Raw genomic sequence first — 57,671 nt, 5'->3', positions numbered from 1 at the left:
ATCCCACCCCATCCAGTGTCATTACTGTATTCCAGTCATTATCAACTCTAGTATACTTTCTATACAGCTTGTGTTTGTACCAGTCCTTAACAGTGCCTTACAGTTCTTAACAGCTCCTAACAGACACCCCCACACTGCCTCTGAACTGTCCCCTTAAATGTAATTCAACTAAAGAAATTCTGCTACTAATTCTAATATTGGATTACTTCTACCTCAAATCTCTTCTTCTACATTTCTTTTTTCATTTACCCACGCTTCTATAAGTTTAATTAAAACTATATCCATTTTCCACTCGTAATCCACGCATTTGTCTTGAAATTTTGTGTATAATTCCTTAGTACCTGTAGCTTGTACAAGTATTGTAGTCGCCTTAACATTTGTCTCTTTTTCAAAAGAGAGTATTGTTTGCTCACTAACCTTTTCTACTTTATTTTCCTTCTTTTTATTCTTTTCCATTTACTTCCCACTCTTTCATGTCATCTATCGTTTCATGTGGGAATTATATCCTATGGAAACAGTTTTGTAAACCTTTATTTTTGTAACGCAATAACGTTATAACGCCTTTAGGTAACTCGTTTGTAACTCAATTACGTTATTTGAAATGACCACTTTTACATTGAGAGTAATTGTCCACTATAATTTGATTTTGATATAGAAATTTTGGTATTTTTTTATGATTATGTTATTAAGATTTCTCTAATATAAAATAATCTTTAACTTATGTTTTGCTCTTCTCCGTTTTTATATTTAATAATGGTAGAGCCTTCTTCATCAACTGTTATAATTTCAACGATATCCTGTATAAAATAGATATTTTTCTCAAATATAAAATCGTGCTCTTTGCAGAACTTTTCTACATGATACACTAATAACTCTTCCTTCACTTTTCTTCTTGTACAACTTCTATAATTGCTGTAATTCGAGCATATGTAAGAGGGTACTTTACGTTCTAACTTTCCACGATAATTTGCACCACAATAGCATTTTATTAACTTAGAAAACAGATAATTATAATTCATTTTTTCACCTTCTATTTTTATATTGATATTTAGGGCGACATCTGATATAATCCATTTAGGACTACATATACTATAGCATATAAATGTATATCACTCAACTACATAATTCAAAAGGAGGGCAACCTACATGCCTACAATCTCAACTGAACAGACGAAGAATATTATAAAAGACGTGGCAATTTATTTGCGTAAATCAAGAGGTGTAGATGAAGATTTGCAGAAACACAGAACTGCACTTGAAGAACTCTGTCTAATTAAGAACTGGCGATATACAGAATATGGCGAAATAGGTTCTTCTGACAGTATAGTCAGCAGACCTCAGATGATACAGCTATTAAAAGATGTAGAAAATGAAATGTATGACGCAGTTGTTGTAATAGACATTGATAGATTAAGTCGTGGAGATGGAGAAGAACAGGCTCGTATAAAGAATATACTTAGACGCTCTGGCACATTAATTGTGACACCTAACAAGGTATATGACCTTGAAGATGATGGTGACGATATGTACTCAGACTTTGAAGGGTTTATTGCGAGGGCAGAATATAAGCAAATTAAGAAACGTCTTAAAAGAGGTAAGAAGCAGGGTTCTCGCAGAGGTGACTGGACAAACGGTACTCCACCTTATCCATATGTGTATCAAGAGTGGTATGACGAAAATAGCAGAGAATTATTTAAAAAGGATAAAGGCTTAGTTGTAAACAGAGAAAAATATACTACTTACCGTACTATGCTTGAAAAAGTAATTGTAGATGGAATAACACCTAACGAGATTGCATGGGAACTGAATAGAAAAGGAAGCCTTTCCCCAAGAGGTGGTCGCTGGCATGGTGCTACAATTCAGAGGATACTTGTTGATGAAACTCATATGGGTAAGATAATTTCAAACAAATCTGCTGGAGATGGTCACGCTGAAAAGAGAAGTAAGGACAGTAAAGATTTGGTACACTTTAGCAAAGACAAATGGGTAATAGTGGAGAACTGCCATGAAGCTGTAAAAACACAGGAAGAACATAATAAACTGCTACTGTTCTTTGGAAGGGAAACAAAGACTCCTAGAAGAAAAGGCACTAGAATCTTCCCATTATCAGGATTATTGAAGTGTTCAAGATGTGGTCATACTATGGTTATGAACTACAGGGCTGACAGGAAATCACAGGAATATATAAAGCCATGTTGGTATCACGACGCTGTAGGAAATAAATGTGGTAACAGTGGCTCAGATTCCACTATTGTACATGAACAAATAATGATACAACTTGATAAGAAAAGGCAAGAACTTAAGGAAAATTCGAAAAAGGATGGTGGCGAAAATGACAGTGTACTAAGAGAAATCAAAATGATATTAACTGAAATAGCTAAGTTAGAGAAGAAAATGATTAGAATTGACGAATTAGTTGAGGACGAATACTATACTCTGCCTGAAGCTATAAAAAGAAAATCAGATTTAAAAACATTACTTGATGAAGCCGAAACAAAACTCACTCTCTATCAACTAAAATTAAATAGCAATGCAAAAGTTACCAGCACTGAAAGGCTACTACTTATTGATAAATTTATAGAAGAAATTGCACAAGAAAATCTTACCCCCAAGGAAATTAATGAACTGTATAAAAGGGTAGTATCTCATATCATCTGGGATAGAAAAAAAGATGATTATGTGGTAGAAGTAAATTTTCTATAGGGACTTAAAAGTTTCTACTGCTCTAGGAAATATCACTGGTGTCTTAGTTTAGCTTGGTTCATGTAGCTAACATGACACCAATGACAAGTAGAATAGCCAATTGATAGGAATATTGGTTTATCTTCTTCTTTTGCTTTAGTAAAAGCTTCTTCGCCCCACGCAAACCATTCCACAGGATTATGAGCGTGTTGAAGCAAATAAGGACTTTTCTCATGTATAAGTCTGTTAGGTTTTCCACTTTGTTTAATAGTTTCTGGTGTAGTCATAAAGATCTCTCCTTTTTGTTATATTATCATATACTTATTATTTGTTAACGTAATATAAATAATACCAAGAATTTCAAAAAAAAGCCATCAACAAATGTTAATAGCTTTCTCATTATAAATATTTAATTATAATTTCTTTACCGGTGGTTATGTAGGTTCTTATTTCCACATATCGGACAACTTTTTCCTTTTAGGAACATCCAATATAGAAGATAGACTCCACCTCCGATAACCCAAAAACAGTTGATAAGAAACCATCCTATACTAAATTTTTTCTCGGCTCTTACATTCTGATTACAAGATGAACAAAATTGCATTATAATCTCCCCCTTTGCAATTCATATTATAACATAATATTACAATATATATACTCACAACTATGGATAGTCCATCTAACAGTTTACCATATTTAATAATAAATACAGTTGTTTGTATTATTGGATATATTTTTCTAAGACTAACAGGTCCAAAGAAAAAAAAGTAACATTTACTTCTTTATATGTGCCCTAAAATTATATATGGATTAAATTTTACTTTTAGGTTTGTTTGGCCAATATCTAATTTGTGATACAAGTATTCCTACAAGTATAAGAGTACAACCTATATATCCTCTACTACTCATACTCTCTCCAAGTATAAGTGCACCACCTATAGCACCAAATACTGATTCCATGCTTAATATGATAGCAGCATGAGCTGGCTTGGTATTCTTTTGTGCAACAACTTGAAGGGTATATGCTACACTAACTGATAAAAGACCACCGTAAAGTATTGGAACTAAAGCCTGTGATATCCCTTTCATGCTAATTTGTTCAAATATTAAGGCTGATATTAGGCTTAATATTGAGCATGTTGCAAATTGAACACAAGATAATTTCAAAGCATCCATCTTATTAGAAAAATAATCTATTGTTAAAATGTGTATAGCCCAGAATATAGCTCCTATAACCTCAAGTAAGTCACCATAACCTATACTAAAATTTTCATTTACGCTTAATAGGTAAAGCCCAACAACTGCAATTAATACTCCAATCCACGAATTTTTTTCAATTTTATGCTTCAATAATATTCCTATAATTGGTACAAAAACCATATAAAGCCCTGTAATAAAGCTCGCCTTTCCAGCTGTTGTATAAATAAGACCAATTTGCTGTAGCGTTGCAGCTGCGTAAAGGGCAATACCAACCAACCCACCTTGTAATATTAGTTTTTTAGTATTTACTTGAACCTTACTCTGATTACTGCTATCGCCTTTCTTTCTTTTATCGAAATAAATAATTAAGGGTATGAGAGAAATACCTCCAATAGCAAATCTTATCCCATTGAAGGTAAAGGCTCCTACATATTGGGACCCTACTCTTTGTGCAACAAATGCAAATCCCCATATAGCCGCAGTTAGTAATAAGAGCATATTGGAACCCACTCTTTTATTATTCATTTTATCATCCCCTTTTCAACTAGGCCCTCCTAATAAATTTTCATGAATCCCACTGTGAAAGGTAAATGTTTGTACTTTCTTGTACCTGTATGTATAAATCCTAACCCACTGTACCAATTTTTTAATTTCGTACTTTCTTCAATTAATCCAATAGTCATTTTATTACTTCCCAATTCTCTGACTTTATCCATTGCAAAAGCAATCATTTCTCTGCCATAACCTTTATGGCGATATTCTACCAATACAGCAAGATTATTCAGTTCAAAACTTCCCCCATCATTCTGACTAAGCGAGAAATAACCCACAATGGTACCACTATCAAGATAAGCAAACATTGCTCTACCTTCATCATACTGCTTATATAATTTTTCAACTTTCATAAAACATGCATTCCCTGGACAATTCTCTTTTGTAAGACTAAATTCTTGTGCTACCGTTCCGAAACTTTTTCTAATTACTTGTACACATACTGTAATCTCATCTCTTTCTATCTGCCTTATCATTTTATCACTTCCATACTCACATTTTATACTGGTTTCACCGGTATCATTACTGTGACTTCTGTTCCCGTGCCCTCATCACTATAATGGGAGATTGATCCATTCAGTAGTTCAATTATCCTGCTTACAATTGCGAGCCCAAGTCCACTGCCCTGTTTCTTGTGTGATTCGTCACACTGATAAAACTCATCATATATTTTGCTCTGTTTTTCCGTTGGGATTCCTATACCTTCATCTCTAATTGAAACTCTCAGAAAATCACTTTCAGTATTTGCTGTAATCCAAATTGTACATTCTCGCTCTGAATATTTTATGGCATTATCAATTAAATTTGTCCATATTTGAAATAATAAATCATAGTCACATATGATACTTGATTTTTCAAGTCGCAGGTCGAAATTAATCTCTTTTTGATACCATTTTTCTCTCAGAGAAATAATACAACGTCTCAGTTGTTCATCCACCATAAATTCCTGCTTCTTATCCATAATAATCTGATTATCAAGTCTGGACATTTGAAGCATATTGTCACACAACCTTGATAGTCTTAACGATTCTTGATTTAGATAGGTAAGATACTCCTTCTGCTCCTCTTCATCAAGCCCCCCATCCAACAGCATTTCAGAGAATCCTGTAATCGCAGCAACAGGCGTCTTAATTTCATGAGATACATTACTCATAAAATCTTTTCGCATATAATTCATTCCATTTAATTCACCTGCCATTTTATTAAAATTATTAGCAAGTTCATCTATCTCATCAGTGTATGTACTTTTTCGTTTTCCCATATTCCTTTTCCAGTGTTGTAGTTGTACTGAAAAATCTCCATCCGAAACTTTTTTTACGCCTTCACTGATTCTTATAATAGGATTCGTTACATATAGTGCTTCATGCCACAAAGATATACCACCAAAAATCATGGTAAAAATGCATACAATAAGGCACATTACTATTGCAACTGCAATTGTTATTGGTTTATCATACAGAAAATAAAAACCCATCACCACCAGAATACATGCAAAACAACATGATGAACATAATGTAATAATCGATGCAAATGCTATTTTCAAACGCAGAGACATCCGTATTCTACTGCGAGGTTCATCATTCATTGAATCATCAATTCCTTTCCACTATATTTTTGCCTTATACCCCAGTCCTCGAATGGTAATTATATGAAAATCAGTAGTATTTTCAAATTTTCTTCTTAGTTTCTTAATATGTGAATCTACAGTACGGTCATCCACTTCGGTGTCCATTCCCCATAATTCATCCATTAAATCCTGTCTTGTAAAAATCTTGTTTGGGTTACTAAGTAGTTTAAAGAGGAGATAAAACTCTTTGGGTGGCATTTCGAATTCTTCCTCTTTCGTTTTTATCGTCAGAGCATCATAATCAAGGATGGTACTGCCAATTACAAGCTTTTTTTCATTTGCGATTTGAGCCCGCCTAAGGAGTGCTTTAACACGTAGCACCATCTCTTTCATATTAATTGGCTTAATCATATAGTCATCTGTTCCAGCTATAAAACCTTTTTCCATATCATCCATCTGACTTTTCGCTGTTACCATAAGAATCGGAATTGTATATCCTACATTACGAAGGGCGCGTGTTAGCTTATAGCCATCCATATTAGGCATCATAATATCACTGATAATAAGATCTATATGTTCTCTGTCTAAAACCTCTAAAGCCTGTACTCCGTCAAATGCGACAAATGTACGATAGGCGTCTTGCCTTAGTTTTACACATATCATCTTATTAATAATTTCATCATCTTCAACAACTAATACAGAAAACATTCTCTCACCCTATCCCTAATTAATAATTATCTTCTCTTTTTAATACTCCATTTTCTAATCGATAAACAACATCCACAAGATCTAAAACTCTTTCATCATGAGTTACCATGATGGCTGCCTTATTATGTTTGATTACTTCTTTTTTGATCATTTCCACTACTTGCCTGCCACGGACACCATCCAAACTTGCGGTGGGTTCATCTGCAAGGATAACATCGGGGTTATTCATAAATGCTCTCGCGATTGCCACTCTTTGCTTTTCACCACCTGACATTTTATCCGGGTATTTATTTGCACAATCAGAAAGTCCTAAATCATCTAACATTTCCTTCGCATTCATATCAAGTTTCTTATTTTTCTTATTTAGATCAATTACGAGCTGAAGCTGTTCCTCAGAGGTCAAATATGGTAGCAAATAATGATTTTGGAAAATAAAACCGATTTTCTCCCTACGTATTTTTGTAAGTTTCCTACTTTCTTTTTTGCAAAGCTCAGTATCTCCAATGATAACACTACCATCAGTAGGTGAAAGCAATGCCCCAGAAATTGAAAGAAAGGTACTTTTGCCACAACCCGATGGTCCAACAATTGCAACAAATTCCCCTGGTTTTACTTTAAGGGAAATATTATTTAATACTAGATTCTCCTGCTCACCATCCTGATATTTTTTTGATATATTATTAAGTTGTATTGCATATTCATTTTTCATCATTCATTACCTCCTATTATAATGATTGGATCAATCTTTGCAACCTTTCTTATAGAAAGTAAACTGGTAAATAGGGTAATTACAATAAAAACTACCGATATTATAATTACAATTGGTATCTCCAAGTGAAATGGCATACTGCTTGGAAGCATAGATGCCATACCAAATGCCAGAAAATTACCAATTACAACCCCAAATAATGCAAGTATCAGTACCTGAGCTATAATCATACTTGTAAGTTCACTCATTCTAATGCCGATTGCTTTTAGTATACCAAACTGTTTTAATTTTTGAATTGTTATTACATAGAAAAATACACCTAGTATTGCAGCTGAAATAACCACAAGTACCCAAAGAATCATATTTATCGTAAGCTGTTCGGCTTGATATCCAGGTAGATTATCAACAATAGTATCTTTATCAACCACACTCGCTCCAGTTATCCTAATGTTATCGATATCTGATCCTTGAATAGCAATTGCTTTATATTTTTCTGAAAATGATGGGTTCAATTTAATATTGATTGCGGAATAGGTTTCCGTCGAAATAAACCCCACTGGTGAATGTCCATACATTTCATCCCTCGTAAACCCTGCAACTGTCATTTTAATTCCTGATGAGGAATCCTCGACTACATCTCCAACAGCAATACTGTCATCGTTAAAAGAATCATTCAAAACTATGTTATACTCAGTGCCCGAATTGGACATTGCTTTCCCTTGTGTAATATGAGGTGAGAGAAATCCATTCGGGTCTATAGCAAAATATGTAACATCTAATTTTTTGTCATTTCCATCGGCAGTTAAGCTTGTCCTCTGAATATCCAAATTTGTTACATTATCCGTTGTCATGGAAGATACCTGCTTAAGAACATCTGTAGGTAAACTTGATGTTCCAATTAAATTTTCCGCATCGTTGCTAATTACATAGTGTTTAGCGTCCGCATTTTCAATTGATGCGCTTACAGCCCTCGCTAGTCCATTCGCAAGTCCTGATAAAAATATAACCATAAATATCATCAGTATTATAATACTTTCTATCAATAAATATTTTGCTTTACTGTGTTTTAATTCTTTCCACGCCAGTTTCATTTATATACCCCCTCTTGTTTATTTATATTCCTAATATAACTCTCTAATATGACCTGAATATGACCAAATAATACTTTCTTATTATAATGACTATATTTTAGACATGCTAAAACAGGGCATCATTAAGATAACCCCGTTATAAATTCAATTATAATTTATAAACATTTGTAAAGAACCATCCATAAAATTACTTACCCTAAAATTCGCAGTTCAAATTCTTTATTGCAACAGGGACATTGAACGGTATGCTTACCCCTCCTTCGTGGCAAACGAAGTACCTTCTTGCAATGTGGGCATTTACGAAAACGATGTGTTTTAATTTCTTTTATTCTTCGAATTTCTAAAGAACCTTTCGACTTAATAGGCTTCCAAATTTTCATGAACTTTTCATTTTCCATACGTCTTTTGTAAATATTTCGAGATAATGTTCTAAAAATAGTAAAGATGAGAACAGCCGCCATCAAAATCCTAATAATAGCAGAACTGATAAAAGCATTCGCAACTATTAAAACAAGATATGTCGCAATTAAAGCATTATACAGTTGATCTGTACCATACCTCCCATACATGAACTGCGCTAACCTATTCCTAAAATTTCTCATTTTGTTCACTCCTCGTTAATATTTCATCTCGCTAAGGTTTCCATATACTTGGCTTAATTATACTTTAACTTTGCATAAACTTGCTCCCTTTGTAAAAAAGTGTTCGATATTCTTTTCAACCTGTGGATCAGGAACTAATTGTGGTGCATGGTGAGGTTTCGTTCTTGCATCAATGATCATATTATCACAAGCCCAGTGCTTATTCTCATAGTAGCTATTAACACCATAAATATCATGTGAAGGGTTACTTCTCGTAAATGTAGCCCATAAAAAATTTTCAAGCGAGTAGTTCATAAATGAACTGTCATCACAAAGGATAATTAGCGGACAAGTTGGCATGGCACCTCTTGCTTTAACTTGCGAGCATAATTCATCTAATTGATTTTGAGCTCCATCATAACTTAAAAATGTAGGTCCTTCGATAGCGACGATCCCTTTCATTACTAAACAAGGATTTTTAAAACCACATAAATCCGTAAGCTGACCAGGCACATCACTACACAGTTCTCTTTTTTGATCACCACACGCAGCAATTACCACTTTACTACCTGTGTTTAAACCTGTTCCCGAATAATCAAGCGTATCAATTGTTGTATTTGTTTGAAAATGAATGTCACGATGTAGATCAATTCGTTCAAGTATATATGTTAAGAATTCTACCTCTTTACGAGTATCTAATTTCTGATTCTCTTGCGCCGTTATAAACAAATATTTAGCTAGACTAACTTGCCCTGTTCCTAAAATTCGGTTCGCAATGGTGAGAAGCTCCGCTGGTTGTTTGATTTTTTGATATGGTGTATATCGTTCACTTCCTATGGCAAATAACAATGGATGAACTCCCGCTGCATCTACAGCATGAACTTCTTTAACACCAGGAATTTCATATCTTATTGCATTACCTGTTAACTCATGAACGATATCGCCGAAAAAAGTATCCTCTTGAGGAGGACGACCTACAACTGTAAATGGCCAGATCGCATCGGGTTTTGCGTATACCTTATGAACCCTCATTAAAGGAAACTCATGAATAAGGCTATAATACCCAATGTGATCACCAAAAGGACCCTCTGATTTCGTTTCACCTGGATAAATCTCGCCTGTAATGACAAAATCAGCATCAAGACTTATGCAATAACCATCAACATAGCAATAACGAAAATTACGACCTGAAAGAAGTCCAGCAAAGGTCATTTCACTTAGCCCCTCAGGTAATGGCATTATTGCAGCTAGTGTATGAGCAGGAGGACCTCCAATAAAGATACTCACTTTTAACGCCGCCCCAAGTTTGTTTGCTTTTTCTTGATGAACGCCAATTCCGCGATGAATTTGATAATGTAGTCCTACTTCTTTGTTCATTTTATAATCGTTTCCACTAAGCTGAACACGGTACATACCTAAATTACTATTCATAATGCCAGGTTTTTCTGGATCTTCCGTATAAACTTGAGGTAAAGTAATAAACGCCCCTCCATCTTCTGGCCAATGGTGAATAAGTGGAATATCACAAATTTGTATTTCTTTAAACCCATGCAATTTATTATTCGCTTTTTTTAAGGGCAATGCTTTTGAAGCTGACCAACCAGTACTTATATGTCTGAATGGATTTTTAAGTATACTCATTGGATTATTGCGTACCGCAATAACTTCCTTTGTTGACTCTAAGGTATTCCTAAAAATAAATTTACTACGCTCCATGGTACCGAATAAATTTGATACCGCTCTAAATTTAGAGCCTTTAACATTTTCAAATAAAATTGCAGGACCACCAGCTGTATTAATTCTCATATGTATAGCCGCCATCTCAAGATTCGGGTCAACTTCTTCATGCACCCTAATCAATTGGCCAACTTTCTCTAAATCAAGAATACATTCTTCCAAACTATGATACATTCTTTTCCTCCTCATTTAATATTAAAATACGTTGTATTCTTTTAATTTTTCACGCAAATCATTTGAATTAATAAAAAGTATTGCTTTAAATCTCAACTTTATAGCACTTTCAATATTTTCAAGTGTATCATCTATAAAAATAGTTTCTTCTGGATTTATTTTGCATTTTTCTATTAATTTATTATAGATATCGTTACCAGGTTTTATAAGCTTTTCCTTATAGGATAGGATCCCACCATCAAAATATTTAAAGAATCCATATCGTTTTGTAACATCTTCGTACGCTAACAAATGAAAATTAGATAAAAAATAAAGCCTATAATCTTTATGTTTTAGTTCTTTTAAAATTTCTACAGTATCTTCAATAGGTGTGAGTAATTGATACCAATTGTGCATTACTAACTTTATTAACTCACTATTATCTGTACTTCTATTACATATTTCTTTTATTGCTTCTACTTCTGTAATTATGCCTCTATCGAGCATAAGCCACTCTTTACTTTTAAATATCTCTTCATAAATTTGTTGAACTTTTACTTTGTCAGAAATTTGTGAATTAAGATATACTAATGGATTAAAGTTTAATAACACATTCCCTAAATCAAAAACAATATTTTTAATCATCTTCTTATATCCCCTTTTATTTTTCTAATTCAGTTTTTATAACTTGGTCAATTTTTTTACATCCTGCTTCATTAGGATGTAAATTATCTGAGGTATATGTATCTAAGTTTGTTTCATCAATACCACTTAAATTAAATAAATCAATAACCTTAATATTATTTTTATTAGATACATCTTTTATAGCCTGTACATAATCCTCTAAATGATACCCTCCACTATTAGCATTTGGATAAACTGGTTGTTTTGCAAATTCCCCTCTCTTCGTGGGTGTTATAAAAACAAGTTCAGCGTTAGGATTTGTACTTTGTATTTTATTAATTACCTTTTGTAAATTCCCATAAAAACTATTAACAGTTTTATCATCATTTATATTACCAAGTGGTGTATTCCAAGCATAATCGTTGGTTCCACCAAATACAGTAATAAAATCTATATTTGCTAAATTAGTAGTTGACACCCTATCAGCCATTGTGCTCATTTTTCTACCAATGATACTATCATTTACATATTTTTTTAATAACATCATATCTTTTAAATAATATGGATATTTATTCAAAGAAGTTATGCTATCACCAATTGCGTACCAGGTCTTATCCTTATATTTATTATCATTTTGCTTGACTACTTTTTTTTCTTCAATATGTTTCATATTAGAAATTCGAGTCTTTTTCACCTTTGCTTTTACTAATTGATTACTATTATGCATACCTAAACCAACTACAAACGCAAATACAATGATTATCATTAATATATATATAAATTTGTTTCTATGTTTCATATTTTTTCCCCTTTTAATTATAACATAACAATTATTCCCAAAAATAAAAAAGAAGCATTTCAGCTTCTAATTGTTTATAATAGCATAGTAACTTGAGGTTTAAACTGTCAATTAGTTATAACCTTATTATTGCTTTATTCTTTATGTATTTTTAATGCATCAAAAGTATTATCTTCCTTGAACTTAAATGTAGCTCCGTAGCCGCCACGTCCTATTACATTCTCATTTCCTTCTCTAAGTACAATGTTATTATCTTCATCAGTATATCCTAATTCAAAATCATCTAATAAAATTAATAGTTTTTGTTTATCTGTCATCTTATACACCCCTTACCATTATAATATATTTCATTATACCTTATAGAAAATTAATATTCAATTAAGTAGTAAAATTGCATTATAGTAAGTTCCTCCGCATTTGCACTGAAATCAGTAACTAGATTATTAATAAATTCAGCATCTTTATTGTATTCTTCCCCTGTTTTGAGCATTGCCACATAATCTTTAACAACCTGGTTGTCTATAAATGCTAAAACCTCAGCAGAGCTTTCTGACAGATTTTCCACCGATGCAACAACCACCATAGTTACCCTCTGTATCTCTTTTACAGTATTTTTTGAGTTCTCGGCCAACTTTCTCACTTCATCTGCAACAACAGCGAAACCTTTTCCTTCTTCCCCAGCTCTTGTAGCCTCTATCGCAGCATTGAGTGCAAGAAGATTAGTTTTCGATGCAATTTGTAATATAGAATCGGCAAGCGTTACCACTTTATCAATATAGCTCCTGTTACCCAGACTTTGTGACGAATATCATAATCCTTTTTTAGCTGTCATTCATAATTAATTAATTCCTCAATTTTAATCTTATCAGTTTCTTTTGATAGTTGAAGAGCTGTTAGATATGATTCAATAATGTATTCAGGCGGTGGAAGAATATCTGCCACAAGATCTTTTCCTAAAACTATTTCATTATACATTTTTCCATTTATCTTTATATTCGTTATTGTTTTATAAGAAACAACCCCAAACAAAATAAATCCAATGATAAAAATAGACATCAAAATGGTTAACTTTAAGCTAATTTTAAAATTATTAAACATAGAATAACCCCCCCCATAAATTAAACAATTTTCATAATTATTATATCGGTTATTTTCGACAAAAATTTAATATATATAATACAACATTATATAAAATATGTCATTATAATGCAAAATATGATAATATGTAATTAAGTGAAAAATATCATAGTATGTACTAATAAAAATGTTTTATACTGTGCTTAAACTATATAAATGGACTCTATACCAATATGTGTTAATAAATGGGGGTACAACATTGGAATATACTTTTAGTGATAAAATAATAGAACCATATTTCTATTCGTGTGATGGCATTATAACCGATGTGAATAAAGAATTTATTGATTTTACAGGCTTTGAAATAGATGAATTGTTAGGTAAATCACTTACAGAAATAGGACACATACTAAAAATAAATTCTCAAAAACATCTTGACAATATTAGCAGTAATTATTCAGGATATATATTCACTAAGTCATTTAGTGCTCGCGAAGTGGATATTACACTTTTACATATACCTGAAACAAATGGGAACGTATATACTCTCGCAGAGAAACCAAACTCCAGACTTGATGAAAAGCTCGTTTTTATTGAACAATTATTTGAAGATGATACCTCAGGATTTGCAGTTTACAGTGCTCCTGATTTAATATTGCTTAAATCCAATCAAAAGTATGTTGATTTAATAGATTCGCCTTTTAATATTAAAGGAAATAGTATCGGCCTCTTTATAAGCAATATTATAAGCGACTTTGTGGGTAGTGAATCCGAATTTGTTTGGAATTCTATACTTCAAACAAAAAAAAGTAGCTATATAAAAGAAATCAGATTTAATAACTCTAAAGAAGTAGTGACTTATTGGAACTTTACTCAAACCACTATACTTGAGAACGGAAAGATAAAATATATATTCGAGACTGCTTCTGAGGTTACTGAAAGGTTTTTTGAAAATCAGACCTTACAACGAAATAACAGGATTATTGAGGAGCAAAAGCAACAGTTAGAGCAAAAAAACATACAGCTTATCAGTATACTGGAAAATTTATCTGAGGGAGTAATTCTTACAGATAATATAGGTAACTTTATAATGTCAAATACAGAAGCTAAAAGGTTAGTTTATCAATCAGATAATATAACTGCTTTAGGCAAAGTATTTGAAACATCTAAATTATTTGATATGAAAGGTAATGAAATGCCGTATGAAAATCTTCCTGGAATTAGGGCGTTAAGGGGAGAAGAAGTAAAAAATATTAAGGTGCATATAAAACATCCCAATAATGAGTATTTTTTAGAGATTAGCTCCATTCCGATTTATAATTCGTTTGGAGATTTAACTAATGTGATATCATGTTTTCACGATATTACTGATACAATAAAGCAATCTGGAAAAATTGAAGAACAGAAAAATCAATTAGAAGCCATAATAGAAAATATATCTGACGGTATTTCTATTTTCGATAATAAAGGCAAATATATATCATTTAACAAATCAGAAAGAAAAATGTTTTTTCCATACTATGAATACAATGCCCAAACAAATGATAGATATTATGTATACATAGATAAAACAAGCGATAGTTATAACCAAGCTATGCTATATGATATTAATGGAGATGAGATTGCTTTAGAAAACACACCCATTTATAGAGTTATGAGAGGCGAAAAGTTTAAAAATATGAGAATGGTTGCAAAATTCCCTCATAAAACATTACATATAGATATTAGTGGAACACCTATTTATGATAGTGAAGGAAAATTCACTCTAGGGGTGCTTTGCAGCCAAGATATGACGGCCTATGTTAAACGTGAAGAGGCTATGAGAAATCAATATCAATTCTTAAACAGAATGGTGGATACTTTTGATTTACCTGTTGTTAGAATATCATGCCCAGATTTAAAAATTATGGATATTAATAAAAAGGCATTTAATATCATAAAGTTATTAAAACCAGATATTATTTCAATGAGCCAATTAGCTAAAAATACAATGAATTATTTATTTAAAACATACAACCCGTTAGAATTAGGTAAATGCCTAGAGCATATTAATGAAGTTATAAAAGAGAAGAAAACTAAATATTTGAATAAAAAGGCAATTTTATTAAACGGAAATCAAATATATTGGAACATTATTTTCGAACCAATATTTGAAGTAAATGGAGAAATTCAAGAAATAATAATTATAGTAATAGATGTCACTTCTGAAGTAGCGTCCAATATGGTCATGGAAAAGGCATTAAAATTACAGGGAGAATTTCTAGTTAACATATCTCACGAACTCAAAACGCCACTAAATATTATATTTGCCACCGCTCAGCTATTTGCTTTGTATTGCAATAGCGGATCCCTGGATGATAATAAGAATTCAATTATTAAATATATAGATTCAATCAAGCAAAATTCCTATAGACTATCTAAACTTATTAATAACATAGTTGATTTATCTAAAATTGAAGCTGGTTTCTATAACTTAAATATATCAAATAACAATATAGTTGTAATTGTAGAAGATATAGTGGTTTCAGTAACTAATTTCACTAACATAAAAGGTTTAAATATTATTTTTGATACGGATATTGAAGAAAAAATTATTGCTTGTGATCCAGAGGCTATAGATAGAATAGTATTAAATCTCATATCAAATTCAATAAAATTTTCTAATGTCGGTGATGAAATATTTGTGGATATTAAGGATAAAAATGAATTCGTTGAAATATCCGTCAAGGATACTGGTATTGGCATTAAAGATAACGACTTAGAAATGATATTTGATAGATTTAAACAGGTAGATAAATCACTATCAAAAAATTCAGAAGGTACGGGTATTGGCTTAAGTTTAGTTAAGTCGATTGTTGAATTACATGGTGGTAGTATATATGTTGAAAGTGAATTTGGAAAAGGAAGTAAATTTACAGTTAAACTTCCTTCAAAAAAAGTAATTAACGAAAGTAATCTATATATTAACAAAGTCCCAATTAAAAATGAAAATATACAAGTAGAACTTTCAGATATTTATTAGTAAATAAAAGCTGTAATTATTGTTCTTGCAATAATTACAGCCACTATAATCTAATTTCATTTTAAATTACTATTTTGATATATCTGCGATTTCAGTCAAAATTTTATCGCCACCTTGATCATTCCATTTGGTTACAAACTCATCAAAGGTACTAATTGGAGCTACTCCCATAATAATTTTAGAAAAAGTTTCTTTCTCCATTTTTTGTAGATTAGCCCATTTTGATGCCATAGTATCTGTTTGTCCATAATATAAACTATATACTTCTTTAATATTCTTTTCAGTAGTAAGTGGTCTGTCACCTACCATAATCGATACAAGTCTAGGTAGATTATTTGTTACAAGCTCACTTTTTAAATCCCAGTTGTTAACAGAGTAATCAGTAAGCGGTGCTTTCTTAAGTTTCTTAATTGCTTCCATATCTCCTTTAAGAAGTTTATGAGTACTAAAATCAACATCCTTGATGTCAGTTTCACCCTTCATATACTTATCGAGAATATTATAAGATACTTCTAGTTCATCTACATTGTCAAATACCGAGAAGAGCGGATATGAACCCCCTGTTCCGGAATCTTTACTCAAACCAGATTCTACCCATTTACTTTCGTCCCTTAGAAGAAGATTAACAATCTTTACAGCTGCTTCAGGATATTTGTAATCTTTATTTACAACTAAAAATGCAGTAGCAGGAGCCGCCATGTGTGCATAATAATTCCCATCTTCAGCTCGTGGAGATGCGTATGCCTGCCAATCTGGAGCAGGTGTCTTTTTATAAGCATCAGCGAGAGTATATCCAGTCCACCAAGGTCCAAAGAAAATACCTGATTTATTATCAAGAACTGGTTGCAAACTATCGTCACGCATAAACATTTCCTTGTCAATTAATCCATTTTTGTACATATCAGCTATCTCTAGCAAAGCTTTTTTGGTCTCAGGTTGTGTAGAACCATATACAACTTTGGAACTACTGTCTTTTAACCAATAACCAGGAAAAGACTGTTTAGCACTAAAAATAGGATCTAGTCCAAATTGATTACCATCTGTAGCCGTAAGGTTATTGGTCTTAGCTGGACCAGCTATTCCAATTGTATCTTTCTTTCCATTTCCATCAGGATCTTTATCTACAAAAGCTTTCGCAACTTTTTGTAATTCTTCAAGGTTCTTAGGTACTTCAAGGCCTAATTTAGTTAACCAATCCTTTCGAATCCACATTTCATTAAGTCCGTTAGCTTTTGGATTAGTTGCTGGGATAGCCATAACTTTACTGTCTACTTCCACTAATTTTTTAATAGTATCCCCGCCACTCTTATAAAAGTTCTTCAATAAATCACTACCAGAGTTATTTAATGTACTTGTCAAATCTGCAACCTGTCCAAATTTAACCATAGATTTAAATGGCGTCATTCCTACTATCGCAGCATCCGGAATATTATTTGCTGCAATCGCCAGACTGAGTTTTTGGTCAAAATCACCTGGTGCGCAAACCCAATCGAATTTTACATCGATGTTGAACTGTTTCTTGATTTCATCAATATATCCATTTTTTTCAATAGATTGACCTGCATCAAATTTTACGTTGGGATCAAGACTTCGGACAAGATGAATTGTAACCGGCTCAGTATATTTTCCAAAAGGATCAATTGATGCTTTATCTGTAGTCTTAGTACCTGCTACTGGAGTTGCTGCGCCATCAGATTTTTTTGTACCACAACCTGTTGAAATGGTAATAATCATAGTCACCGCCATAATTAAAGATAACATTTTTCTTGATTTCATAAGTTTTCCCCCTAATTTAAATTCATATATATTCCAATTACTTTCTAGAAGCAATTAAAATTTCATTAATTTATATTTTGTGCTACTCTTTTACAGCTCCAAGAGTAATACCTGTTATAAAATACCTTTGCAGAAATGGATAAATCATCAGAACAGGAACCATCGCAATGAATATTTTAGCTGCATTCAAGGATTTATTATTAAGTTGTGTTGTAAGCTTTATCTGTTCTGTGTTCATTGTTGATAAATCTAAACTAACAACTAACTGTTGTATATAAGTTTGTAATGGATAACTTGACTGTCTGTTACTTAGTACCAACCCCTGGAAGAATTCATTCCAATGTCCTACGATTGTAAATAAAGTAACAGTTGCAATAACTGGCCCGGAAAGTGGAATATATATTTGTAGGAAAGTTCTCCATGGACCAGCTCCATCCACATAAGCCGCCTCTTCCATAGATGATGATATGTTTCTAAAAAAATTAATAACTAAGATAACATTAAACACAGGAAGGCTACCTGCAAGCACCAATCCCCAAATAGAATCAATTAACCCATAACCACGCATTGTGAGATACCAAGGTATTGTACCTCCATTAAAAAGCATACAGAATATAAGTACCCACATATAAGCATTACGATGAGGTAGTTGTTTAGACGTCTTTGACAAAGGATAAGCCGTGAGTATTGTTGCTCCCACTCCTACTATTGTACCAATCAAAACTCTTTTTATAGATGTCCAAAATGCCAAGAAGAATGCAGGTTCAGCTATTATTTTACTATAAGAAAGCAAATTGAATCCTATCGGCCAAAAAGAAACTGTGCCAGCGTTTACTGCCGCCTTTTCACTTACAGAGATCATCAATATATACCAAATAGGCACTAGACATAAGAGTGTGATCAAAATTAGCATTACTAAATTGGCAACATTAAATATTTTAGCACCTATTGAATTATTTTCAATCAAAACTACCCACCTCCATTAAAAAATTTTATAACCTGTGTATTTATCTGCCATTACATAACTGAAAATAATAAGCACAAAACTTACAAGTGATTTTAAAAGACCAACTGCAGTGGCAAGACTAAACTGTAAATTTACAAGACCAGAACGATATACCCAAGTATCAATAATATCTCCTGTAGAATAAACCAACGGATTATACAAATTGAATATCTGGTCAAACCCAGCGTTAAGTATACTTCCAAGTGAAAGAATTGCAAGAAGTACAATAGTTACTCTAATACCTGGAAGCGTAACATGCAAAAGCCTACTGAAACGCCCAGCTCCGTCAATTGCTGCTGCTTCATGAAGCGATGGGTTAATTCCAGTTAAAGCTGCAAGATAAATAACGGCATTATATCCAAAACCTTTCCAAACATCTGTACCGACCACAAGTTGCCTAAACAAATCCGGTCTCCCAAAGAATAATGTTGGCTTAATACCGAACATTCCTAGGATTCCATTAACAGGACCACTTGCACTAAATATGTTAAGAACTATACTTGCAAGAATAACCCAAGACAAGAAGTAAGGTAAATATACTATAGTCTGAATTGGTCTTACTAGTTTTTTAAAGGTCAATTCATTAAGTAGTAAAGCAAATATTAATGGTATAACAAGATTTCCAATTAATTTAAATAGAGCAATAACAACAGTATTAGTGAATACCTGTCTCACATCATCCATTTTAAACATGTATGTAAAATTTTCAAGTCCTATCCAAGTAGACTTAAATATCCCTAAAACCGGATTAAAATCTTGAAATGCCAAAACAATTCCAAACATTGGTACAATACTAAATAAAACCAACCAAATATAACCAGGTGCCATCATTATCCAATAATGCTTTAGAAATTTTTTATTATACATTTTAATCAATTCACCTCTTTCTCATAATTGTATTTAGATTAAAATAGAATAGTTTTAACTACAAATGTTACAAATTTCATTCCTTAAACTGTGATATATCACATTGATGTCGTTTACAATGTTAGTATATCATAGAATATAATTCATCCTATAGAGATAGATGTTCTCGAATAATCAATTTTTTGTCATACAATTAAATATAATATCTATAAATAGTATGAAAGTAGCATTAATGTTTCCAATTTACAGAACATTGCACACGTTTACACCAACATGGTAATAGAATAACTGCGATAAACAAAAAAAACTGTGAGAAAGCCATGTGTTAACACATTCCTTCTCACAGTTTTTAGATCACTTATTATATTTTCTACTATGCTGTTTTCTGTATTCTCCAGGTGTCATCCCTGTTAGCTCTGAGAATACTCGTATAAAATAACTTACATCCTCATATCCTATATCTAGTGCAATATCTGCAAGTGGTGCATCCTTCATAACTAACAAAGTCTTAGCTTTCCTTATTCGCTCTCTTCGAACAAACTCCTTAAATGCCATTCCAGTATATTTTTTAAAATTAATAGAAAAATAGCTACGACTAAGATTAATCTTACTTGCAATTTCCTCAGCATGGAGTTGTGATCCCAAATTTTCCTCAATAAAAACCACTATTTTCATTATAGAAAGTGGCATATTATCAAGATTAGTTTCATTAGATGATGCTTTATGGAGTGCATCTCTAAAAGAAGTAAGCCATTTGAAAAAATCATCAAGATTTTTATACTCCGGAATATCTTTATGAACCTTGCTTATACTTTCTTCTGCACGGCTAGTTAATTGAAGCAGGACCTGCGCCACTCTCCAAATGGAGAGATCTAGTCCTCTTGTACTGGTACAAAGTTCTTCAAAAATAACATCATCATAAATCCAAAACATCTCATTCCATCTTTTCACAATAGACTGCCATTCTTTTTCCTCAAAAGCATGCACAATATTAATTTCTTTTGAATTTGATTTGGAAACACTTTCTCTATGCCCATTATCTCCCATACTCTTTTTATGCATGTTATCTTCAACTCTTTGGCTTATTCGTTTAAGCAATTCATCACAGTCTGTACTTTCCATCTGCAATTTAGAAATATAATCTATTGCCCCTATTCTTAGAGCAGATTGCACATAATGAAAATCCTCGTGAAAGGTCATCACTACATAAAGTAGGTTAGGGTAAAGCTCTTTACATTTTTGCATTAAAGAAATTCCATCAATTACCGGCATATCCAAATCCACAAACACTAGATCCACCATTGTATGTGCTAAAAACTCAAGTGCCTTTTCACCGTTTTGAGCCTCACCCATAACAATCATTCCATACTTTTCCCAAGGCATCATAGAAATAATCCCCTGCCGCCCCATACGATCATCATCTACGATTAATACGCTATACATAAGCTATCTAACCCCCTTTGGAAAATTTTCTTTAGTTGAGCTACATTATAATAATCGATTACTCCCGATTTATTGGTAAAATTAAAGTTACTTTTGTTCCTATATTCAATTCACTTTTAATGTTAATTATTGCTTTGTCACCATAAAAGGATTCCAGCATAGAACGAACGTACCTAAGTCCAATTCCATTAGTCTTACTAACATCTCCAGGACCTTTTTTAAAAGGCTTCTGGATCCTAGCAAGTTCTTCTGTGGTAAGACCTTTTCCATTGTCTTCAATAGTAAGTATCACAGCATTTTCAATACGTGAGTGACACACCTTAATCCAAAGACATCCGGGTTCTCCAAGACCATGACGAATTGCATTTTCTGCTATTGGTTGTACAATCATCCTTGCTGTTTGAGTATCTAAATAATCACCATCTTCTACTTCTACTTCTGCTTTAAAATCGTATCGCATTTTTTGTAATCTTAGATACGACTGAAGCATCTTAATCTCTGTTCTAACTGTAGCATTCTTATCGCTTTTCCCCAGACTGTAAGCCAAAATGTAATTGAGTTCCGTAGTAAAAATCTCAATTTCAGTCTGTTGATGCATTTTTGCAAGCCAATGAATTGAGTGAAGTGTATTCATTAAAAAATGAGGGTTAATCTGATAATAAATTTTTTCTACTTCAAGCTGATATTTTTCATGGGCTACATTCTCTACATCCATTAAAAGTGTTTGTATCTGTTTTTTCATAGTATTAAACTGATTAAATAATTCATCATATTCTACTGCACCAGTGTTTACCTTTACTGCATTTAAATCACCCTTACCAAGCTTCTTCATTTCTTTTGAAAATACGGAGAGTGGCGTGTAAATTAGTCTAGACAATAGAATAAAAGAAAATCCAAACAGAACTATGGCCAAAACTAATATACCTATCACATTTCTAATCCAAGTATAAAGTTCACGATTGTAGTCAACAGTAGGCAATAGCAATACATTTACAAACCCTGTATCTGCAGTAAGCCTCACCCCTACGTATTTACCAGATTTACCAAAGTAGCTGTTACCCACTTCTTTCTCGTCCTCCAACTGAAAAGATTTTCCTACAGTAAAATCTTCTGAACTAGAATACGCAACCCTCTTATTATTGTCAAGCTGCAAAAGAACATAATGCATATTTTGAGCTTTAGAAAGACCATCTATAATTTCTTTACCCTCAAGTCTAGACTCTATATAAATAGTAAGTCCCATTCCACTGGCAATGTTGATTTTCCGTGAGATAGAAAGAACTTGCCATGTTCCAAGCCCCATAGTATTTGAAAGATGTAGTGGATGGTAATCAATGCTTCCATTTCTTTGTAAAAGTCTATTAGTTTCAGGTGAAGTTCCTGCATAAGTAAAGAACCCATTAAAATACTTTTGTCCAGTTAGTGGATTATAGTATGTCCTACAAATAATATTGCTATTTGCAAATGTGATGTTAACTAAGCTGTCTGATATTTCTTGTCCAATCCGATATACATCATATTTCGTATGAGCCTGAAAATAACTATCTAATAATGATCCTACCGTTCCTACTGGTGACATTTGTTGTGAAACCTGAATCATATTCATATAATTTTGCGTCATTTTTTCAGTAAACTGTTGCAAATCTGTAACCATTGAAGTCTTCAATTTATTTTTCTCAATTGAATGGATAGTCTGATAAGAAACTAATACTAATAGCAATAAACTCACAGTTGTTTCAATAACTACAATAAAAATTAGTCTTTGCTGTATTGTTTTAAATTTTAAAAAATCCCTTAAAAAATTTATACGCTTACACTTCATACTATCGCTCCTAATAAATATCAAGTCATGTTAATTAAAACAATTGTATTTATCTTAATAAAATTTATAATTCTCCCCTTAAAGTTGGAAGTTCCTTAGGCCCAAATGCCACATTAACATTTCCCGTTAATTCAATTTTATTTCCTTCAAACATAAGCTTTATTGTGTAAGCAAATGGAGTTTCTATTAACTGAAATTTAATAACAAAAGCATTATTATCACACCAATACCCATAGGAGGAAGTTCTACTCTCATCACCCATTAAATCTGTTTTATCTTCTAATCTTTTATCTATTCCACCTGAAATTATGTGTTCACCACTAGAGTTAACTATAGTAATTTCATATTTAGATTCCTCAAATCTAATTGAAATCTGCTTAAATCCAAGTTCATTATCCATAAATTTGTAGCACTTACCGTTTACTTCACTTTCTCTAGTTGTGATGCCTGAGCTAATAAAACTATTATACTCTTTACTCATTGGCAACTTCAAGTTAAGAAGTTTTTCAGTAAGCTTACCATAGACTACATTATTTTCTAAAAGTGCTTCTTGTCCCATACTAGGTAGTAAATGCTTCCAAATAAGATTAAGCACAATCTGCATATCGTCAATACCACTATTTATTGCTACCACAACATCCTGATCAGGCATTATAACGCAGTACTGTCCAAAAGCTCCATCCCCCCTATATGCGTTATGACGGCATCTCCAAAATTGATAACCATACCCTTGTTCCCAATCACTATCTTTGCTTGTTCCATTAGAAATATGACTTTTAGTTGCTTCCTCTATCCATTCACTAGGGACTAAAACCTTTCCATCGTATATCCCCTTTTGAAGATATAGTTGTCCAAACTTGGCAATATCTTCTGTCTTTATACGAAGACCAAATCCACCCGTGTTTATTCCCTTAGGGCATGTTTCCCAAGTAGCTCCTTCAATTCCTAATGGCGCAAAAATTCGTGGTGTTAGATAATTTAGTATAGTTTGTCCAGTTACTTTCTGAACAATTGCTGAGAGCATATATGTGGCAGCAGTGTTATAAACAAAATATGTACCCGGCTCATGTTCTACATTAAGCTCAAGAAAACCCTTAACCCAGTTACCTTCCTTTTGTGAAACTACATGATCTGTTGTATCTTTATCATGCCCAGTTGACATTGACAACAAATGTTTAATTTTCATAGCTGAAAGATTTTCTCCTATATTATCTGGTAAATCCCCTGAAAAATAATCAACCACCTTATCCTCAATAGATATAAGTCCTTCATTTACTGCAAGTCCAACTGCTGTTGAAGTAAAACTTTTGCTAAGTGAGAAAAGCATATGTTTAAGTTTAGATGTATAAGGAGACCACCAACCCTCAGAGATTACATTTCCATGCCTTAACATCATAAACCCATGCATCTCAATTTTTTCTTTCTCTATCTCTTCTATAAAATCTAAAATCACTTTCGATGGTATGCCTTGCTTCTCTGGTGTACTTCTTGGAAGTTGCTTATTAATCATAGTATCCACTCCTTTTTATAATCTGTTTTCTCTAACTTATAATATCTTACTAACTTTCCCATTATTTTTTCTTCATACTCTTTAATAAAATTTAGTTACCTACTATTGTGAGATAACGCCTATGATTATTATAACATTTTCTTACATAATTCAATATAGTTTTCTAAATTCAAAAAAAATTGTCTCAAAATAGAAATTACTCTCTACTCTGAGACATCATAGTACTAGGTGCAATCAAATCTATTAACAAATTAGAACTTTTAATTTTAGGAAAAGATGTGAAGGCAAAGGAAGCTTATCGTTCCATTTTTTATCAATATAGAAATTCCTAGACATATAAATATTATTGGAACAAAAATATGCTGGTATTTTTCAATATTTTTCTTTACAAAAGAGTGCTTTGAAAGCCTTAAACCAATAAAACACCACAATGCTGTTAGCATTATAAATATTATAACTGTTACCAATATATCAACTAAACTTTTACCTGCAAAAAGAGGTATATAAATTCCAATATTATCTCCACCGTTAGCCAAAGTTAAACTGAATACTTTAAATATACTTGGATTAATAAAACTCCTAATAACATTAATTTTGCGGTTTTCTTGAGTATCATTTTTTACTTGAGTGTCTTTTTTTTCTTCATTTTTATTGTCATCTTTTTTATGATCTACATATGCTTTTATTCCTAAATATATCGGTACTAATCCAAGTAACCCGACATATTCATCTGGTACTACTGATACACCTAAAGCTCCGATAATACTTACAATAGTTAAAACACCTATACCCAAATACTGTCCAATAACAACATGATGTATCTTCATAATATTATTTGTTTGCGTGAAGAACAGCATGAGTATAACTATATCATCAATATTTGTACTAACAAATGATACAAAAGCCATTATTACTGTACTAATCAATAATTCTGCCTCCAACTTAGATATTTAAATTAATAAGGACTTGTAAAATGCAGTTAATCTCTTTTAACTACAGCTTTTCTAACCATCAAATAAACAAAACTCATTGTTATTACAAAGAAACATATAAATGTTAGTACACACATATAAGAGTTTTTTGTGCTTATCCCAAATATATTATCAACAAACGTTTCTACCATTTTTTTAAACCCAGGATTTACAAAAGCGATTCTTCCATAGATAGTAATAATAGCTATAGGGCTTAAAGATACTATTATTTTCATTGTTTTATTGCACTTGTAATATATCATTGTTATTAATAATCCAACACCAAACGCAGCAATATAAAAAGAAAATAAAAAGGTAATCGTTCCAAATAAAGTTTTTATGCTATTACTTTGTACCCACAACGTTAAATTAAAAGATAAGTTATATGCCATATCATACATTGTAGGACTTACTGAAAATAAATTATACACTCTATTTATTATTACATCCAATACTGACATAACAAGTGCTATAGGTAAAATAGCTATTACTACCGATTTAAAATAATCCGCCCTAGGAATGTTGTTTGCTTGGCTAAAATAAAAATTTTCTCTAAAAAAGTTTAATCCGAACACAAATAAAAATATTGTAGATGCTAATTCTAATCCAGATGTATAACCATTGCCGTTAGAAACGCTTAGCAACTCCATACCGATTAATACACTTATCAATATAGAGTAAAAAATTATTATTGATTTAATGCTACTTTTAATATTATATTTTGCAAGCTTATAACTCCTCATTATTTTATCCCCCCATTGTTAGTCAAGTATATAAATAGTTTTTGTAGTTCTACATTTGAAACTTCTAGATCTAGTTTTTTCTGCTCATTCTTTTCCAAGTCTCCAATTTCGCCTATTATAACCGCTGATTTAAAATTCGCCATTTCATCTACACTTATACAGTGTTTATTTTGTATATAATCATCTATATTTTTATTTAATCCAGAAACGTTGTAGCACCCAGCTAATAAATCTTCTACACTTTCGTCCTTTATTAATTTTCCATCATTAATAATAATCACCCGCTCTATTAATTGGGAAACTTCCTCTATAATATGAGTAGATAGTATAATAGTTTTAGGATTTTCTATATAATTTTCCATTAGCTCTTTATAAAACAGTTCTCTATGATTAGCATCTAGTCCTAGTACTGGCTCGTCGAACATTAATATTTCAGCACCTGATGCCATTGTATTTATAATTTTGCATATTGAGGAATAACCTGTTGAGAGTTCTTTTATTTTTTTATTTATATTTAATTCGAACTTTTTAGAAAGTTCCAATGCATATTTCATATTAAAGTTTGAATAAAATTCCTTAGTCCAATTAAAAAGCTCTTTTACTTTCATAGACTGCGGATATAAGTCTTGCTCCTCCATAAAATATATTTTACCTAAACAACTTTTATCATCATGCAAACTCTTATCATCTATAAAAATAGTCCCCTTATCTAAAAAAATCCTGTTGTTTATAATATTTAAAAGAGTTGTTTTTCCTGCTCCATTTCTTCCTAATAACCCGTAGATCTTATTTTCTTCTATATTTAATGTGATATTATCTAAAGCAAAATAATCCCCATATTTTTTGCTAACATCTGAAATCTTTATAGTCCCCATACTAAATCCCCCCATCTATCATTTTGATAATATCCTTACTTGATATATCTAATTTCTTAGCTTCCTCTATTAAGACAACTATATAATTGTTATAAAAATTCTCTTTTCTTTTCTTTGTTAACTTAGCTTTACTTCCGGTTACAACAAACATACCAACGCCCCTTTTTTTATAAATTATTCCTTCATCAACAAGTAAGTTATATCCTTTTGCTACTGTAGCTGGATTTATTTTATACTTAACTGATATCTCTGTAGTAGACGGAATAGCAGTTTCTTCCTCAAATATCCCCTTAAGAACATTATTCTCAATATCTTTAGCAATCTGCATGTATAGAGGTAAATCATTGTTAAAATCTAATTTCATATTATCACCCTTTACTTAATTGGTTAATTACTTATGTAACTAACTATATAACCAAATGCTCTTATTGTCAATAGTGAAATTGGTGTTTTTTGTATAAAAATTTAAAGGAAGCTATCTGTATAAAAATAGCTTCCCTTTAAATAATTATTTATTTTATTATTACGAAGATGCAGATGCTCCTGCCGCAGCTGCAGTGCTACTAGCCGCCGCTATAATAGCTACTGTTTGAGCCGCAATTAATGCTTCAATAGAAATTCCAATAGTTGTTTGAATAAGATCTTTTCGTCCTTTCATATTTTCAATAAACACATCACTAACCAAAGCAGCTGCAGTGTATAAATGAGTTTCTTTTGTTAACCATTTATATTTTTTAGTTGATTTAAGAATGCTTACAACCTCAATTACTTGATCAATTGCCTCAAACCCTTTTTCTCCAAGTATAGCTAAAAAACCAATTATGGCATACCCACTAGAATACACCTTTAATTTGTTATCCTTTAACTTGTCGAATATTTCTTTACACCTTTCAACTTTAACTTTATTTTCTTCTTGACGGAACCCTAATATATGTGACAAAAATTGAAGACCGTTATTTTTATGAAATCCATTTTCGTTTAATAATTTATAACATTCCTCCATATTCTCAATAATGCTATTAACAGAGCTCTCTGAATTAGCTAGCAGTATAGAAAGTGGATAATCATCTCCACTCGTTAACCAAGGATGATTTTTTTTCATTTCTTTATATATCTCTAGTGCTTTATTTATTCTTATTTCCACCCATTCTTCACTACAGCTGGCTAAAAGAGCATAATTAGCTATCGGTAAATACATGTTATTCTTAAATCCAGCATCTCTCATCCTCTTATCGTAATTAAGCATTCTATCGAATTCCTGATTTGGATTATCATATTTAGCTGTTAGTAATGATGATAAAAGTATCTTAGGAGTACCTCTATAATTAGAAAATATCCCAGTAGTTTTCTTCATATGTTTTCTCACATCTTCTACTTTTTCTTTATTAAAAACTCTGTTATTTAATGTATAAGTTAATGCTGTAAAGTGATTAGTTAAAGATCCCTCCCATTTGTAACCGCTAGATACCTCTTGAAATATCTCTATCAATCTATCTAATTTTTCTTTTACCAAATCTTGCATAAATAATACCCCCTCTTTACTTAATCTATATTTATAGTGAGTGTAAATTTAATTAATAATCTCATCTTCTTCTACATTTGTGAGATTCCTTAAAAGATTCTTTCCTCTTATTTGAGGATGTCTTCTGAGAAATATGATAAACCAAGTTGTTAATATTAACCCTTTAAGAATACTACTAATGCTGATGCTCCACCATACCCCACTAAGTCCAAGGAAAACTGAAAATAAGAGTGCTCCTGGAATTCTCATAGCATTTAGAACAATACCTACTATTGAAGGAGGAACCGTTCTCCCAAGACCATTAAATGCTCCTGTGGTTGTCATTTCTATACACATGAAGATTTGGGAAACTCCAAGTATTCTCAAATACATTATACCATCCTTTATTACTTCTTTTTCTGAAATAAATATAGAGAATATAGGCCCTGGTAAAAATATTAAAAGGCAGGATGTTATAGTTCCAAATACTGCTATTATGCCAAGTGCTGTAAAATAGCCTTTATAAATTCTGTCCCACTTTTTAGCTCCAAAATTTTGCCCGACAAAGGCGCTTAATGCAGTTTGGAAACCTCCAGCTGTCATCCATGTAATTGATTCAATTTGTGACCCAACACTTTGCACAGCTATTGGAGTTGATCCCCATCTAGAAAGTATCCTAGCTATTATCATTGCTATAAAAGTAAATACTCCACTTTGCACCGCAACAGGTAATCCAAACTTAACGATTTTATTCATATGATTCCAATCAGGTTTTTGTAAAAAACTTATTTGGTCAAAGTAATCAGTTTTCTTTTTTATTACATAAATAAATATAATCGTTACAACAGTTTGTGCAAATATTGTTGCAACGGCGGCTCCTGGAACCCCCATTTTAGGAAATGGTCCAATACCTAATATTAGCAGAGGATCAAGTATTATATTAACTATAAGCCCCAGTATGTTTATTTTAAAAGGCGTCCGACTGTCACCATGACCATTGAATATTGCTGTAAGTACTGGTGGTAAAAAGAAAAATATCATTCCCATAGAGACTATAGCAAGATAGTTCGTAGCCATATTAACGATATCAGCACCCTTAATATTAAAAAAACCTACAAGCTGTTCTCTAAAAATTATTAAAGTAATTCCATATAAAACAGCGAAAACTATATTCATTTGAATAGAATGCCTTATATAACTTCTGGTCTCTTTAATGTCTTTTCTTCCTACAGATTGTGCTACGCCAACAGCTGCCCCTATTTGAGGAATTGTGATAAACGCAAATGCAAACCAAGTAAAGAATCCCGCCGTACCTACTGCAGTAACCGATCTAGATCCTAATGTACCAACCCATATCATATCTGTCATGCTATAAGCTGATTGTATAAGTGATGTACCCATAATTGGTAGTGCTAAAATTATAATTTTCTTTAAAATATTTCCTTTTGTTAATTCAATTCTCATTAAGTAATCCCCCAAATCATACCTTTATCCAAACTTGTTGAAAAAGCATCTTCTTATGTTAAATAGTTCTTCTAAATTAATTATACGTCGCTGAGCAACCGATGGTCAATATACTAATCGTTTTTATTAATTATAATATGGCTCCATTTTTAAATTTAGAATCTTCCTCAAATTTCTGGACATTTTATTATGTTATATACAATGGTATAATTTAGATTAACTAAACTTATTATAAAATAAATATAATATGGAATAATTAAACAACAAGTTATTCCATATAGAAAGAATGGTGATTCTTATGGCGATTAGTATTAGAAATAAATTTCATAATTTAGTGAATGAGTCAGAATATAATAGTTATAAAAAAATGGTAGACCAAATAAATCTTGTTAAATTTGATTCATTAGATAATACTGAATTTTTAAATATATCTCGCGAACTTAGAACTAGACGTTTAGATAGCTCATCTATGGATGACATCCTAATAGAAGCATTTGCGCTTGCAAAACAGGCAGTTAAAAGTGTCCTAGGGCTCATTGCTTATGACGAGCAACTTATCGCTGGCATTGCTATGCATAAGGGCAAATTAATAGAGATGAAGACGGGTGAGGGGAAAACATTATCCGCTGTGTTCCCAGCATTCTTAAATGCACTTGCTGGTGACGGGTGTCATATACTTACTTTTAATGATTATTTAGCGTCAAGGGATGCGGCTTGGATGGGACCTGTATTTGAAATGCTTGGACTAACTGTTGGTTTCGTACAGGAATCTATGAAAAAACATGAAAAACAAATGGCTTATGATAGTGATATTACATATTTAACTGCAAAGGTTGCGGGTTTTGATTATCTAATGGATTCACTTTGCTACGAGGAGAAAGAAATCATGCAACGCCCATTTAATTTCGCAATAGTTGATGAAGCAGATTCCATAATAATTGATGAAGCTAGAATTCCATTAGTTATTGCAACCACCGTAGCCTCAGAAGGCAATTCACTTTCTTTAACAATGGATACGCTAAGGAAACTTGAACCAGTACTTGACTATGACAAAGATGAAGTTAAAAGAAATGTATATTTGACCCCTAAAGGACTTCTTAAAGCAGAAAGTATGCTTAGTTGTGGTAATTTATATTCAAAAGAGAATTTTAAATTACTTAGCGAAGTACATAACATACTTTACGTAATTGCTTTACTTACGAAGGATATTGACTACATTGTTAGGGAAGGTAATATTGAAATGGTTGACGAGTTTACTGGACGTGTAGCTGAAAATAGACGTTGGCCAGATGGTATTCAAGAAGCCCTTGAAGCTAAAGAAGGACTGAGCCATAAGTCTAAAGGTCGCATAATGAATCAAATAACTTTGCAGAACTTTATTTTACTTTATAAAAAAGTTGCTGGAATGACCGGTACAGCAATGGATTCATTAAGCGAAATTGATGAATTTTATAATATGGAAGTGCTAGTAATACCACCACATATTCCTAACAAACGAATTGATTATCCTGATGTAATATTCACTCACAAAAAAGCCAAATATAGGGCTTTGAGCCTAGAAATTAAAAGAGTACACGAAACAGGTCAACCCATCCTAATTGGAACTTGTAGTGTATCTGAATCAGAATATTTGGCCGAGGAGTTAAATAATGTAGGTATTACATATAAAATTTTAAATGCTAAAAATGATGAACTAGAAGCACATATTATTGAACAAGCAGGTGCTCTATACTCAGTAACTGTTTCTACTAATATGGCTGGTAGGGGTGCTGATATAAAACTTGGCGGACCAGGTGGAGCTAATAGAGATAAGATTGTTGAACTTGGCGGACTATATGTTATAGGTACTAATAGACATGAGAGTATACGCATTGATAAACAACTTAAAGGAAGAACTGGGCGTCAAGGAGATGTTGGCATGTCAAGATTCTATATAAGCCTCGAGGATGATCTCATTAAAAGATATGGAATTGATGAAGTAATACCCATGGCCACTAGACCAAATATGCAGGAAGATCCTTTAAACATGCCCAAAATAGTAAGTAAAATAGAACATGTACAAAGAATAATTCAAGGTCAAGATTCCGATTTACGTAGAGCTTTATGGCAATATTCATATTTTATAGAAAGTCAAAGACTTGAAGTATATCAAAGAAGATTGGACTTAGTCTATGATCGTTTACCTTTTAATATATTAAACCTAAAAAATCCACAACTATATACAAAATTAATTAACTTCTTTAGTGAGAAAACAATAAATCAACTTGAAAAACAAGTAGCCTTATACAATATTGATGAAGCTTGGGCTGATTACCTAACACATGTAGCGTATCTTCAAGATGGAGTAAAATTAAGTATACTAAAACATAAAGATCCTCTTCAAGTATTTCAAATGGAAACTTCCACTGTATTTGAATCACTTCAAGAAATAATACAAAAGAGAATTTTACAAGATTTTGAGATGTTAGATTTATCAGAGTCGGGACTTTATAACTTAAAAGAGCGAATAAAGCCACCTTCTTCAACTTGGACCTATCTTATTAATGATAATTCACTTATGGATCCACTCTCTTCATTATTTATTGGCAGTCTAGTTTCTTCTGCTGTAACGTTAATTGCTTGGCCATTTAGATTAGTGACTTCGATTTATAAAAAAATCTTAAAACACACATAAAAATACCACATTCATTTACTATAAATAGTAATGAATGTGGTATTTTTATAACCTTATTAATGTATAAGTTGTTAACCGTCCCCAACTTTCTTTTCAACTTTCTTTCTATTTTTCTTTTAGATATGTCTCTCTTAAATCTTCAAGCACTATTGTTTTAATGTCTTTAGTTACATCTATCAATCCTAATGGAGTCTTGTCTTTAATAATTCTATATATACCTGGATTATCAAAGGTTAACGAAATCTGATTAATACCTTTTTTTCCTTCAAATGAAGATATAGTTTTAGAATCTACGTCAACTATTGAATATAAACCCAAAGCATTATTAAAATTTGTTAACTCAATTGTTAAATCGGATTTAAGACCGCTTTGCACCGCAGATATAATAGGGGAAAATTCATAACCAATTCCACTTATAGTTAGGCTTTGGGTGTCGTCATTTATCGTTGCTTTTTTAGCTAATATGTTAATGGGTGTTTTATTTAAGTCACTCCCAAAAATACTATTGCTATCAGTTGCAATAGTACTAGTTTTAGTATCATCAGCTGTAGCAACTATACTTGAATTATTTACTACATTAGTGTCACTCTGCTTATTTGAATTACCCATTAGGGCCAAAGGGGATATATTAATACCAGATAGAGATAGTCCCCGATCTCCCATTATAAGTCCAAGAACAACAATAAGGATTCCTCCGAATTTCACAAGTTGCTTAGTGTTCTTCTTATTTAAAAGGGAAGAAATAGTTCCAAAGCTAATCATTAGAGGTACTGTTCCTAGCACAAATATAAACATAGAAGTAGCACCAGTCACCGCACTACCTGTCCCAAATGCATATAATTGCATTGTTTGAAGTATTCCACATGGCATAACCCCATTCAATATACCTACAATAAAAGGAGTTTTTCCACTCTTTTTAATATTACAGGCGCTCCATGGTAATTTTATGTTTAACCTTCTAAACGGTACATATTCAGACATATTGAGACCCAATATAATCATAAAAACGCAAGCTATAATCTGAATTCTCCCCTTAAACGGCAATGTAATAGAAACAACAGAACCTAAAGCTCCAGCAATTCCTCCAAGAATAGTATATGATGTCACTCTACCTAAATTATAAAATATAGCAGGTTTTAGAACTTGAAACCTACTCTTATTTTCTAATGTTATATTTTGTGATAACATTATGTTTCCGCATCTACCTACGCAGTGTAGTGAAGTGAAAATACCCACTATAAATAAGACTAGATAAGATGTATTTTCAATTTTATTACTCAGATTAAAACTATTCCGAGACTTACCTAGTAGGATAATTGTTAGTAATATTATTAAAATTCCTATGAGTTTAAAATTACCTAGCTCCTCTACACTATACCTTATCTTCAAGACCTTTTCTTTAAGTTGTTTAATCTTTAGTTTTTTACTACTCATAAGTCACCTCTTATTAATTCTTTTTTGTATCACTCGTCTTATCGGGTGGTATATTAAGTATTGCGAATAACTCTGAAAATAACTTATGTGCTGCTGGCACTGCGGTCTGAGCAGCATAATATTTTGACGAGTCTGGCTCCTCTACAGTAACCATTAATGTTACTTTAGGGTTATCCGCTGGGACCATACCTACAAAAGAAGATACATATTTCCCGGAGTCATAACCCCCGTTTATTGTATTAACCTTATTTGCAGTTCCAGTCTTACCAGCTATATGATATCCTTCCATATATGTCGAAACTGCAGTTCCTTCTTTGACTACTCTTTCCAAATAAGTTCTTAATTGAGCTGCATCTTCCTTACTCATGATAGTTTTTTCATCAATATTGTTAAACTGCTTGTCCACAACTTTCTTACTTTCTTCCAAGTGAGATATTTCCTTCATAACATGTGGCCTTATCCATTTGCCTCCATTAGCCACTGCATTAAACGCGGCAATGTACTGTATTTGGGTAACTGCAACCCCTTGTCCATAGGACATTGTAGCAAGATCAAGTGGTGTAATTGTATTGAGTAACTTCATTAATCCTAAACTTTCACCAGGTAAATCTATGCCTGTTTTCTGCCCAAAGCCAGACTCTTTTGCAAATTTATAAAGATTACTTTTTCCGATTTTTTGTCCTAGCTGGATAAATGCAACATTATCGGAAGTTTTCATTATATCTGAAAAAGTTTGAATTCCATTATTCTCTTTATTATCATTATACAAAATCTTATTTCCAATCTTTATGCTCCCGTTACTTACAAATCGATCTTTATCAGAAACCACATTATTTTTAAGCGCAGCAGCAGCTACTATAACCTTAAAAATCGATCCTGGCTCAAACACATTACTGATTACTCCATTCTTCCAGATTTCTTGTATTTCTTCATCAGTTTTACCTTCTTCATAAGGCTTATTTAGATTATAACTTGGTGCATTCGCCATTGCTAAAACTTCGCCATTATTTGGATTCATAACCGTTATGCTTACAGATTTAGCTCTATTCTCAGTCACTGTTTCTTTTGCTACTCTTTCTACTAACTCTTGAATACGTTCATCTATAGTTAATGTTACATCTTTTCCTTCTACAGGTTTAACCGTCACAGCTTCAGTGTACGGCAATTCATTACTAGATCTGTCCATTTGAACCACTTTTAATCCAGGAATACCTTTTAATTCATTATTGTAACTCAGTTCTACACCGTTAATTCCATTTTCTCCTGAATTAGTGTGTCCAACAACATGGGATAAGAAGCTGTCATTAGGATACACTCTCATTACATCTGTTGAAATTATAATTCCACTATATTTCAAACTTTTAATAGAATCTACAGCTCCCTTTTGAACCTTTCTTTTAAGGGATACAAATTGAAGTGGTTTACCTTTGGTATCTTGACTATCTAATATCTTTTTAACTTGTTTATTATCAACATTAAGCATCTTTGATAATTTATCAACTGCTAGCTCTTCAGATATTTTTTTATCTACAAGATATTTTTTTAATACACTTAAATCAGCATCTACCCTATAAACATTCATGCTTTGTGCCAGTTCGAAACCATTTCTGTCCAAAATCGCCCCTCTTTTAGGTGATATTGCTAGAGTTTTTGTCCACTGCTGTGATGCAAGCGTTTTATAATTAGATGATTTAATAACCATTAAATAAATCAATCTACCCACAAGAACACTAAATAATAATGAAAATACTAGCCCTAAAACAAAAATTCTTTCACGTCGAATCTTTTTACTTTTCAAACTGCTCACCAACCTGTTCTATATTTTTAATTATATATAAATAACTACTTTTATTAATCCGATTGTAATATTAATTTCATTGTAATATTAATACAATTATATCGCATATAACCATTTATCACAACAACCCCTTCGATACTAAATTATCAAAGGGGTTGTTAATATTAGTGTTAACATGTAGTTTCAAAATTTAATATTGAATATATTAGGTAATATTAAATCATAGATTAAATGAGTTAAACCAAAAACAACCCCACCGAATAATGCACCTACTATACAACCATTAAGACGAATGCCATGTAGCTCATTTCCAGCTTTTTGTTTTATAAAATCATTTAAAGATTCATCATCCATGTTATTTAAAACTTGTTTCACTATTTGACCTACATTTTGATACTTCGATTCAATAAATTTAAATATAGCTTCTTTAAATAATTGGTCTATATTCTTCTTATTAACATTGTCATTTTTTATTCCAATCCAGCAAATATCTAACTGATTTTTTATCACAGTGATAATAGCTATAATATCCTGTTTCTCTAATATGTTTGTTTCGATATTATTACAGGCATCTATTGGGTACGTATCTAAATATATCTCGTTTTGAGTTATAACTTTTATCACATCTTTTATTATTAAATTTAAAAACTCTTCCAGAGAAATTTCCTTGATTAACATCATTTTTAATCCTTCAATATCACCTTTAACCCCATCATCTGTAATAACTTTTTCAAATAATAGTTTGATTTGGTTTATTAATTCAAGTCGTACTATATCCTCTTCATTTTTCAAATTTAAAAGAAGTTTATTACTTTGCTTTAAGATTGATTTTGTAATATCTGATGTATTTATTGCATTAACAGATTTTAAAAGCCCAATTATTTTTTCCATAACAAGACTATTGGCATCTTTTTTCAAAATACTATTCACAAATTTTTCTAATATTTGCCCTGTACTATAACGATTTATATATTCAATTACACCATCTAATGTTATATTAAATATTTTTTTAAATTCTTCACTTTCAATGCTAAATGACACACCTTTATATATATAGGGTGATATATCTATTGTTTCAATTTTTTGTTTCAAATGTCTCTCCAAATAATTAGCAAATTGTAATGTATCTAAACTATTTAGTTTTTCGATTAAATACTCTACTAATTTTTCAAACAAATCACTTCTCGCACTAACACTCTTATCAACAAAACCAAATAATCTATCGACTATGCTAATTTCCTCAATTTTACTCTTCAACACTTTTTCACTTAACAATTCATTTTGTACCATATTAGCTACAGCATCTACTATACTTTTTCTATTCTTAGATATTATAGCAGTATGTGATGCAATTATAGGAATCTTCCTAACCAAAAATGGCTCTTCAAATAATGCAGTTATAGCAAACCAATCCGCAATAGCACCAACTAGCGCTGCTTCAATTACAAAACTTAATAACTCAATTACTTGATTAGTATTATTCTCATAACTAAATTTTACAAAGGTGATTATAATAACTAATGTTATTAAAACACCAACTGACCAATCCGCAATCCTTTTATTCCTCATCTCTATACTCCCATACTATACTTGATAATAAATATAATAATGCCAACTATACCACCTACAAGAGATCCATTAATCCGTATTAACTGTAAGTCATTCCCGACATTTGATTCTATTAATTCAATAAGCATAACATCTGTGTATTTACTAAGATTTTCTTTAACTATCTTATCAACATTTTTATGTTTATCATCAATTAATTTATATAATATATCTTTAAGAAAAACATCTATTTTTCTTTGATTATCCGTGTTTTCTTCTAGATCACTTAGACCTCTTTTTAACATAATAAAAGGCACATTATATATATCGTCTACTTCTAGTATTTTATTAGCTGTATTTTCAAAAAACATTTCAAAATGTTCTACTACTTTAATATTTTTTAAGAAATCCAATTTCCAATTTTCTACTTTAACCTTAAATTCACTATCATTTTTAAATTCTTGAAGCTTTTCGTATAACCATAACTTAATTGCCAATCTATCTTTATTATCATTTTTTTTCATATTAGTTAGATAATTTTTAATTTTATATTGAATTCCAATCGCTAAATTGCTATTATTCCCCTTGAATTTATCAATGACTTTTTTCCTCATGCTTTCACCTTCATAAGCTGAACGCACATCGAATATAAACCTTACAAGTATATTTTTAAAATTATCTGTTTGAGAAATCAATATTAATTCATCTATAATAAAATTATAAACGCTCTCCTCATACTCAGTTCCTAATGAAATTTCTATAATTGAACTAAGCAATTTATGTAAATCTATAGTTTTAATAACTTTTAGTGTTAAATTAGAAACACTTTTCCCAACCTCTTTATTATCTATTTTATGTATATTATCTTCTATCATTAATTCAAGAATCGTTTTTATGCTTTCAATTTCAGTATTATTCTTTGCTAATTCAATGACAAGTTTAGAAGTGTCATATTTACTAATTAATTTCTTTAAGGTTTCTTTAGATAATAATTCTTCACTAACCATATTAGACAAGCCATCAAAAATTTTCTGTTTGTTCTTAGGTATTGTTTTTTTTAGCAGTTTGTTAATACCCCACCAATCAGCAAATCCACCTATCATAGACGCACAAGCCCCACTATACACAAGTCCACCAATAAAACTTTTGTGAAACGGATAGCTTATAATATAAATACTAGAAGCTAAAATTAAAATTAATGTTGCCTTATACCGATTCATCTTAATATACCTACTTTCTTTATATGTTTTAATTTACACGTTTTTGTTACCTTATATAGTTTAGAATAACATCCTTTATGAAAAAAGACAATTCTATCAACATTATATATTATTTAGTTATTCTTAATACTAAGTTAATCTCTCTAGTAATAAATAACTAATTAAATAAAATCAATTATAAAGTTAATTTTATTTATATATTTAATGAACATTATTGAATATGTCAATTTTTCTATTGATTATTTAATATTCATATACTATAATAAAAATATAGAGAAAGAGAGGGTGATTATGAGTTACAAAGTTATAAGCAAATGTCCTATATGCAGTGCAAAATTAAAAGTTGTTAAACTTAGATGTAATAAATGCGGTACAGTCATTGAAAATGACTTTGAATTTTCTAAGTTTGAATACTTAGAAGAAGAACACCTTAATTTTATGGAAGTTTTCTTAAAGTGTAGGGGTAATATTAAAGATGTTGAAAAAGAACTTGGTATCTCCTATCCTACTGTTAGAGCTAAGCTAGATGATGTTGTAGCAGCACTTGGTTACACACAAGTAAAAAAGGCTGTTGTCAACAGCAATGAAGTACTTGATATGCTTGAAAAAGGTGACATATCAGCGCAGCAAGCTGTGGATATGTTGAAAAATAATTAAAATCAGTAAGTGTATCTCACACCACACTAGATATAATAGAAAGGATGGGTTATTAAATGAAAGAAGAAGTTAAAAGAATTTTAAAAATGGTTGAAGAGGGTAAAATTGATATAGATAAGGCTAGTGAACTAATTGATGCTATTAAAAATACTGCTATGGAGGTACCTTATGCTTCATCAAAAAATCAAAACCTAGACAAGATGCTAAAAGTTAGAGTATTTTCATCTACAAAAGATACCGTAAATGTTAATGTGCCAGTTAAATTTCTAAAAGCTATAGGAAACGCAGTTAATAACATTAAGATACCCGGCGTATCAGATGAAAATGGAATAGATGTACAGATGATTATGGAAGCTATCGACTCTGGCCTTGAAGGAAAGATAGTGGATGTGAAAAGCAGTAATGGAGACATAGTCGAAGTCTCTATAGAATAATACTTTACTATAGGGTTAACATTTTGTTGTTTAAGTTGCCCCATGTATTAATGAAAGGGAGATTATATGTTGATGATATATATGAAACTCAGCGGAAGAAGTTTTAAAATACCTGCCCCAATAGGCCTTATAAAAGCAGCCCTTAGCTTTGGAGGTTTTGGGGTATCAATAGCCAGAAGATATATCCCTGAGGACAAAAGACAATATGTTGATTGTGTTGACTTCAGGGAGCTTAGAAAAAGCTTTGACGTGTTAAAAAATTATAAAGGCCTAAAAATGGTAGATGTAAAGACTGAGGATGGTACAGAGGTAATCGTAGTTATATAAATTTTATATAAACAGTAACTTATATTAAAAAAGATAGGTTACTTCTTATTTTTCTTTACTTAATTTAATATTTGTGTCGTTTCCAATTAAGATACGTATTATATACTAAGTAAAGCTAAGGAGAGATGGTATGCCTATTAATGAAACAAAGCATAACCCTGAAGATTGGTGTAAAGAAATAAAAGATTGTGAAGATCAGTATGATGATGAAAAAAAAGATGATGATAAACACGATGACATGGCTAAGTGGGACAACGAAGAAGAACATGATATCACAGATAAATGTGAATTCCAAAAGGGCAATGACGATAAATATGATTTCAAAGATAATGTTGACTTTGAAATAGAATATGATGATAAACATAATGTTAAAGAGAAATTCGACTCTGAAAAAAAGCATGATGATAAACATGCTGTTAAAGAGAACTTTGACTCCGAAAAGAAGCATGATGATAAACATGCTGTTAAAGAGAACTTTGACTCCGAAAAGAAGCATGATGATAAAAATGATGTTAAAGAGAAATTTGACTATGAAAAAAAAACAATCTCACACCCATGAGTTTGAAGGCAGCACTAAAATAGCTGAATTAGTGGAAGATCCACATAATCATAGATTTGCTGGAGTATCGGGCCCTTCAATATCAGTTAAAGGTGGACATATTCATAAAATCAAATCAAGAACAGACTATTATGATCACTTACATTATATTGAGACAACCTCAGGCCTACAGATAAATGTTGGCGATGGCAAACATGTCCATTTTGTAAAGACCACTACATCCATAAACGATTACCATTCGCATGAATTAATATTTGCTACGCTTATAGAATCGCCAATATTTGAAGAAGAAAAATAGAATAGATTTAGATGTAAGTTGATTCTGGAATTAAACCGGTACTTATAGAAAGGGTACTAAAAAGGTACCCTTTCTATAAGTATTTTTTTGTATTATTTTAGTAAATTTCATTAATAAACTATTGACTTTGTCAAATATTCTCATTATAATTATTAGAAATAATAAACTAAGATAGTGTTTACATTACATTATTAAGTAGGGAGATTTCTAATGAAAAATAAGATTAAAATTATCAGTTCAATGTTTATCTTTGGTAGCATAGGAATCTTTGTAAAGAATATAAATTTACCATCAATAGAGATTGCTTTCCTGAGAGCTTTAATAGGTAGCTTATTTTTACTTTGTGCTGGCTTTATGATGAAACATAAACTATCTATTAAATTGATAAAGGAAAACATACTAATTCTCACTTTGTCTGGTGTTGCTTTAGGTCTTAACTGGATTCTTCTATTTCAAGCATACAAGTATACCACTGTCTCAAACTCAACTTTAAGCTACTACTTTGCACCTATATTTGTGATAATGCTAGCACCTGTAATTCTTAAAGAAAAGCTAACTCTAATAAAAATTTTATGTGTTATTGTTGCAATGTCAGGACTATTCTTAATAGTTAGTGTGGGAGGAGATAACATAACAGACTCTTCAAATCATCTACTTGGAATAACATACGGACTTTGCGCAGCAGTATTATATGCTAGTATAATTTTAATGAATAAGTTTATTAAAGATTTATCTGGCTTTGAATCAACACTTATTCAACTAGCTATAGCAACATTAGTACTTTTACCAATCATTATTTATAGGGGTAATATCCATGTCAGTAAAATAAGCTCTGTTGCTTGGATTTTTATATTAATAGTAGGTGTCCTTCACACCGGGATTTCTTACCTAATGTATTTCTCTTCAATACAAGAACTTAAGGGACAATCCATAGCTATTTTAAGCTATATCGACCCAATATCCGCAGTAATTTTAGCTTCAATATTTTTAGGAGAAACTATAACCTTGATTAAAATAATTGGGGGAGTCCTCATTCTAGGCTCTACATTTTTAAGTGAGATTCTAGAAACTAAATCTATGCATTCTCCAGTTGAATTGTAATGAGTAATATTCCCACTAAAAAACAAACAAATAAACAAAAACAAGTCTAACATTTTAAATGTAGGACTTGTTTTTATTTACCTTTGATTTATAAATATTACTTCTTTACAGTTCTTACAAACTAAAATCAAAGTATCATCATCACACCTTTTAAATTCATAATTTTCAATATCCTTATCGGTTTTTATATCTTCAACATTACCACATTTACAAAGTAATTTCATTTTGTTCCTCCCACTAAGCTGCATGCTCAAATCATTATACCATATAATGTAAACTATTACTTTAATTTCAACAAATTAATTAAAAAAGTATATATTACTGTACTACATCAAACCCGTATATTCTATCTACTATCTTACTATTAGAATTATACCTTATAAGTCTGTACGACATATACAAATCACCTGTAGCACCTAATAAATTGAGCAAGAATATTATACCTCCTAACCAAATAGGCAACAACACTGTTAAAATAGATATTATAGTTAATGGCGCTAGAAGAATGATTAGAAATTTAGTCCGATTTATTGGTAATTCAGATATTTCTTGGGTATATGCATAAATCCCTTTAAATCCATACTTAACTGTTCCTCCAAATACTCTATATGATAAACCATGAATACTCTCATGTACAATTGAAATTGGAATCATAAGAAGCAATACATAAATAAAAAAATTAATGATTAAGCTTTCAGTTGGATAAAAAATAAACGGTTTTAAGAAGAAATTCTCTATTATAATATCTGCAGTCTGCCCCATAATCTTTACTGTTAAATAAGCTATTATAGTACATATTACATGTGTTTTCCACGTAATTTTAAAAGACATGTCCATCACCTCATTTAGAAGTATTGACATGTCTTTGGGTTATTAAACTTATTTTAGATTTTCATGATATTTTTTTTACATATAATAATCATTTATCAACAACCCACGCACTTGTAGTTGTGCCAGAACCAGACTGATTACTATTTAGTATCTCTAAAGGTGTATCTTTAATTACAGGTGCTAAATAACTTAATTTTATATTACCTTGTATATCTACAGTTTTAGTTATACAACTTCCTTGAAACATATATAATGAGGCGCCTCCGGCGCCTCCACCAGTTGAAAAATTACCGCTCGGCAAATATATATTAGCGTTAAGATTACAACTATTTAGGTTAACACTTTGATTTCCATCCCCAATTATATATATTTTAGTTGTAGTGTCGTTATGATTCTTCATTCCAAAATATTGATTATCTACTGTAATGGATGAATTACCTGATAGATAGATATATACATTATATTGTTTTTCAGTTCCCGTTCCAGTTAATACTTCAACATTAAGTTGTTTATCAAATTTAAAATTACTATCAATAAGTAAATTAATATTCTTTTTTGTAGCATCAATAGTAAGCGTAGAATGCCAAGGTATTACGTCTAATAAAGCTGAAGATAGCTTACCACTTTCCGTTATTGTATAACTATTGGGTGTTACTGTATTTAATGTTACTGGATTATACATCTGTGGATTTTGAGTTCTTGTTGGTACTGCAATGATTGGCAATATAGAACTACTTATATCTACAGGGTTATTACTTGAATAACTACTTAAGTCTACAGGGGTATAAGTTATTGTGTGCTCTACTGTTGAAGAAACAAATGTATTTAGTGTTGTCTTTGATGGTATCGTCTCCGTACCCCTATACTTTAGTGTCCCCGAAATTTTATTACCACCACCAGCAAATGTCACATTTCCACCTATAATAGCGTTATTCTTAATATTACCACCACTAGTCATGCTTAAATTACCATCTGCTTGAGCATTTCCTTTAATGTTTGGACCACCGCCAAATGTTAAATTACCTTTAACTAGAGCATTACCATTTACTGTACCATCAATAAAATTAAAATTTCCATAACTTATAATTCCATCGGTAGTTGCACTTCCTCCATTCATTATTACATTTCCAAAGGATACAATTTTGTTACTAACTGAACCCCCTCCAGTCACCGTTATATTTCCAGAACATACAATTCCTTTTGTAACTGAATTACCACCATCTAATATTAAATTACCTGTAGACATAAGTTTACCTTTTATTGCACTTCCGTTGGACATATTTAAATTACCCTTTACAAAAACATCACCTTTTGCTTCCCCCAAATTAAATTTACCACTTTGAACTTCGCCATTAATAAACAACAAATTAGCTGTAGGTATTATTCCTACAGGTGTTTCCGGTGTTGATATAACCTGAGTAATAGGTACTCTTATAGTCCTAGAATTTTTAGTACTTGAGGCCGTTGACTCAATAGTATACCTCCCCAAAGTTTGAATATAACTATTAGTTGATGCAGAATATAACCCATTTTGAAATATTACATTGCAAGTTATGGTCCCGTCGTCAGATTTAACACCTCCAAAATTCACCAATCCAACAGTTGAGTTTGCTTGAGCTAAACCAAGTTCAATACCAGATTCAGCCATCATATTTATTCTATTAATATTGTCACTTATAATTTCTGTCTTATGAGTGCTGACACTAACTGTCATTAGTGAAGTACCGATTACCATTAATAAAAGCACCACTACTAGCGTTAATATGAGCACTGATCCTTTTTTCTTTTTCATTATATTACCTCCAATCCCTCCTTGACATACTAGTAGTGAATGTTTTAATAGAGCTTCCATTTACTATTTCTACATAAATTGCATAAACATCATCATTAGGATATAATCGAGTCACAGTAACCTTATTTACCTTTGAAGCAATTAGAGAATACTTTGAACTGTCTACATATTTATATAATTTATTATCATTTATAGCATATCTATAAGGAGTTGCCCCCCCATAAGGAGAAATCTTAACTATTTCTTCAGCATCTTTCATAACTCCTGAAAAAGGTGTTAATATAAGATTAGGATCATTTACTGTTGAAGCAAGTCTTATACTTTCACTTATGCTATTAAGGCATAAGCTTCCTGAATTTTGAGCATCATTAGTTTCCATTTCAGTTTTATATATTTTGGTTTGAATATCAAAGATCTGAAATATAATTGTAAACACAATTCCCATTATTGCTATTACTGCAATTAATTCTACTAAAGTAAACCCTTTCTTTTTAAAGTTTTTCTTCATAGGATTACCTACTTTCATAAATATCTCTTACCGATTCACCTCGGGCACCTTTATCTATTCTCCACACCCTTACAGAAATATTATATGTATTTACTCCATACGCACTTTTTTTATTGATTTTTATAAGTGCTCCAAACAACTGATTACCTATAGGTAACGGATAAGTAGTTGGATTACCCTCCTTTGTTGTAATTTTTGCACCAATAACAATATAGGCTTTATACCAGTCATTAAAATCAACCATATTGTTAAAATATACAAATATGAATGTTGGAGATTCTGTGGAGTCAACTGTTTTATAAACGGTCTCGGTACTTCCTCTAAAAGTTTCGATTATAGCCTGTGCATACCCAGCCGTACTCTGCTTTACATCATTCATCTGGCGCGTAGTAGTTGATGCAAAAAACGCCATGGAAATAGCTACCATAGCCATGGCGAATATAGCTAAGGAAGCAATTAACTCAACCAAAGTAAAACCTTTTTTCATCACACATCATCCTTTTAAATAAAATACTATTGGACTAAATTACATCACTTAAACAAATCGGTTTTCCCCGCATTATCATCTTTAATATTATAGCTTGGCTTATTTTTATTAGTTCCTTCAGTAGAGTAGTAGTTCAAAACAATACTTGATTGTAGCTCTTTTCCTTGTTCCTGAGTTGATAGTATACTTATATTTACTACCTCTGCTAATCTACTATCCCCTTCTATGTTATTAATGAAATTTAAAGTAGATAAATAATCTCCACCAATTGAAACAGTTACCGGTACAAACATTAATCGAGGCTTTGAACTTTCAATAGAGATATCTAATTCTTTGGTATTAGTAGTTGTATTTGAGGTTGCAGTTGAAGTATTATTAGTACTACTTATAGCTGAATAATTTGCGCTTTGGCCAAAGGCAACAGAAACTATACTTATATTATTTTGTGTTGCAAATGTATTTATGCTATAAGATATCTCAGGATTTCTTTCATTTTCAGGAAGTGCTTTCATAGCTTCATCATATTTTATTTTAAGCCCTTCTACCTTTTTAGTATTAGTGACATTTGAAACTTTCAGTTTTTCAATAGAATTATACTCTATCTTTTTATCACTTATACTTTGATTTACAATCTTTATTTTTTGACTTATTGGTTTTAGAAAAAGGTTATAATATGGATACAAAATTATTAAAATAGCCCCTACTATAACCAAAAGTTTCTCTCTCTTACTTAAATTATTCAATAAAATCACCTCAAAGTTCTAAATATTTCTACTCATTTATCTGAATAGTAAATGTATATCCTTTTACCTTACTATCTGTTTGATTACCAGTGTTATTAATGTTTTGAATTTTAGCTAATGGATATTCAGTTGACATTTGCAGATTTGCAGCAAAAGCACTAATGGAATTATAGTTTGTTGAATTTCCTATTATTGTTATTGTTCCTTTTACATAAGTAATGCCTGTAAGTGATATAGTACTAGGAATATACTTTTCAAAATTTTCAATTTTATTTGTTACTTTTACAGTTTGTTTTGTTAATGCATCTACTTCATTATTTCGCAGATTATAGTTTTTAATATCTAATAAAAGTTTTTTGTTTTCTAACACAATTTTAGAATTATTAGAAATTTTAGTATTAAGGTTATCTTCGTCTGAATTCAGCTTATTTAAATAAAGCTTTGGAACATAGACAATTGCAAAAAGTATTGCGAGAACTATAATTCCCGAGGAAATATAGTTTGTGTTTCTTAATTTCTTTATTCTTTTAGCCTTTAGTTCATAAGGTATTAAATTTAATTCAGACATAAGCTACTCCCTCCTAAGTAAAAGACCTAGAGTGCCGATAAAATGTTTTATATTGCAATCAGTAGAAATCATAGTCTTAACTCCGATGCCCTTTACATCATCTAATAAATATACCGGGCAGTTAAAATAGTTACTAACGTACTCACATAAGCCATTAATATCGCATCCTCCACCAATTAAGTATATACTGTCTAAATTACTCTTGCTTTTACCTATTGTAAAGAAGGTAATTATTTTTTCGAGAGATGATAAAACATTATTAAAAAGAGATGTTACTCTATTTTGAAGTTCGTTATCATTTTCATTTCCCATAAAACTAAATTTCTCTTTCAAATATTCAAACGCACTGTCGTGCTCGATGTTTTCTTTTTTAATAATTTCCTTAAGCATATTATTTACGCCGAAGGGGATCTCTCTTTCAATAAAAAGTTTTCCTTTATCTAATATTATTACATTTGTATTATTACTGCCTAAATTAATAACTGCAATGCTTTCTAGTGAGGTGTGTTTTTTAGAAACATCTTTAAATACCCTACGTGCACAGTTAGAATTAATATCTATAGCAACAATTTCTAAATTTAACATTTGAGAAAGTTTAACTAATTGATCGATTTTCTCTTTAGGTACTGCCGATACTAAAAGTTTTAATGATTTTTTTTCTAAAGTGTCTATTTTCTCTATAATTTCATAATCGATACTGTATTCAATTATGTCCTTTGGAAGATACTGATTCATTTCCCATTCAAGCGAAGTTTTTATACCTTTATCATCAATTATTGGAACTTCTGTATGTCTTGATATAACATCTTGTCCATGAATAACAAAGCCAATCTGCTTTGTTCTTACATTATTCTTTTTCAAAAATATTTGGAGTAAATTCATAATTTGTTCAAGATCCACTATTTTATCATCTTCAATGCAACCCTTTGGAGTTTTTATAACTTCAAATAACTTAACTTGCTTTTTATTCCCTACCATAATTTTAATATTGCTAGAACCTAAGTCTATAGCAATTTTATCTTTTTCAAACATTTGATTCACCTCATGTTTCGTAATAAAGTTTAATTTAAAAGTAAGCTTAATCAAGATATTAAACAGTCTTGATTAAGCTGAAAATATTGTTATCCTTATGGAGTCGTTGCAAATCCAGTTGTAGCATTAATAACTATAGCGTCTTTGCCGGCAACTGCAATCTTCTTTAACATTGATAATTTTGTTGTTGTATCAAATTCACTAGGTCTTTTGTCTATAACTGCCCCAGCTGCAGACCCTACTAGTAGATTCAATCCAGTTGCAGGTGTTGATGTGCTACTAAAATCGGCGTCCTCTGCAATTTGTGCAGTTTCATGATCAGCATTGTATGCCGCTGCTGCATTTACAATGATTTTAGCATCAACTATAGCCTTACTTTTTTTCGCACTATCAGAATAACCTGCAATCTTTGGCACCAATATAGCACCCAGTATAGCAAGTATAGCTATAACTGCAATAAGCTCGATAAGTGTAAATCCTTTTTTCTTCTTTTTAATTATTATTTCATTCATTTTATAATTCCTCCTCTATTTTGTATTACAATATATATATTTATCAAAGCATTTGCTTTGGTAATTATTAAATTTAACCGCCTGCGGCATCATACATACCAAAGATAGGTAATATAATGGATACTACTATGAATCCAACCACCATAGTTAATCCTATTATTATTAGCGGTTCTATTAAAGAAGTCATTTGTGCTGTAGCATTGGATACCTCATCATCATAAAAATCAGCAGTTTTACTTAATACTTCATCCATATTACCGGATTCTTCACCTATTTTAATCATTTGAGTAAGCATAAGTGGGAAAATCTCTCTAGCGGCTAGTGCATCACCAAGGCCTGTCCCCTTTTTAACTTCTTCCTTAACTGATGAAAGTATGTCACTGATAGTCCTACTATTAAGGACTTTGGCGCAGGTCTCTATACTTTCAATCATTGGTACTCCACTAGATAATAGTATTCCAAATGTTCTAGCAAATCTAGCTGTTACAACTTTTAAATATAGCTTACCAAATACAGGCATTTTCATAGTGTATTTATCATTTTTCAATTCCCTTTTACCCTTACTTCCAAAAATTTTAGATGCTATAACTACGAATAATATAAATAGAATTATAGCTACTAGATTCCCTCTAAAAAAATCACTAATTCCCATAACAATTTTAGTTGGAAGAGGAACATCTCCTCCTGCATCTGTAATCATCTTAGTAAAGGTAGGTACCACGAAAGTTACAAGTCCGGTTACAACCACCATAGCAAAAATAACAATAACCTTAGGATATGTTGTTGCCTGACTTATTTTTTGTTGCTGTTTGTGCTCATTCTCATAATACTTAGCCAAGGTGTCTAAAATAGTGTCCAAATTTCCGCTAGTTTCTCCGACCTCAACCATGTTTACTAACATATCTGGAATATCTTTATGCTCTCTAAGTGACATTGATAAAGTTTTTCCTTTTTGAATCTCTTCGCCAACTGAAAATAAGATTTTTTTAAGTTTTGGATTTTCTGACTGTTCTTTAACTATATCTACAGCTTTAACTATACTAATTCCCGCAGAAACTATAACGGAAAATTGTCTACAAAATATTGATATATCCTTAGTACTAACTACTTTAAGAGAGCTCAAGTCCACATTTAATGACTGCTTGTACTCTTTTATTTTAACTGGATAATAACTTTTATCTCTAATCATCATCACTACTGCTTTTTCGTCTGAGGCTTCCATTTTACCTTTTAATAAAACACCTTGAACGTTTTTTGCTTCATATACAAAAACTGGCACTTGAGCACCTCCTTCTCTATATTATATATAATATATCCTAACTATCTTTTGAAAAAGCTATTTTTATTAGTTCCTCTATGGTAGTTTCACCACTATAAACTAAATGTTCACAAGATTTTTTAAGAGTTTTCATTCCATTTCTAATGCTCATATCTTTAACTTCATCTATGCTTTTATTAAGTAGTATACTTTCTCTTATCTCTCTTGTAATTTCCATAATTTCATAAACACCAACTCTGCCAGAAAAACCACTATTATTACAATAAGTACAACCACTACCCTTATAAACTTTTAGAGGCACATCAGCTTCAATACCTAATATTGTTTTTTCGTAATTACTGGCTTCATAGGAAGTTTTACAATGTTTACATATTTTTCTAACAAGTCTTTGTGAAATAATTCCACTTACAGATGATGCCACAAGGTATGGTTCTACTCCCATTTCTGAAAGTCTTACAACCGCTGATGCAGCATCATTGGTATGTATGGTACTCAAAACCAAATGTCCTGTAATTGCAGAACTAATAGCTATTTCTGCCGTTTCACTATCCCTGATTTCTCCTATCATTATTATATCTGGATCTTGCCTTAAAATTGATCTAAGTCCAGATGCAAAAGTTAACCCTGCCTTAATGTTTACATTTACTTGATTTATACCATCCATTAGGTATTCTACTGGATCTTCTACAGTTATAATATTAGTATTTTCCTTATTCAAATCACTTAAAATAGTATATAAAGTAGTGGACTTACCACTTCCTGTAGGACCCGTTACTAAAATAATTCCATAAGGGCTTTTAATTATCCCCTCTAACTTCTGTAAGTCGTCATCACCTAACCCTAGTTGCTCCTTAGATTTTAGAAAGTTCTCTCTATCAAGAACCCTAATAACTACTTTTTCTCCATAAACTGTTGGAAGTATAGATACACGAAGGTCATAATCTTTTTCATCTATATTCATTAGTATTCTACCATCTTGAGGGATTCTCTTCTCTGCTATATTCATGTTGCCAAGTATTTTTATTCTTGTAACTAATGCAGCCAGTGTTTCCTTAGCTGATTTTAAAACCTCGTGAAGTTCACCATCAATCCTATATCTAACCCTAATATATTTTTCAAATGGTTCTATATGAATGTCACTAGCTCTGCTTTTCACTGCATTTTTAACTAAAGAATCTACAAGCCTTACTGCAGGAGCATTTTTAATGTTTTCTAAGCTATCAACTTCCTCTTCGCTAAGACCCTTTGCCCCACTTTTAATTTGAGATTTTACTAGTTCATTTGCGGTCTTTTGAACATATTGCGAGGAATAATATCTATCTATAGCCTTTTTAATAGCTGAATGAGTTGTAATTAAGGGTTCTACCTCATAACCTGATGAAATAGTTACATCATCGATCGCAAACACATTTAATGGGTCTGACATTACTACTTTAATTTTATTATCTTCTATATCTATAGGTATCAAATTATATCTTATAGCCAGAGACTCAGATATGGATTTTACTGCCTCCATATTAACAACAACTTGCTCTAAGTCTACCCTCATAATTCCTAGTTGTATTTCAAGAACATCTATTATTTCATCCTCGGTTAATATATTATCTTCTATAAGTTGTTCTCCAAGTCTTTTTCCAGATATCCTTTGTTTTTTCAAAACTGATTGCAATTGTTCTTCAGTTATTTTTTTGATTTGAACAAGAATATCTCCCAATCTTTGTTTGTTTTGAAGACTCATATTGCTCACTCCTAACCTGTTTCGACTATTACTTAATTTCCCATTAACACCTCGTAAAATAATGTATAATATTGATTATATATTATTTATTAATCCTATGCAATGATAGTATTATAAATTGTAAACTTTTTTTAAATTTTGTCATAATATGCTCTCCAATTCTATATAAGTGAGCTATACCCTAGTTTTACAATCACTATCACAATAGTTTAAATTAATACGAATTCTTTATATTAGTAATATTTTATTGCAGTAAATTTTAATTTCAATAAAAATCAGATTCAAATTTAGATCTTATTTAAGTAGCACTCTTCGTAAATAAATACATTCATTAATTTATCAATAAACTCCAACTTTACTCATTCTATATATTTCTATAATTACAATAATTAAAATATATTTTACATACTTTACAAGTTAATTTATCTGTTAATTAACATAATTCTACCTACTTTATTAAATTCCTCTTTAATATATAAATAAATACTCTTTTATTTATATATTTTGTCTAATTAATCATTATTATAGATACCCACCTAGCATTCTATATAATAATAAAAAAAATTCGTGCAATTAATTAACTGCACAAACTTGATTTCTCCCACCATTCTTTGCCTTGTATAGTCTTAAATCTGCAACATTAAATAACTCATTAAAATATTTTGCAGCACAAGTTAAATTATCAGTGATTCCAATACTGACTGTAATTGGAATATGCTTTCCATCTTTAAGTATATTTAAATTTCTTATTGTCTTCATAATTTGTTCAGCTTTCTTTTCTCCGTTTTCTAGTGTTATACCTTCTAAAATGATAACAAATTCATCTCCACCAAAACGAGCAAATATGTCATTTTCTCTAAGAATACTTGAACAAGCTTTGCTTACTTGTTTTATAACTTCATCTCCAAAGAGATGACCATGTTGGTCATTAATTGATTTGAAGCCATCTAAATCAAATACTATGCATATTATACTTTCATTATTTTCACATGCTAGCTTTAGTAATTTATTCGTATTTATTTCCATATAATTGCGATTATATATACCAGTTAAATAATCAGTATTAACTTTCTTTTCCATGGATGCCATACTATGTTTTATTTGAAGTTTTAGGGCCACTAACTCTATTTCACTTTTACTAATTTCACTTAAGAGTAATATGTATTCCTTTTGAATCTTATAAGCTAAATTTATATCTCCCATGGACTCGCATAGCTTTGATCTCTCCATTTGTATATCCTTTAGTAAATAAACATCATTGTAGCTTTCTACTAATACCTTTGCGTTAGAAAACGATTCGAATGCTTTGCTATATAACTTTTGTTTGCTATACCAATGAGCTTGCACATCGTAACAATGAGCTTTTTCTCTTATATATGAATCTAAAATCGGATCATTTATCATCTCATCTATTAATAATTTTGATTCTTTAAAGTTTTTTAAGCCTATATATGCTTTCACAATGTTTAACTTAACTCTCAATACCAAAATTGGAGTTAATGGCACATGCAGATTTGCCATTTGAATACCCAAAATGCCCATTTCTATTGCTTGCTTATACTCCTTTTGAATTATACAAATATGACTATAATTGCTATAACCATTACTAACTATATTGTATTTGTTTAAATTTTTTCCTAACTCTATGCTTTTTTCAAGAATATTCTTTGCCTTCTCTATATCTTTGGTATGATCATAGAGTAAAAATAAAGAATTGTATGACAGTAATTTTTCTTCATTATCGCCATATTTATCACAAATTTCTTTGTGACTCTCGATACTGTTAAATGCTGCTTCAATATCCCCAATACAATAGTACGAAGCCACAAGATTCATGTACGCAACTAAAAGAGATTTGTAATCTTTCAATTTATTTCCTAACTCAATTAGAACATAACAATTCTCAATAGTTTCTTTGTATTTCCCCTCAGCTCTAAGTTTTTTAATCTTTCGTTGAAGTAACTCTTCCTCTGCCATGTGTATCTTCCACTCCCGCTCTTAATTTTTTAAAAAATAATAATAAAAAATTCCAGATCATATACTCTAACAAGATCTTAGTAATATATTTGCATTTTAACCATTGTGTAATCTAACTCTATTAAAAAAACATGCAATTAAAATACTTAAATAATTTCGATTTTATTAAAAAACAATATATGTAAAAGATAGCCAACAAATACCTATATAATATCAATAAACTATAAAAAAGTACACGCTTTCTAATTAAACAAGATAAATATCAAAAACCAATACTACTAAAAAATCCTGAATCATCACATCAAAGGACAATTCAGGATTTATACTTAACAACTCTATTTTTAAAAACTAAGTATGTTTACAGATTAAACAAATAAAACCTTAAGTCAATTCACGTAATTTCATCTGTAACTCTTCGTAACTAATTATTCCAAGTTCATATTGTTTTTTAACATTCCTTATAGCTTGAAAGTTATTTCTTTTTTTAGTATATTGTTTAAGTTTTTCATCGTAGTCATCTTCTGATATAATATCCATTTCCTTAGCCTTATCAAGATTCTCCTTTTGATGTTTAAACTCATTCTCAAACCTTTCTTTTTCCTGTGTAATTCCTTGCTCCTTAATTTTCTTCTCTAACGCAATTAATTGTGTCTCAAATTCATTTTTCTTTTCAAGTTTAGGCTCCATAATTTTAAGTAAATCTTTAATATCAATTCCTGGCATCTCATCACTTTCTGAAACATACTCAACATATTTTTTCCCTATCAGGCTATATGTTGCATCAAGCTCGACATTAATTTCTGTAAGTTCTGTCTTTATAAGATTTATCTTAGTATTATCTTGGGATGAAATAACTACTGTGCTAAAAGCATTTGTTGCAGCCTTACTTAAAGATTCTATTGTTGCATTCATTAACTCATCAATAAATCCCAACTTTACTCCTCCTCTTATATTTATATAATTACTTTAATAACAACAAAACAATATCCCCTTACAATTAATATAGTTAATAATAAGATTTTTGTGCAATTAAGTTATCCTTAAATATTTGTACAGAAAGTAAATTCTATTGTTTATTTTTATAACGGAAAGAAATCTTTATTTAATATATCTTTAATTTCCTTATTATCCGAGATCATAAGTTCGAACACATCAGTGTTTCTCTTTATAATGGATGATACATTTTCATAAATTTGCTTTTCTATATATAATTCTGCCGAATTGTCTCCCTCAATCAAGCTATATATGTATTCTAGAGTTTTATCTAAAAATATATTTATATCTTTAAGTAAATTAGTATCTTTGGTTTTATAACTCTCTAAGCAAAAGGATACAGATTCTCTTATTAGTGAAACATTTCCACTACTTATAGTATCTCCATTTTCTAGAATTAATAAATTTAATTCTATTTTTTTTAATTTGAGTAATATATCATCGCTAAATGAAAGCATACGACTTAAATATTCTTTTTCTTTTTTTTCACTAGCAGGGATACATTTAATTAAACTTTCAGCTAACTTATTTTTAAAATATATATTAATTACTACACCTGCTGTTAAATATACCGTATTAATTATTGAACCTAATAAAAACTTTCCCATAATCGAAGAAACAACTGTTATAAGGCATCCGATAATAAAAAAACTTAGAATATTATTAATTCTACGGGTAATTTTAGATATTCCATTAATCATAGGGTTAGTAGTTTTTTCTACAATATTTGGTCTTAAAACCTCAATAAATTCCTTTATTTTTTTTATTTCTAGCCTATTCATATTCTTTGTATTTTGAAGTCTTCCTTGTTCATCTAAAGATCTTTGTGCCTCATTCTTTTTCTCGTTTTTAATTTCTAGTTTTTCATCTAATTCCCTTTGCGCCTCTTTTTTTCTCAAATTTTCAAAGTGCTCAAGTTCCACTTTTTTAACTTTTTTATATTCAATAACTTCCTCTTTAGTCATTTTAAAATATTGTTCCTCTGTGACAAACAAAGCTGTAGGATATGTTGTTAGTTTACTCGAATCATCAAATATAGTGTAAACTGCTTCTCCTCTGTCTTCATGGATTTTAAAAACTGAATATACTTCACCTTCCACTAAACTATCTATATTTAAAATACCTGTATATATTACATCCTTTATAGATTGTAATAGCCTACTCGTTGGATAAAAAATTTGATCAGGTACAACTATCTCCACCCCGCCTCTTTCATTAATAACCCTATAGCAAGGTAATACCTTGAAATCATATTCATATGTACGTTCAGTTGTAGTATCAAGTACAATATATTCTTTATCTCTTATAAATTCAGCCTTTTCTGTACGGCATGTTTTCAATTCCAAATATTCTCTTTTCATTATTGCATCCTCCTCTAAAAAGAATAACAAACTTAATTCCCCAACATTTATAGTATATTAATTCAACATAAACCTTTTTTTTCCTTCAATATTTATAAAAATAAAGTTCTGGGTTTACCCAAAACTCTATCGATTAAACTTAGCTAATAATTATCTACATTTCTTTATTATACTTACTCATAAAATATATATTTGAAAATACAACAAACAAATATACAATAACAATGCCCAAAAATAACTGTCCACTCTACCTGCATTAGCGCAAACGCTAACATAAATGCACCAAATAGCATCACCATAAAATCATAAGCTTTAGCTTTGCTTTATTAGTTATTGTTATATTTCTCTCATCATTTTCATCAATTTCTTTTTGTTTTGCTACCTGGGGGGCTTTTCTCATACAATTATCGTATTATTTATAATATTTGAATTAGTACAATTGATACTTACTTAAAATCCCTCATTTTTGAGGTTTGATACAATCTCTACATATTTTTCTATTACATCAAAACCTTTATAATCCTCTCTTCTTAAATCTATAATATCTCCATGAGAGATTCCACGCCTGTGATTATTTTTAAGCACGCCCTTAAACTCTCCCCATTTAGCAGAATTAATAGAAACTAAACCATCATTTTCACCTTCCGTTAACTTCACTAAAATATAAGGAATTTTCACTATATAATCACTAAACATATTTTTTACTACTGTTGCATAACTTTGATAATACACTCCATCTACATTTTTCACTTCTTCATTAAATTTTTTACTATGATAAGTTGAAAACTGTCTACTTGCAGTGTAGAAATCAGGATTTTTATCACCCAAAACCCTAAAATATTTATCAGATACTCTTGCAATAGCCTTATAAAGCTTATCTGGCATTTTACTGACAATATCAACAAACTTACATCCTCTATGAGGTGATGACACCATTGTTAATGATGCAACGTAGTCCCCCATATCTAACTTACTAATCATATAACGTGCATCAAGTCCTCCTTTTGAATGTGCTATAATGTTTACCCTTTCACATCCTGTCGATTTAACAATATCAAGAATTTTATCCTTAATATCCTGTGCATTACATTCCACCGTTCCCCAAGCCACCTGATTTCCATAATAAACTGTTGCTCCATTACGAATCAATTCCTTAGGTAATAAATATAGAGAAAGGAGGGTTTAGCACCCTCCTTTCTCTATACTATATAGCCGATTGCACAATTCTGCAATCATTGAATTGCCTAACTTTTAAGCCGTTAGGCTTTTATATTTTCCTCCACTGTGAGAGAATAAATGTAACGACACAAAATATTATCC

Annotated in this window: 53 protein-coding genes and 3 pseudogenes; 9 read left to right on the top strand and 47 right to left on the bottom strand. The window is 31.1% G+C overall.

The features are described from left to right. Positions 1-213: 213 nt before the first annotated feature. Entirely contained in the window at positions 214-456 is a 243-nt protein-coding gene (locus tag KPL55_RS01875; protein WP_216305014.1) for a hypothetical protein, read from the bottom strand. A 257-nt stretch (positions 457-713) separates the two neighbouring features. Continuing rightward, positions 714-1,019 carry a recombinase zinc beta ribbon domain-containing protein gene (locus KPL55_RS01870; protein WP_216305013.1) on the bottom strand — a complete coding sequence of 102 codons (306 nt, stop codon included), beginning with the start codon at positions 1,017-1,019 and terminating at the stop codon, positions 714-716. 127 nt (positions 1,020-1,146) lie between these two features. Between KPL55_RS01870 and KPL55_RS01865 the strand changes: the two genes are divergently transcribed. Next, positions 1,147-2,703, top strand: a complete 1,557-nt coding sequence (locus KPL55_RS01865) for a recombinase family protein (protein WP_216305012.1) — start codon at positions 1,147-1,149, stop codon at positions 2,701-2,703. Positions 2,704-2,771: 68 nt separating this feature from the next. On the opposite strand, the pseudogene KPL55_RS01860 reads toward KPL55_RS01865, so the two are convergent. From KPL55_RS01860 to KPL55_RS01795, 14 genes and pseudogenes are all read right to left on the bottom strand, one after another. Next, positions 2,772-2,969 (bottom strand): annotated as a pseudogene (locus KPL55_RS01860) (DUF255 domain-containing protein); the annotation flags it as partial. A 523-nt stretch (positions 2,970-3,492) separates the two neighbouring features. Next, entirely contained in the window at positions 3,493-4,407 is a 915-nt protein-coding gene (locus KPL55_RS01855) for a DMT family transporter (RefSeq protein WP_216305011.1), read from the bottom strand. Positions 4,408-4,436: 29 nt separating this feature from the next. After that, the gene (locus tag KPL55_RS01850) at positions 4,437-4,910 is read right to left on the bottom strand and encodes a GNAT family N-acetyltransferase (protein WP_216305010.1); all 474 of its coding nucleotides are present in this window, start codon (positions 4,908-4,910) and stop codon (positions 4,437-4,439) included. A 23-nt stretch (positions 4,911-4,933) separates the two neighbouring features. Continuing rightward, positions 4,934-5,977: a HAMP domain-containing sensor histidine kinase gene (locus tag KPL55_RS01845; protein ID WP_246599270.1), complete on the bottom strand. Its 1,044-nt coding sequence runs from the start codon at positions 5,975-5,977 to the stop codon at positions 4,934-4,936. Positions 5,978-6,040: 63 nt separating this feature from the next. Then, positions 6,041-6,709 (bottom strand): response regulator transcription factor, encoded by a 669-nt coding sequence (locus KPL55_RS01840; protein WP_216305008.1) that lies wholly within the window; start codon positions 6,707-6,709, stop codon positions 6,041-6,043. A 19-nt stretch (positions 6,710-6,728) separates the two neighbouring features. Further along, positions 6,729-7,421 (bottom strand): ABC transporter ATP-binding protein, encoded by a 693-nt coding sequence (locus tag KPL55_RS01835; RefSeq protein ID WP_246599269.1) that lies wholly within the window; start codon positions 7,419-7,421, stop codon positions 6,729-6,731. Further along, positions 7,418-8,509 (bottom strand): ABC transporter permease, encoded by a 1,092-nt coding sequence (locus KPL55_RS01830; protein ID WP_216305007.1) that lies wholly within the window; start codon positions 8,507-8,509, stop codon positions 7,418-7,420. The genes KPL55_RS01835 and KPL55_RS01830 overlap by 4 nt, the downstream gene beginning before the upstream one ends. Before the next feature lie 191 nt (positions 8,510-8,700). After that, positions 8,701-9,111, bottom strand: coding sequence for a hypothetical protein (locus tag KPL55_RS01825; protein ID WP_216305006.1), 411 nt, complete (start codon positions 9,109-9,111; stop codon positions 8,701-8,703). 57 nt (positions 9,112-9,168) lie between these two features. Then, positions 9,169-11,001 carry a UbiD family decarboxylase gene (locus KPL55_RS01820; protein WP_216305005.1) on the bottom strand — a complete coding sequence of 611 codons (1,833 nt, stop codon included), beginning with the start codon at positions 10,999-11,001 and terminating at the stop codon, positions 9,169-9,171. A 21-nt stretch (positions 11,002-11,022) separates the two neighbouring features. Beyond that, on the bottom strand, positions 11,023-11,625 hold the full coding sequence (locus KPL55_RS01815; protein ID WP_216305004.1) for an HAD family hydrolase: 603 nt from the start codon (positions 11,623-11,625) through the stop codon (positions 11,023-11,025). Between the two features lie 16 nt (positions 11,626-11,641). Further along, the gene (locus tag KPL55_RS01810) at positions 11,642-12,403 is read right to left on the bottom strand and encodes an SGNH/GDSL hydrolase family protein (RefSeq protein WP_216305003.1); all 762 of its coding nucleotides are present in this window, start codon (positions 12,401-12,403) and stop codon (positions 11,642-11,644) included. Between the two features lie 134 nt (positions 12,404-12,537). Beyond that, on the bottom strand, positions 12,538-12,720 hold the full coding sequence (locus KPL55_RS01805; protein ID WP_216305002.1) for a hypothetical protein: 183 nt from the start codon (positions 12,718-12,720) through the stop codon (positions 12,538-12,540). An 86-nt stretch (positions 12,721-12,806) separates the two neighbouring features. Further along, a pseudogene (locus tag KPL55_RS01800) lies at positions 12,807-13,148 on the bottom strand (methyl-accepting chemotaxis protein); the annotation flags it as partial. A gap of 83 nt (positions 13,149-13,231) precedes the next feature. Further along, positions 13,232-13,501 carry a hypothetical protein gene (locus KPL55_RS01795; RefSeq protein WP_216305001.1) on the bottom strand — a complete coding sequence of 90 codons (270 nt, stop codon included), beginning with the start codon at positions 13,499-13,501 and terminating at the stop codon, positions 13,232-13,234. Between the two features lie 238 nt (positions 13,502-13,739). Here KPL55_RS01795 and KPL55_RS01790 point away from each other — a divergent pair, with 238 nt between their 5' ends. Next, positions 13,740-16,502: a PAS domain-containing sensor histidine kinase gene (locus KPL55_RS01790; protein ID WP_216305000.1), complete on the top strand. Its 2,763-nt coding sequence runs from the start codon at positions 13,740-13,742 to the stop codon at positions 16,500-16,502. Positions 16,503-16,571: 69 nt separating this feature from the next. Here KPL55_RS01790 and KPL55_RS01785 read toward each other — a convergent pair whose 3' ends face one another. The 12 genes from KPL55_RS01785 to KPL55_RS01730 all read right to left on the bottom strand — a co-directional run bounded on the left by KPL55_RS01785 (position 16,572) and on the right by KPL55_RS01730 (position 30,480). After that, positions 16,572-18,278, bottom strand: coding sequence for a type 2 periplasmic-binding domain-containing protein (locus KPL55_RS01785; RefSeq protein ID WP_216304999.1), 1,707 nt, complete (start codon positions 18,276-18,278; stop codon positions 16,572-16,574). 82 nt (positions 18,279-18,360) lie between these two features. Further along, on the bottom strand, positions 18,361-19,245 hold the full coding sequence (locus KPL55_RS01780) for a carbohydrate ABC transporter permease (protein ID WP_216304998.1): 885 nt from the start codon (positions 19,243-19,245) through the stop codon (positions 18,361-18,363). Positions 19,246-19,260: 15 nt separating this feature from the next. After that, entirely contained in the window at positions 19,261-20,151 is an 891-nt protein-coding gene (locus KPL55_RS01775; protein ID WP_216304997.1) for an ABC transporter permease, read from the bottom strand. A 354-nt stretch (positions 20,152-20,505) separates the two neighbouring features. Continuing rightward, complete coding sequence (locus tag KPL55_RS01770; protein WP_216304996.1) at positions 20,506-21,594, bottom strand: response regulator transcription factor; 1,089 nt, start codon at positions 21,592-21,594, stop codon at positions 20,506-20,508. A gap of 58 nt (positions 21,595-21,652) precedes the next feature. Continuing rightward, positions 21,653-23,416, bottom strand: coding sequence for a sensor histidine kinase (locus tag KPL55_RS01765; protein ID WP_216304995.1), 1,764 nt, complete (start codon positions 23,414-23,416; stop codon positions 21,653-21,655). A 64-nt stretch (positions 23,417-23,480) separates the two neighbouring features. Further along, positions 23,481-24,926: a serine hydrolase domain-containing protein gene (locus KPL55_RS01760; protein WP_216304994.1), complete on the bottom strand. Its 1,446-nt coding sequence runs from the start codon at positions 24,924-24,926 to the stop codon at positions 23,481-23,483. A 266-nt stretch (positions 24,927-25,192) separates the two neighbouring features. After that, entirely contained in the window at positions 25,193-25,852 is a 660-nt protein-coding gene (locus tag KPL55_RS01755) for a cadmium resistance transporter (RefSeq protein WP_216304993.1), read from the bottom strand. Positions 25,853-25,905: 53 nt separating this feature from the next. After that, positions 25,906-26,640, bottom strand: coding sequence for a hypothetical protein (locus KPL55_RS01750; protein ID WP_216304992.1), 735 nt, complete (start codon positions 26,638-26,640; stop codon positions 25,906-25,908). Continuing rightward, on the bottom strand, positions 26,640-27,515 hold the full coding sequence (locus KPL55_RS01745; RefSeq protein ID WP_216304991.1) for an ATP-binding cassette domain-containing protein: 876 nt from the start codon (positions 27,513-27,515) through the stop codon (positions 26,640-26,642). Before KPL55_RS01745 ends, KPL55_RS01750 begins: the two co-directional genes overlap by 1 nt. A gap of 1 nt (position 27,516) precedes the next feature. Next, positions 27,517-27,879: a GntR family transcriptional regulator gene (locus tag KPL55_RS01740; protein ID WP_216304990.1), complete on the bottom strand. Its 363-nt coding sequence runs from the start codon at positions 27,877-27,879 to the stop codon at positions 27,517-27,519. A gap of 159 nt (positions 27,880-28,038) precedes the next feature. Continuing rightward, positions 28,039-29,037, bottom strand: a complete 999-nt coding sequence (locus KPL55_RS01735) for a DUF4003 family protein (protein ID WP_216304989.1) — start codon at positions 29,035-29,037, stop codon at positions 28,039-28,041. Between the two features lie 48 nt (positions 29,038-29,085). Next, on the bottom strand, positions 29,086-30,480 hold the full coding sequence (locus tag KPL55_RS01730; RefSeq protein WP_216304988.1) for an MATE family efflux transporter: 1,395 nt from the start codon (positions 30,478-30,480) through the stop codon (positions 29,086-29,088). A gap of 298 nt (positions 30,481-30,778) precedes the next feature. On the opposite strand from KPL55_RS01730, the gene KPL55_RS01725 reads away from it, so the two are divergent. Then, a complete protein-coding gene (locus KPL55_RS01725) occupies positions 30,779-33,154 on the top strand; it encodes a preprotein translocase subunit SecA (RefSeq protein ID WP_216304987.1) in 2,376 nt (791 codons plus the stop codon). 105 nt (positions 33,155-33,259) lie between these two features. Here KPL55_RS01725 and KPL55_RS01720 read toward each other — a convergent pair whose 3' ends face one another. The 4 genes from KPL55_RS01720 to KPL55_RS01705 all read right to left on the bottom strand — a co-directional run bounded on the left by KPL55_RS01720 (position 33,260) and on the right by KPL55_RS01705 (position 39,154). Further along, complete coding sequence (locus tag KPL55_RS01720) at positions 33,260-34,588, bottom strand: sulfite exporter TauE/SafE family protein (protein WP_216304986.1); 1,329 nt, start codon at positions 34,586-34,588, stop codon at positions 33,260-33,262. Between the two features lie 13 nt (positions 34,589-34,601). Next, positions 34,602-36,386 carry a penicillin-binding transpeptidase domain-containing protein gene (locus tag KPL55_RS01715; protein ID WP_216304985.1) on the bottom strand — a complete coding sequence of 595 codons (1,785 nt, stop codon included), beginning with the start codon at positions 36,384-36,386 and terminating at the stop codon, positions 34,602-34,604. Positions 36,387-36,569: 183 nt separating this feature from the next. Beyond that, positions 36,570-37,955: a DUF445 domain-containing protein gene (locus KPL55_RS01710; RefSeq protein WP_216304984.1), complete on the bottom strand. Its 1,386-nt coding sequence runs from the start codon at positions 37,953-37,955 to the stop codon at positions 36,570-36,572. A 2-nt stretch (positions 37,956-37,957) separates the two neighbouring features. Next, positions 37,958-39,154 (bottom strand): DUF445 domain-containing protein, encoded by a 1,197-nt coding sequence (locus tag KPL55_RS01705; RefSeq protein WP_216304983.1) that lies wholly within the window; start codon positions 39,152-39,154, stop codon positions 37,958-37,960. A 291-nt stretch (positions 39,155-39,445) separates the two neighbouring features. On the opposite strand from KPL55_RS01705, the gene KPL55_RS01700 reads away from it, so the two are divergent. The 6 genes from KPL55_RS01700 to KPL55_RS01675 all read left to right on the top strand — a co-directional run bounded on the left by KPL55_RS01700 (position 39,446) and on the right by KPL55_RS01675 (position 42,530). After that, positions 39,446-39,811: a DUF2089 domain-containing protein gene (locus KPL55_RS01700; protein ID WP_216304982.1), complete on the top strand. Its 366-nt coding sequence runs from the start codon at positions 39,446-39,448 to the stop codon at positions 39,809-39,811. Between the two features lie 56 nt (positions 39,812-39,867). After that, positions 39,868-40,245 (top strand): SHOCT-like domain-containing protein, encoded by a 378-nt coding sequence (locus KPL55_RS01695; protein ID WP_216304981.1) that lies wholly within the window; start codon positions 39,868-39,870, stop codon positions 40,243-40,245. Between the two features lie 72 nt (positions 40,246-40,317). Beyond that, positions 40,318-40,572, top strand: coding sequence for a hypothetical protein (locus tag KPL55_RS01690; protein WP_216304980.1), 255 nt, complete (start codon positions 40,318-40,320; stop codon positions 40,570-40,572). A gap of 130 nt (positions 40,573-40,702) precedes the next feature. After that, positions 40,703-41,131: a hypothetical protein gene (locus KPL55_RS01685; protein WP_216304979.1), complete on the top strand. Its 429-nt coding sequence runs from the start codon at positions 40,703-40,705 to the stop codon at positions 41,129-41,131. Next, positions 41,103-41,429, top strand: coding sequence for a YmaF family protein (locus KPL55_RS01680; protein ID WP_216304978.1), 327 nt, complete (start codon positions 41,103-41,105; stop codon positions 41,427-41,429). Before KPL55_RS01685 ends, KPL55_RS01680 begins: the two co-directional genes overlap by 29 nt. A gap of 210 nt (positions 41,430-41,639) precedes the next feature. Beyond that, positions 41,640-42,530, top strand: coding sequence for a DMT family transporter (locus KPL55_RS01675; RefSeq protein ID WP_216304977.1), 891 nt, complete (start codon positions 41,640-41,642; stop codon positions 42,528-42,530). 77 nt (positions 42,531-42,607) lie between these two features. Here the strand turns inward: KPL55_RS01675 and KPL55_RS01670 are convergent, their stop codons facing one another. The 15 genes and pseudogenes from KPL55_RS01670 to KPL55_RS01600 form a co-directional block, all read right to left on the bottom strand. Further along, a complete protein-coding gene (locus KPL55_RS01670) occupies positions 42,608-42,754 on the bottom strand; it encodes a hypothetical protein (RefSeq protein WP_216304976.1) in 147 nt (48 codons plus the stop codon). 94 nt (positions 42,755-42,848) lie between these two features. Next, entirely contained in the window at positions 42,849-43,361 is a 513-nt protein-coding gene (locus KPL55_RS01665) for a DUF3267 domain-containing protein (RefSeq protein WP_216304975.1), read from the bottom strand. A gap of 88 nt (positions 43,362-43,449) precedes the next feature. Continuing rightward, positions 43,450-45,153, bottom strand: coding sequence for a bactofilin family protein (locus KPL55_RS01660; protein WP_216304974.1), 1,704 nt, complete (start codon positions 45,151-45,153; stop codon positions 43,450-43,452). A gap of 4 nt (positions 45,154-45,157) precedes the next feature. Further along, positions 45,158-45,679 carry a PilW family protein gene (locus KPL55_RS01655; RefSeq protein ID WP_216304973.1) on the bottom strand — a complete coding sequence of 174 codons (522 nt, stop codon included), beginning with the start codon at positions 45,677-45,679 and terminating at the stop codon, positions 45,158-45,160. Beyond that, positions 45,666-46,148, bottom strand: coding sequence for a type II secretion system protein (locus KPL55_RS01650; protein ID WP_216304972.1), 483 nt, complete (start codon positions 46,146-46,148; stop codon positions 45,666-45,668). The genes KPL55_RS01655 and KPL55_RS01650 overlap by 14 nt, the downstream gene beginning before the upstream one ends. A 44-nt stretch (positions 46,149-46,192) precedes the next feature. Next, on the bottom strand, positions 46,193-46,891 hold the full coding sequence (locus KPL55_RS01645) for a hypothetical protein (protein WP_216304971.1): 699 nt from the start codon (positions 46,889-46,891) through the stop codon (positions 46,193-46,195). A gap of 28 nt (positions 46,892-46,919) precedes the next feature. Next, the gene (locus KPL55_RS01640; protein WP_216304970.1) at positions 46,920-47,459 is read right to left on the bottom strand and encodes a PilN domain-containing protein; all 540 of its coding nucleotides are present in this window, start codon (positions 47,457-47,459) and stop codon (positions 46,920-46,922) included. A 3-nt stretch (positions 47,460-47,462) separates the two neighbouring features. Then, positions 47,463-48,491, bottom strand: a complete 1,029-nt coding sequence (pilM, locus tag KPL55_RS01635; RefSeq protein ID WP_216304969.1) for a type IV pilus assembly protein PilM — start codon at positions 48,489-48,491, stop codon at positions 47,463-47,465. Positions 48,492-48,586: 95 nt separating this feature from the next. Continuing rightward, positions 48,587-49,003, bottom strand: coding sequence for a type II secretion system protein (locus KPL55_RS01630; RefSeq protein WP_216304968.1), 417 nt, complete (start codon positions 49,001-49,003; stop codon positions 48,587-48,589). 73 nt (positions 49,004-49,076) lie between these two features. Next, positions 49,077-50,282 (bottom strand): type II secretion system F family protein, encoded by a 1,206-nt coding sequence (locus tag KPL55_RS01625; RefSeq protein WP_216304967.1) that lies wholly within the window; start codon positions 50,280-50,282, stop codon positions 49,077-49,079. 37 nt (positions 50,283-50,319) lie between these two features. Beyond that, positions 50,320-52,020, bottom strand: a complete 1,701-nt coding sequence (locus KPL55_RS01620; RefSeq protein WP_216304966.1) for a GspE/PulE family protein — start codon at positions 52,018-52,020, stop codon at positions 50,320-50,322. Positions 52,021-52,593: 573 nt separating this feature from the next. Beyond that, positions 52,594-53,997, bottom strand: coding sequence for a GGDEF domain-containing protein (locus KPL55_RS01615; protein WP_216304965.1), 1,404 nt, complete (start codon positions 53,995-53,997; stop codon positions 52,594-52,596). 381 nt (positions 53,998-54,378) lie between these two features. Further along, positions 54,379-54,930: a hypothetical protein gene (locus tag KPL55_RS01610; RefSeq protein ID WP_216304964.1), complete on the bottom strand. Its 552-nt coding sequence runs from the start codon at positions 54,928-54,930 to the stop codon at positions 54,379-54,381. A 146-nt stretch (positions 54,931-55,076) separates the two neighbouring features. Continuing rightward, on the bottom strand, positions 55,077-56,351 hold the full coding sequence (locus KPL55_RS01605; protein WP_216304963.1) for a hypothetical protein: 1,275 nt from the start codon (positions 56,349-56,351) through the stop codon (positions 55,077-55,079). A 450-nt stretch (positions 56,352-56,801) separates the two neighbouring features. Further along, a pseudogene (locus KPL55_RS01600) lies at positions 56,802-57,512 on the bottom strand (esterase/lipase family protein); the annotation flags it as partial. Between the last annotated feature and the right edge of the window lie 159 nt (positions 57,513-57,671).

Source organism: Clostridium lacusfryxellense (genome assembly GCF_018861735.1).
GTDB lineage: Bacteria > Bacillota > Clostridia > Clostridiales > Clostridiaceae > Clostridium_AD > Clostridium_AD lacusfryxellense.
Note: the sequence above shows the minus strand (reverse complement) of the source record. Positions and strands in the feature narration are given on the sequence as shown.

What these genes read in the sequence shown, in the direction of transcription:
- KPL55_RS01875 (WP_216305014.1), bottom strand. Translation starts at nt 456, where the DNA reads ATGGAAAAGAATAAAAAGAAGGAAAATAAAGTAGAAAAGGTTAGTGAG.
- KPL55_RS01870 (WP_216305013.1), bottom strand. Translation starts at nt 1,019, where the DNA reads ATGAATTATAATTATCTGTTTTCTAAGTTAATAAAATGCTATTGTGGT.
- KPL55_RS01865 (WP_216305012.1), top strand. Translation starts at nt 1,147, where the DNA reads ATGCCTACAATCTCAACTGAACAGACGAAGAATATTATAAAAGACGTG.
- KPL55_RS01855 (WP_216305011.1), bottom strand. Translation starts at nt 4,407, where the DNA reads ATGAATAATAAAAGAGTGGGTTCCAATATGCTCTTATTACTAACTGCG.
- KPL55_RS01850 (WP_216305010.1), bottom strand. Translation starts at nt 4,910, where the DNA reads ATGATAAGGCAGATAGAAAGAGATGAGATTACAGTATGTGTACAAGTA.
- KPL55_RS01840 (WP_216305008.1), bottom strand. Translation starts at nt 6,709, where the DNA reads ATGTTTTCTGTATTAGTTGTTGAAGATGATGAAATTATTAATAAGATG.
- KPL55_RS01835 (WP_246599269.1), bottom strand. Translation starts at nt 7,421, where the DNA reads ATGATGAAAAATGAATATGCAATACAACTTAATAATATATCAAAAAAA.
- KPL55_RS01830 (WP_216305007.1), bottom strand. Translation starts at nt 8,509, where the DNA reads ATGAAACTGGCGTGGAAAGAATTAAAACACAGTAAAGCAAAATATTTA.
- KPL55_RS01825 (WP_216305006.1), bottom strand. Translation starts at nt 9,111, where the DNA reads ATGAGAAATTTTAGGAATAGGTTAGCGCAGTTCATGTATGGGAGGTAT.
- KPL55_RS01820 (WP_216305005.1), bottom strand. Translation starts at nt 11,001, where the DNA reads ATGTATCATAGTTTGGAAGAATGTATTCTTGATTTAGAGAAAGTTGGC.
- KPL55_RS01815 (WP_216305004.1), bottom strand. Translation starts at nt 11,625, where the DNA reads ATGATTAAAAATATTGTTTTTGATTTAGGGAATGTGTTATTAAACTTT.
- KPL55_RS01810 (WP_216305003.1), bottom strand. Translation starts at nt 12,403, where the DNA reads ATGAAACATAGAAACAAATTTATATATATATTAATGATAATCATTGTA.
- KPL55_RS01805 (WP_216305002.1), bottom strand. Translation starts at nt 12,720, where the DNA reads ATGACAGATAAACAAAAACTATTAATTTTATTAGATGATTTTGAATTA.
- KPL55_RS01795 (WP_216305001.1), bottom strand. Translation starts at nt 13,501, where the DNA reads ATGTTTAATAATTTTAAAATTAGCTTAAAGTTAACCATTTTGATGTCT.
- KPL55_RS01785 (WP_216304999.1), bottom strand. Translation starts at nt 18,278, where the DNA reads ATGAAATCAAGAAAAATGTTATCTTTAATTATGGCGGTGACTATGATT.
- KPL55_RS01775 (WP_216304997.1), bottom strand. Translation starts at nt 20,151, where the DNA reads ATGTATAATAAAAAATTTCTAAAGCATTATTGGATAATGATGGCACCT.
- KPL55_RS01770 (WP_216304996.1), bottom strand. Translation starts at nt 21,594, where the DNA reads ATGTATAGCGTATTAATCGTAGATGATGATCGTATGGGGCGGCAGGGG.
- KPL55_RS01765 (WP_216304995.1), bottom strand. Translation starts at nt 23,416, where the DNA reads ATGAAGTGTAAGCGTATAAATTTTTTAAGGGATTTTTTAAAATTTAAA.
- KPL55_RS01760 (WP_216304994.1), bottom strand. Translation starts at nt 24,926, where the DNA reads ATGATTAATAAGCAACTTCCAAGAAGTACACCAGAGAAGCAAGGCATA.
- KPL55_RS01750 (WP_216304992.1), bottom strand. Translation starts at nt 26,640, where the DNA reads ATGAGGAGTTATAAGCTTGCAAAATATAATATTAAAAGTAGCATTAAA.
- KPL55_RS01745 (WP_216304991.1), bottom strand. Translation starts at nt 27,515, where the DNA reads ATGGGGACTATAAAGATTTCAGATGTTAGCAAAAAATATGGGGATTAT.
- KPL55_RS01740 (WP_216304990.1), bottom strand. Translation starts at nt 27,879, where the DNA reads ATGAAATTAGATTTTAACAATGATTTACCTCTATACATGCAGATTGCT.
- KPL55_RS01735 (WP_216304989.1), bottom strand. Translation starts at nt 29,037, where the DNA reads ATGCAAGATTTGGTAAAAGAAAAATTAGATAGATTGATAGAGATATTT.
- KPL55_RS01730 (WP_216304988.1), bottom strand. Translation starts at nt 30,480, where the DNA reads ATGAGAATTGAATTAACAAAAGGAAATATTTTAAAGAAAATTATAATT.
- KPL55_RS01725 (WP_216304987.1), top strand. Translation starts at nt 30,779, where the DNA reads ATGGCGATTAGTATTAGAAATAAATTTCATAATTTAGTGAATGAGTCA.
- KPL55_RS01720 (WP_216304986.1), bottom strand. Translation starts at nt 34,588, where the DNA reads ATGAGTAGTAAAAAACTAAAGATTAAACAACTTAAAGAAAAGGTCTTG.
- KPL55_RS01710 (WP_216304984.1), bottom strand. Translation starts at nt 37,955, where the DNA reads ATGAGGAATAAAAGGATTGCGGATTGGTCAGTTGGTGTTTTAATAACA.
- KPL55_RS01705 (WP_216304983.1), bottom strand. Translation starts at nt 39,154, where the DNA reads ATGAATCGGTATAAGGCAACATTAATTTTAATTTTAGCTTCTAGTATT.
- KPL55_RS01700 (WP_216304982.1), top strand. Translation starts at nt 39,446, where the DNA reads ATGAGTTACAAAGTTATAAGCAAATGTCCTATATGCAGTGCAAAATTA.
- KPL55_RS01695 (WP_216304981.1), top strand. Translation starts at nt 39,868, where the DNA reads ATGAAAGAAGAAGTTAAAAGAATTTTAAAAATGGTTGAAGAGGGTAAA.
- KPL55_RS01690 (WP_216304980.1), top strand. Translation starts at nt 40,318, where the DNA reads ATGATATATATGAAACTCAGCGGAAGAAGTTTTAAAATACCTGCCCCA.
- KPL55_RS01685 (WP_216304979.1), top strand. Translation starts at nt 40,703, where the DNA reads ATGCCTATTAATGAAACAAAGCATAACCCTGAAGATTGGTGTAAAGAA.
- KPL55_RS01680 (WP_216304978.1), top strand. Translation starts at nt 41,103, where the DNA reads ATGAAAAAAAAACAATCTCACACCCATGAGTTTGAAGGCAGCACTAAA.
- KPL55_RS01675 (WP_216304977.1), top strand. Translation starts at nt 41,640, where the DNA reads ATGAAAAATAAGATTAAAATTATCAGTTCAATGTTTATCTTTGGTAGC.
- KPL55_RS01670 (WP_216304976.1), bottom strand. Translation starts at nt 42,754, where the DNA reads ATGAAATTACTTTGTAAATGTGGTAATGTTGAAGATATAAAAACCGAT.
- KPL55_RS01665 (WP_216304975.1), bottom strand. Translation starts at nt 43,361, where the DNA reads ATGTCTTTTAAAATTACGTGGAAAACACATGTAATATGTACTATAATA.
- KPL55_RS01660 (WP_216304974.1), bottom strand. Translation starts at nt 45,153, where the DNA reads ATGAAAAAGAAAAAAGGATCAGTGCTCATATTAACGCTAGTAGTGGTG.
- KPL55_RS01655 (WP_216304973.1), bottom strand. Translation starts at nt 45,679, where the DNA reads ATGAAAGTAGGTAATCCTATGAAGAAAAACTTTAAAAAGAAAGGGTTT.
- KPL55_RS01650 (WP_216304972.1), bottom strand. Translation starts at nt 46,148, where the DNA reads ATGAAAAAAGGTTTTACTTTGGTTGAGTTAATTGCTTCCTTAGCTATA.
- KPL55_RS01640 (WP_216304970.1), bottom strand. Translation starts at nt 47,459, where the DNA reads ATGTCTGAATTAAATTTAATACCTTATGAACTAAAGGCTAAAAGAATA.
- pilM (WP_216304969.1), bottom strand. Translation starts at nt 48,491, where the DNA reads ATGTTTGAAAAAGATAAAATTGCTATAGACTTAGGTTCTAGCAATATT.
- KPL55_RS01630 (WP_216304968.1), bottom strand. Translation starts at nt 49,003, where the DNA reads ATGAATGAAATAATAATTAAAAAGAAGAAAAAAGGATTTACACTTATC.
- KPL55_RS01620 (WP_216304966.1), bottom strand. Translation starts at nt 52,020, where the DNA reads ATGAGTCTTCAAAACAAACAAAGATTGGGAGATATTCTTGTTCAAATC.
- KPL55_RS01615 (WP_216304965.1), bottom strand. Translation starts at nt 53,997, where the DNA reads ATGGCAGAGGAAGAGTTACTTCAACGAAAGATTAAAAAACTTAGAGCT.
- KPL55_RS01605 (WP_216304963.1), bottom strand. Translation starts at nt 56,351, where the DNA reads ATGAAAAGAGAATATTTGGAATTGAAAACATGCCGTACAGAAAAGGCT.